Here is a 54,710-nt window from a genome sequence, read left to right as displayed (position 1 = left end):
CCGGCACCCACCTCCTCGCAGATCACCTGGTCCAGGGCCACGTGCATGGCCGGGGCCATGGTCACCGCGTCGATCACGTCGAAGGTGTGGTCGGCCCAGCTGGTGGCATGGCCCAGGGCCCGGCGCACCGCGATGCCGACGGCCTCGGAGGAGAAGCCGATCAGGTGGACGTCCTGGCCCACGGCGGCATCGATGGCCTGGGCGATCGCCTGCACCGAGGCGCTGCTCGGCATGCCCTCGACGGCCCCGTTGATGGTCTCCAGGGCGCTGTCCGGCTCCAGGAAGAAGTCGCCGGAGATGTGCACATCGGCGAGCACGCCGTCCGTGACCTCCAGCTCGACGGCCACCAGCTTGCCGCCCCGCACCTTGTACTCGCCGCGCATCACAGGCCTCACCTCAACGCACTCCCCCGTGGAGTGCTCCGACGAGCCTAGCGCGCGGGATCGAATTGGGTGATGCTGGGGTGACGTAAAAGGAACCGGTCACCCGGACCGGTTCACTGCGGGGCCGTCTCCAGCCCGTTGTAGCGATCCCCGCCGGGCGGGGCTGCCTCCAACCAGCTCATCAGGCCGGTCACCGAGGCCGGATGCATGGCCAGCTCCCAGATCCGGGTGCGGCCGCCGGCGCGGTGCTGCAGCCGCAGGATCTGGTCCTCACTGAACAGGACGACGGCCTCGGCCTCCGCGGGGCCACGCCGACCCAGCGAGCTGGTCTCGTCGCGCTCCAGGACCAGGCGCGGGCCCACGCTCAGCGAGAAGGTCCGGTACCACTCGAGACGCTCCCCCTCGTAGCGGCAGACGCCGGTGGCCCAGCCGGTGCCGGGACCCGACTCGTGCAGTCGCAGGGCGCAGTCGAAGACCCCTCCCTTGGTGGACAGCCAGCGCCGCCGCAGGTACAGGCCCAGGAGCGGCACCACCACGAACAGCACCATCACCGCTGCCAGTACCTCGAGGCCCACCAACCACTCCATGACGACAAACTACCTGATGGGACGAGTGCTCAGGATGCGGGGCCGAAAGTTCCGGTCCCGCAAGGACAGGGAGCCGACCGGATGATCCGGTCGGCTCCCTGTCTGGTTCGTGCGGGCTCAGACGTGCTGGCCCTTGTTCATCTTGGCCGCGGCCTTGAGCTGGGCCTGGGCCAGATGGGCCTCGTGCACCTGCTCGGTGGTGGCCTCACCGCTGTCCAGCACCCGCTCCAGGCGGTCCAGCTCGGCCTGCGCCTCCGAGGGCGAGATCTCGTCGGAGAGCGCGGCCTTGGCGGCGACGATGCTGACCTGGTTCATGGCCACCGACAGGAAACCGCCGTCGATGGCGATCAGCTCGCGCCGACCGTCCTCGGCCACGATCTCCGCGGCGCACGGCACCAGGGCGGCGAGCATCGGCTCGTGCCCCGGCAGGATGCCGATGTCACCCTCGGTGGTCCTGACGATCACGTTGACGGACGTCCCCTCCCAGACCTTGCGGTCCGCGGCGACGACCTCGACGAACATGGGATCGGCCATGGATCAGGCGTCCTTCTGCAGCTCGTGCCAACGCTTCTCGACATCCTCCATGCCACCGACGTTGAAGAAGGCCTGCTCGGCGATGTGGTCCACGTCGCCGTTGCAGATCATCTTGAACGACTCGATGGTGTCCGCCAGGTCGACGGTGGAACCCTCGACGCCGGTGAACTTCTCGGCCATGTAGGTGTTCTGGCTCAGGAACTGCTGGATGCGGCGGGCGCGGTTGACAATGATCTTGTCCTCCTCGCTCAGCTCGTCCACGCCGAGGATGGCGATGATGTCCTGCAGCTCCTTGTTGCGCTGCAGGATCTGCTTCACGCGCACCGCGGTGTCATAGTGGTCCTGGCCCACGTACTGCGGGTCGAGGATGCGCGAGGACGAGGTCAGCGGGTCCACGGCCGGGTAGAGACCGCGGGAGGCGATCTCACGGCTCAGCTCGGTGGTGGCGTCCAGGTGGGCGAAGGTGGTGGCCGGCGCCGGGTCGGTGTAGTCGTCGGCGGGCACATAGATCGCCTGCATCGAGGTGATCGAGTGGCCGCGCACCGAGGTGATGCGCTCCTGCAGCTGGCCCATCTCGTCCGCCAGGTTGGGCTGGTAGCCCACGGCCGAGGGCATGCGACCCAGCAGGGTCGAGACCTCGGAACCGGCCTGGGTGAAGCGGAAGATGTTGTCGATGAACAGCAGCACGTCCTGGTTCTGGACGTCGCGGAAGTACTCGGCCATGGTCAGCGCGGACAGGGCCACGCGCAGACGGGTGCCCGGGGGCTCGTCCATCTGGCCGAAGACCAGGGCGGTGTCCTTGAAGACGCCGGCCTCGTCCATCTCCATGATCAGGTCGTTGCCCTCACGGGTGCGCTCGCCCACGCCCGCGAAGACCGAGGTGCCACCGAAGTTGTGGGCGATGCGGTAGATCATCTCCTGGATGAGCACCGTCTTGCCCACGCCGGCGCCACCGAACAGGCCGATCTTGCCGCCCTGCACGTAGGGGGTCAGCAGGTCGAGCACCTTGATGCCGGTGTGCAGCATCTCGGTCTTGCTCTCGAGCTCGTCGAACTTCGGGGCGTCGCGGTGGATCGGCCAGCGCTCGGTGATCTGCACGCCGTTGGCCTGCAGGTCCTCGTTGAGGCAGTCGCCGGTCACGTTCCACACGCGGCCCTTGGTGACATCACCCACGGGCACGGAGATGGGGGCACCGGTGTCGGTGACCACGTCACCGCGACGCAGGCCGTCGGTGGGCTTCAGCGAGATGGCGCGCACCATGTTGTCACCCACGTGCAGGGCGACCTCCAGGGTGAAGGTGCGCTTGGCGGCCTGGCCGCCCTCGGTGTCGGCGTCGAGGTCGTCGACAGTGACGGTGAGGGCGTTCATGATGTCGGGCATGGCGTCGGCCGGGAACTCGACGTCCACCACGGGGCCGATGACCCGAGCCACGCGGCCGGTGCCACCGGCGCGCTGCTCGCTCTGGGGATTGACAAGGGTGTCAGTCATTTTCGCTCTTCCTTGTTCACTCGGCCGAATCGGCCTCGGTCAGCGCCGAGGCGCCGCCCACGATTTCGGTGATTTCCTGGGTGATCTGGGCCTGACGTGCCTGGTTGATCTCGGTCGTGAGGCTGTTGATCAGTTGCTGCGCGTTGTCGGTGGCCGACTTCATGGCCTTCTGGCGGCTGGCGAGCTCGGAGGCCGCCGACTCCAGCAGGTAGAACCAGACCCGGTTGCGCACGTAGAGGTCCAGCAGGCTGTCCAGCACCGTCTCCGCGTCGGGCTCGAAGGCGTACTGCAGGGGCTGGTCGCCCTCGACGGCCTTCTCGGTGTCGGCACCCTCCTCCACGACCTCGATCGGGAGCATGCGACGCACGCGGGGCTCCTGCACGAGCATGGAGACCATGCGGGTGTAGACGGCGTAGATCTCGTCCACGCCACCTTCCTCGAAGGGCTTCAGGAAGCTCTCCATGAGGGCCTCGCTGATGACCTGTGCATCGTCATAGGTCGGGCTCTCGGAGTAGCCCTGCCAGCCGTCGGACACCGGGATCTCGCGGAAGCCCAGGAAGTCCTGGCCCTTGCGACCGGAGACGTAGATGTCCACCTCCAGACCCTCGGACTCCAGCTTGCTGCGCAGCCGCAGCGCCATCTTGATGGCATTGGTGGAGTAGCCGCCGGCAAGCCCGCGGTCGGAGGTGAACATCACCACGGCCGCGCGTCGACGCTGCTTCGGCTCCTGGGTCAGCGGGTGCTCGATGTCGGTGTGGTTGGCCACGGCGGCCACGGCTCGGTTCAGCACGCTCGTGAAGGGCAGGGCCGCGCGGGCAGCGCGGTCCGCCTTCACGATGCGAGAGGCCGAGATGAGCTCCATGGCCTTGGTGATCTTCTGGGTTGCGGTGACAGAGCTCTTGCGCTGTCGCAACTCCCTCAGGCTTGCCGGCATGCGCTCAGCTCCGCTTCACGACGATCTGCTCGTTCGAGACGTCCTGTGCCTCGACGGGCGCGTGGTCCTCCTGGCCGGCGAGCAGCTTGCCCTCACCGGTGCGGAAGCCCTGCTTGAACTTCGTGATCTCGGCCTCGGCAGCCGCCTGGGTGTCGTCGTCGAAGACCTTGGTCTCGGCGATGGTCTGCAGGATGGGAGTGCTGCTGCGCAGGTGCTCCAGGAGCTCCTGCTCGAAGCGCAGCACGTCCTCGACGGCGACGTCGTCCATCAGGCCCTTGTTGCCGGCCCAGACGCTGACGACCTGCTCCTCCACCGGGTAGGGCGCGTACTGGCCCTGGCGGAGCAGCTCGGTGAGGCGGGCGCCACGGTCCAGCTGGCGACGCGAGGTGGCGTCCAGGTCCGAGGCGAACATGGCGAAGGCCTGCATGTCGCGGTACTGGGCCAGGGTCAGCTTCAGGGTGCCGGCCACCGACTTCATGGCCTTGATCTGGGCTGCGCCACCGACTCGGGAGACCGAGATGCCGACGTCCACGGCGGGACGCTGGTTGGCATTGAACAGGTCCGACTGCAGGAAGATCTGGCCGTCGGTGATGGAGATCACGTTGGTCGGGATGTAGGCCGAGACGTCATTGGCCTTGGTCTCGATGATCGGCAGGCCGGTCATCGAGCCACCGCCCAGCTCCTTGGAGAGCTTGGCGCAACGCTCCAGCAGACGGCTGTGGAGGTAGAAGACGTCGCCGGGGTAGGCCTCGCGGCCCGGAGGACGACGCAGCAGCAGCGACATGGCGCGGTAGGCCTCGGCCTGCTTGGTCAGGTCGTCGAAGACGATCAGGACGTGCTTTCCCTGGTACATCCAGTGCTGGCCGATGGCCGAACCGGCGTAAGGGGCGATGTACTTGAAGCCGGCGGCGTCGGAGGCCGGGGCGTGCACGATGGTGGTGTACTCCAGCGCGCCCGCCCGCTCCAGGGCGCCACGCACCTCGGCGATGGTGGAGCCCTTCTGGCCGATGGCGACGTAGATGCAGCGCACCTGCTTGGTCGGGTCTCCCGACTCCCAGTTCTGGCGCTGGTTGATGATCGTGTCGATCGCGATGGCGGTCTTGCCGGTCTTGCGGTCGCCGATGATCAGCTGGCGCTGGCCGCGGCCGATCGGGATCATCGCGTCGATGGCCTTCAGACCGGTCTGCAGCGGCTCGCGGACCTCTTGGCGGTCCATCACGCCGGCGGCCTGCAGCTCGAGGGCGCGACGACCCTCGATGTTGGCGATCTCGCCCAGGCCGTCGATCGGATTGCCCATCGCGTCCACGGTGCGGCCGAGGTAGCCCTCGCCCACGGGGATGGAGAGGACCTCGCCGGTGCCGCGCACCTTGGAGCCCTCCTCGATGCCCTCGGAGTTGCCCAGCACGACGACGCCGATCTCGCGGGTGTCGAGGTTCAGGGCGATACCCATGGTGCCGTTCTCGAACTGCAGCAGCTCGTTGGCCATGACCGAGGGGAGGCCCTCGACGCGGGCGATGCCGTCGCCGGAGGTGACCACGGTGCCGACCTCTTCGCGCTCGGCCGCCGCGGGGTTGTAGTTCTGGACGAAGGTGTCCAGTGCGTCGCGGATCTCGTCCGGACGAATCGTCAGTTCCGCCATTGCGTCCCTACTCTTTCGATGTGCGCACCCGCGAGGGAGCGCTGGAATGTGTGTGGCTGGCCAGCTGTCAGGACAGCTGTCGGTGCACCTGCTCCAGCCGGTCTGCGACGGTGCCCTCGATGACCTCGTTGCCGAGCTCCACGCGGACCCCGCCGATCACGGTCGGGTCGATGGTGATCTGGACGTCGACCGGGCGACCGTTGATGCGGCTCAGCGCACCGCGCAGCCGCTCGACCTGGTCGGCGTCCATGGGACGGGCCACCGTCACGCGAGCCACATTGCGCTCGCGCAGCTCGGCGGCCAGCTGGAGGTAGTGCTCCATGGTCAGCTCGAAGTTGCGCTCCCGCCCGGCGGCAGCGCGCTCGGCCAGGCGAACCACCCAGCCGTGCACCTTGCCCCCGAGCAGCTGGCGCACCAGCTGCTGGCGGGCCGCCAGCGGACGGCTGCTGTCGGCCAGCGCCTGGCGCAGGCCGGCGTCGGACTCGACCGTGGACAGGAAGCCGAACAGCTGCTCGGTGACCTCGTCCAGGTGGCCCGAGTCCAGCGCCTGCTTGAGCTGGCCACGCACCGCCTGTCGCTCCAGGGCGTCGGCGAGGCCGCGCCCGGACTTCCAGCGCTGCTTCACGGCCTGACCGACGATCCAGAGGGTCTGGCCGCCGACCTTGCCCTGCAGCAACCGATCAGCCATCTGCTGCCGGGCCTCGGCCGGGGTGGCCGGGTCGGTCAGGGCTCGCCGGAGAGCGGACTGGCCGTCGAAGGCGTCCACGACGGCGAACAGCTCGTCCGGCGTGGATCCCTCGAAGGACTGGTCAGCCAGAGCGTCGTCCAGGGCGCTGCGCCGGGCCTCTTCGGTTGCAGTCAGGGTCATGCCTGCTGCCCCCCGGCGCGCACGGGCTGGTTCTCCAGCTCGGCGAGGAAGCGGTCAACCGTCGCACGGGCGCGGTGGTCGTCGTCGAGCGACTCCCCCACGATCCGACCGGCCAGCGTGGTGGCCAGGCCACCGACCTCACCCTTGAGCTGGGTGACGGCCTGCTGCCGCTCCGCCGCGATCTGCGCCTGGGCGGACTCGACGATGCGCTTGGACTCCTTGGTGGCCTGGTCGCGCATCTCGGCAAGGATCTGCGCGCCCTGGTTCTTGGCCTCCTCGCGGATGCGAGCGGCCTCGTCACGGGCCTCTGCGAGCTGGGCGGTGTACTGGTCCTTGGCGGCCTGGGCTTCGGCCTGGGCACGCTCGGCGCGCTCCATGCCACCCTGGATGGCCTCGCTGCGCTCGGCATACATCTTCTCGAAGGCGGGGACGACCCACTTCGCGAGGACTGCCCAGATCAGCAGGATCAGGACGAGACCGATCACGATCTCGGACATGTGGTGGGGTGCCAGCGGTCCGAGGTCGAGCTCGAGAGGCGCCCAAACAGTGGTGGGCACCATGGCGGAAAGCATCAGTTGAGGACGAACGCCAGGGCGATGCCGATGATGGCCAGGGCCTCAACGACGGCCATGCCGATGAAGGCGGTGCCCATCATGGCGCCACGGGCCTCGGGCTGACGAGCGGTGCCGTTGATCACGGAGGCGAAGATCCAGGCGACGCCGAGGGCCGGACCGAGGGTAGCCAGGGCGTAGCCGATCATGTTGATCGAGCCACCGATTTCCATGGGGGTCATTGCGATTCCTTTCGGATGTTTTCTTCGGTCTTGAAGAAAGCTAGGGGTTGGTCAGTGCTCGTCCGCGATGGACGAGCTCACGTACTGGGCCGTGAGGACGGTGAAGATGTAGGCCTGCAGCGCTCCGACGAAGAGCTCCAGGAAGAGGATGGCGAAGCTGAACAGCAGCGAGACGCCGCCGGCCACGCGGTTGAAGACCGGGCCATTGGTCAGCAGGTAGGCGCCGCCCACCACGAAGACCAGCACCACCAGGTGTCCGGCGAACATGTTGGCGAAAAGACGCAGGGCCAGCGTGACGGGCCGCACGATGAAGTTGGACAGGAATTCCAGCGGGATCAGCAGCGGCATCAGGTACCACGGGGCACCCGGGGGCATCAGGGAGTGCTTCAGGTAGCCGCCCACGCCGTGCTTGGCGAAGCCCGCGCCCATGTAGACGATCCAGGAGACCAGCGCCAGTGCGTAGGCGTAGCCGATGTTGGAGAAGGTTGGCAGCATCGTCAAGAAGAACTCGCCCATCCAGTTGTTCACCAGGATGAAGCTGAACAGCGCCAGCAGGTAGGGCAGGAACTTGCGGTAGTCACGGCCCAGGGTGTCGCGGGCGACGCCGTTGCGGATGAAGTCGTAGACGTACTCGAAGAAGAACTGGCGCTTGGTGGGGCGGACCTTCAGGCCGCGGGAGGCCCACAGCCAGAAGCCGAGCACCAGGACGGCCGCGATGATGGCCTGCATGGCGGGCTTGGTCAGCCAGCCGATGCCGTAGTTGCCGTCGAACCAGAAGTCCTCGACGCTCGGCGGCGTGTAGCCACCGCCGTGGCCCTCGCCGCCCTCCAGGGGCATCAGGTTGAGCGGGAGAAGGTTCATGAGGTTCAGCATCACAGGTCATCTCCCTGGCAGAGGTTGGTCACGAAAGGCTCCCGAAGCGCTTGACGATGAGGTAGATGCTGAAGCCGAGGCCGAGGATCAGGCCGACGGGGAGCATCCAGGTCTGGTGGAGGTACTTCGCCCCGAGCCAGCCGAGGCCGCCGTAGAGCAAGATACCGGAGAGCGTGTAGCTGAGGACGACCATGCCGTCCTCTCCGCGGGGGCCAGACAACTCAGTGGGGCCACCGTCGTCGGAGGGGGTGCGACGCTGCTCTTCCATGCCGGAAGTGAGATTAGCAGTCTGGCCTGCGGCAGTCACTTCGCACCTCCGGTGCGACGCGAGGCGGCCCAGTCGGCGTCGTAGACGTAGACCCGCTGGCGCGCATTCGCCACCAGGATGCCAGCCAGCCAGCCCACCAGGGCCAGCACGGCACCGGCCATGAAGGCGCCGCGGTGGAAGACCGCCTCGAGGCTGTCCTGGTGCCGCATGGCCAGGGCCAGCAGCAGTCCCAGGATGGCCACGCGCGCCAGGAAGGAGACCATCACCAGGCCCATCGCGAGCCCGTCGGCCATCTCCCCGGCGACCATCTGGACCCCTTGACCGGAGGCGAAGAAGACGATCACCAGGGCGGCGGCGAGGGCGGCATTGGCAGCGGCGGTGGGGCCGGTGAGCAGGAAGGCTCCCCCGACGGCCAGCAACAGTCCCAGGTGGGCGCCGACCACGGCCGTGCGCAGCATCCCGAGGCAGAGCTCGACGCCCTGGCTGGCCTGCTGCGAGCCCGTGCCGCGCGCACCATGCCCCCGCCCGGGGAGCAGTGCCATCGCGGTCATCGTGATCTCGTTCCTGGCCGTGGGGACGGCCGTCGCAGCGGGATGCGGTGTGCTTGTGAAACCTAGCACAAGCATTCTCTTGATGTCGAACTAAGTGGCGGTGCGCCGGCCCGGCAACCAGGTGAGCAGACCGGCCACGACGGCGACCAGCACGACGGCGGCCACCACCCACCAGCGCTGGCTCAGCCCCACCCCGATGGCGCCGAAGCTGATCAGCGCGGTCCACAGGTACATCAGCAGACAGGCGCGCACCTGGGAGTGGCCGCGCTGCAGCAGCCGGTGGTGCAGGTGCTTCTTGTCGGCCACGAACCACCAGGTGCCGGCCATGGTGCGTCGGGCATAGGCCAGCACCAGGTCCAGGAAGGGCAGCGCCATGATCGCCAGCGGCAGGATGATCGGCAGGTAGCTGGGCAGCAGTCCCCCGGCATCACCGCTGAGGGCGGCCGAGTCCACCTGGCCGGTCAGCGAGATCGTCGAGGCGGCCATCAGCAGGCCCAGCAGCATGGCGCCGGAGTCACCCATGAACATCCGCGCCGGGAAGAAGTTGTGCGGCAGGAAGCCCAGGCACAGGCCGGCCACCGCGACGGTGACCAGGCTGGCGGTGGTGGCGAGCACCAGGTCGCGCTCATGGGCCAGCAGGTAGGTGTAGGAGAAGAAGGCCAGCGAGCCGATCGCCACCACCCCGGAGGCCAGGCCGTCGAGCCCGTCGACGAAGTTGATGGCATTGACGCACAGGAAGATGAAGATCACCGTGACCAGGATCGACGTGGCGGTGTCGAGCACGATGATCCGGTTCGGCAGCGCGATCCAGAACATCCGCACGCCGTTGAGCACGACGATGCCGGCGGCCAGCACCTGCCCGGCCGCCTTGGCCAGGGCCGGCAGGTCGAGCATGTCGTCCAGCACCCCCACCGCGCAGATCACCGCCCCCGCCACGAAGATGGCCGCCGAGTCGTGGGTGACCACGGCATGGCGCCCCAGGAAGGGAAGCTGTGCCGCCAGCAGGAAGGCGGCCCCCACCCCGCCGAGCATCGCCAGCCCGCCGAAGTAGGGAATCGGCACGGCGTGCACGTCGCGGTCACGCACCTTGGCCACCGCACCGGTGCGCAGCGCCAGGCGTCGGCACAGCCCGGCCAGCAGGTAGGTGGTGGCGAAGGCGGTCAGCAGGACCAGGGCGTACTCGCGCATCAGGCGCCGGTGACTCGGGGGTCCTCGACCTCGATGCTGCCAGCGGTCTCCCCCGCGGCGTCCGGCGGCTCAGCCGCCGCCTGCTGCTCGGCCTCTGCCGCGGCATCCAGCGGCTCCTCGGAGTCGTGGTCGTGACCGCAGTCGAGGTCGGCCTCGAGGTCGGCGTGCTCGTCGGGGTCGATCACGAAGGGGTCCACCTCGCGCAGCTGCTCGGTGGTGAGCACGCCATGGCGCACGATGCGGCCCATGGTCTCGCTGACGAAGTCGACGATGGTGGAGGGAGTGGCGCCGGGCGTCGCGCCGGCGTCGAGGTAGACCGCGACGCTGTCGCCGAGCTGCTGGACCGCATCCTCGATGCTGGTGGACGAGGGCTCGCCCGAGACATTGGCGGAGCTCACCGCCAGCGGTCCGGTGCGGCGCAGCAGGTCACGGGTGAAGTCGTGGTCGGGCACGCGCACCGCGATGGTGCCATTGGTCTCGCCCAGGTCCATCCGCAGGTGTTTCTGGGCGGGCACGATCAGGGTGAGGGCACCGGGCCAGAAGGCCTCGGCCAGCCGCAGGGCCGAAGCGGGCAGGTCGTCGGCCAGGGCCTCGAGCATCCCGGTCTCGGCGATCAGCACCGGCGGCGGCATGTCCCGGCCGCGGTGCTTGGCCTCCAGCAGGCCCTGCACGGCCTCGGCCGAGAAGGCATTGGCGCCGATCCCGTAGACGGTGTCGGTGGGCAGCACGATGCACTCCCCCGCTGCGACGGCGGCCTGGGCGGCGGCCAGCGCCTCCGAGGTCTGCGTCAGGGCATCGAAGCGCTGGTGCGGTGCGCGGGCGGGAACGGAGTCCTCCGGCTCGGGCTTCGGGCTCTCGGAGGCGGTCTCCGGCTCGCTCGGGGCGGCTGCCGCGTCGACCTGCTCGCCCACCGGCTCGACGCCGGTCTCCTGGGGGTCCTCGGGGGTGGTCTGGGGGGTGTGGCTCACGCGCCCCATCCTGCCACGCCGGCCTCCCAGCGCCGCGCCGACACGAAGCGGGGCCGGCCGGCCAGGTCGGTGTGGTCCTGCACTTGCTCGAAGCCACCCTGCTCGACGAAGACCTCGACGGCGGACTGCTCCTGCACCTCGGCATGCTCGCTGCACACCAGGCCGCCGGGGCGCAGCAGGCGCGCCGCCACCCGGGCCACGACGCGGGTGGCGTCCAGGCCGTCGTCGCCGGACCACAGGGCGAGGGCAGGATCATGGTCGCGGACGTCGGTGGCCACCGACTCCCAGGCCTCCAGCGGGATGTAGGGCGGGTTGGCGATCACCAGGTCGACGCGGCCGTCCAGTTCGGCGAAGGCCTCGGCCATGTCGCCCTGGCGCAGGTCGACCCCGGTGCCGGCCAGGTTGCGCCGGGCCCAGTCGAAGGCGGTCTCGTCCAGCTCCACCGCGTACTGCACGGCGCCGGGATGCTCTGCCGCGATGGCCTTGCTGATGGCGCCGGAGCCGGCGCACAACTCGACCACGACCGGGGCCTGCTGCCCTGCCAGGTGCTCGAGCGCCCAGCCGGTCATCACCTCGGTCTCGGGCCGGGGCACGAAGACGCCGGGCCCCACCTCGAGGCGGACGGTGCGGAAGAAGGCCTCCCCGGTGAGGTGCTGCACCGGGATCCCCTCGGCCCGTCGGGCCACCAGCTCGTCGAGCCGGGCGGCCTGCTCCTCGTCGAGGGCGGAGAGCCGGAAGAGCTGGTTGGGCTCGATGCCGGCGACGTGGGCCAGCAGGGTGCGGGCCTCCGCGGCCGGCGAGGCGGTGCCGGCGGCGGCCAGCGTGCGGGTGGCCGCGGCCAGGGCCTGCGAGGCGGTGCTCACTCCCCCACCTGCTCCAGGCGTTCGGCCAGGTCGGCGGCCTGCAGCGCCTCCACCAGCGGCACCAGCTCGCCGTCGAGCACCTGGTCCAGGTTGTGCGCCTTGAAGCCGATGCGGTGGTCCGCGATCCGGTTCTCGGGGTAGTTGTAGGTACGGATCCGCTCCGAGCGGTCCACGGTGCGCACCTGGGAGTGGCGGGCGGCGGAGGCGTCGTTGGCGGCCTGCTCCTCGGCCAGCGCCACCAGACGCGAGCGCAGGATGCGCATCGCCTGCTCCTTGTTCTGCAGCTGCGAGCGCTCGTTCTGGCAGGTCACCACCAGGCCACTGGGCAGGTGGGTGATCCGCACCGCCGAGTCGGTGGTGTTGACCCCCTGGCCGCCCTTGCCGGAGGAACGGTAGACGTCGATGCGCAGGTCGTCGTCGTTGATCTCCACCTCGTCGTCGTCCTCGACGTCGGGCATCACCAGCACGCCGGCCGCGGAGGTGTGCACCCGGCCCTGGCTCTCGGTGACAGGCACCCGCTGCACCCGGTGGACGCCGCCCTCGAACTTGAGCGCGCCATAGGGGGTCTGCTCGGCGCTGCCGGGGGCCTTCACGGCCACGGTGACGCTCTTGTACCCGCCCAGGTCGGTGGTCTGCTCGTCGAGCAGCTCGGTCTTCCAGCCCATCTTCTCGGCATAGCGCGAGTACATCCGCAGCAGGTCGCCGGCGAACAGGGCCGACTCCTCGCCGCCCTCGCCGGACTTGATCTCGAGGATGGCGTCCAGGCTGTCGTGCGGGTCACGCGGGGCCAGCAGGGCGGTGAGCCGTTCGGTGAACTGCTCACGTCGGGCCTGCAGCTGTTCCGCCTCGGCGGCGAAACCCTCGTCCACCTCCGCCAGCTCGCGGGCGGCGGCCAGGTCGGCGTCGGTCTGCTCGAAGTCGGCCAGCGCCTTCACGATGGGCATCAACTCGGAGTAGCGGCGCCCCACCTTGCGGGAGCGCTGCATGTCGCCCAGGATCGCGGGATCGGACATCTGCTGCTCCAGCTGGGCGAACTCGTCGCGCAGCCCCTCGGCGTTCTCGAACATGCTTCCTCAGCTGGTGGTGGGATGGGCGCGAGGCGCCCGGGTACGACGAACGGGCGCCGGGGACAGGTTCTCACCTGTCTCCCGACGCCCGTCGCGCAAGCTAGCTCTTCTTGGCGTAACGACGCTCGAAGCGGGCCACGCGGCCACCGGTGTCGAGGATCTTCTGCTTGCCCGTGTAGAACGGGTGGCAGGCCGCGCACACGTCGGCGCTCATGGTGCCGGACTTGTTGGTGCTCTTGGTGGTGAACGTGTTGCCACAGGTGCACGTCACCGTGGTCTCCACGTAATCCGGGTGGATTCCCTGCTTCATGTCATTCTCCTAGTTCTTGGATGTACCGGGTCGCCCTGACATGGACTGCGGACGTGAACCGGCACCGACGCACAATTATGCCGTGCAGGTGCCTCAGCACCAAACCGGGTGGAAATGTTCCGCCACCGACTCCCCGAGGCTGGACGGCTCTGCCGGGTCGCCCCTCCGCTGGACCCGCGCAGCTTCAAGCCTGCGAGAAGCGGTGCGCGCGGGTCCACCAGGGTCCAAGGGGCTGGAGGCCCTTCGAACTCCGCGTGCCCGTGAGCGACGCAGGAGCGAGCGGTGAACGCACGCCCCCAACAGCTCGCTCCAAGGTCGCTCGAAGCCCGGGGGTTCGAGGGGGTCGTCCCTCCGCTGGACCCGCGCAGCTTCGAGCCTGCGAGAAGCGGTGCGCGCGGGTCCACCAGGGTCCAAGGGGCTGGAAGCCCCTTGCTATTCAGACGGCGTGGTCTTGCTGATCTGCACCAGGAAGTCGTTGTTGGACTGGGTCTTGCGCATCTGCTTGAGCAGCATCTCCAGGGCCTGCTGGTCGTCCATGCCGGAGAGCACGCGACGCAGCTTCCAGATGATGGCCAGCTCCTCGCGGCCCAGCAGCAGCTCCTCGCGACGGGTGCCGGAGGCATCCACGTCGATGGCGGGGAAGATGCGCTTGTCGGCGAGGTTGCGCTTGAGGCGCAGCTCCATGTTGCCGGTGCCCTTGAACTCCTCGAAGATGACCTCGTCCATCTTGGAGCCGGTCTCGATCAGCGCGGTGGCCAGGATGGTCAGCGAGCCGCCGTTCTCGATGTTGCGGGCGGCGCCGAAGAACTTCTTCGGCGGGTACAGCGCTGCGGAGTCCACACCGCCCGACAGGATGCGGCCCGAGGCCGGGGCGGCCAGGTTGTAGGCGCGACCCAGGCGGGTGATGCCGTCGAGCAGCACGACCACGTCGTGACCCAGCTCCACCAGGCGCTTGGCGCGCTCGATGGCCAGCTCGCTGATCGTGGTGTGGTCGTCGGCGGGGCGGTCGAAGGTGGAGGCGATGACCTCACCGGAGACGGTCCGCTGGAAGTCGGTGACCTCCTCGGGGCGCTCGTCCACCAGCACCACCATGAGGTGCACCTCGGGGTTGTTGGCGGTGATCGCATTGGCGATGTTCTGCATGATCATCGTCTTGCCGGCCTTGGGCGGGGAGACGATCAGGCCACGCTGGCCCTTGCCGATCGGGCTGACCAGGTCGATGATGCGGCCGGTCATGTTGCTGGCGCCCGTCTCGAGCCGCAGCCGCTCCTGCGGGTAGAGCGGGGTCAGCTTGTTGAAGTCGGGGCGGTTCTTGGCCTGCTCCGGGTCGGCACCGTTGATGGTGTCGAGGCGGACCAGCGGGTTGAACTTCTCCTTGCGCTCGCCCTCCTTGGGCTGGCGCAGGGCACCGGTGACCACGTCGCCGCGACGCAGGCCGTACTTGCGCACCATCGAGAGCGAGACATAGGCGTCGTTGTTGCCGGGCAGGTAGCCCGAGGTGCGCACGAAGGCGTAGTTGTCCAGCACGTCGAGGATGCCGCCGATGTTCAGCAGGACGTCGTCCTCGCTGATCACGGGCTCGGCCTCGTAGCGGTCGATGGCCTGGCTGTTGCCGCCCCGGTTGTTGCGGCGGTTGCTGCGGTCGCGCTGGCGCCGACGCCGGCCACGGCGTCCACCGGGCTCGTCGTCGTAGTCGCGATTGTTGCTCTGGTTGTTCTGGTTGCCGCCGCCGTTGTTGTTGCCGCGGTCGTTGTTGCGGTCCTTCTTCGACTCCTGCTGCTGGCGGTTGCTGCCGCCGTTGCCGGACTCGGAACGGTTCTCGCGCGGGGCGTCCTCGCGGGTGCCGCCCTCGGCCTGCTGGTCCTGGTCCTCGCCACCGTTGCCACCGCGACGGCGGCGTCGGCCGCTGGACAGCTCGGCCAGACGGGCGCCGACCTCGGCGCCCACGTCATCGCCACCGGCCTGCTGCTCGCGCTGGCTGCCCTGCTCGCGCTGGCCGCCCTGCTCGCGCTGGGCCTGCTCGGTGCGCTGCGGCTGCTCGGAGCGGGCCTGGTTGTCGTTGTCCTGCTGGCCGTCGTCGCTGCGACGACGCTCGCGGCGGGGGCGCTGCTCGCCCTGCTCGCCGGAGCCCTGCTGGCCTTGGCCCTGGTCGGCGGCGCGCTCGGAGGGCGCCTGCTCGGAGGTGGCAGCCGCGCGCGGGGCGCGCTCGGAGCGGGCCGCGGGGGCCTGGCCGCCGCCGGAGAGCGCGGAGACCAGGTCGGCCTTCTTCAGGCCGGTGGTCCGGATGCCACGGGAGGCCGCCATGGCCTTGAGCTCGGGCAGCTTGAGGGCCGCCAGGCCCTTGCCGGCGGGCTCGGTGGTGTTGTCAGTCACGGGTTTCCTTTCGGCGAACCGGGCGTGGGATGGAGTGGCAGCACTGTGCGTGCCGGGCATCGCCCGTATTCGGTGTCAGGTCGGGAGCGCACGGCTGCCGCGGAGGCAGCCGGACGTCACGCTGGCGCGGTGGTACCGCGATGGGGAGGACTGCGGTGTGGATGATCCTGGGCGGCGCGATCGCTGCCTCGATCCCCGACTCTTTCCCCGAGCCAGAGGCACCTGACCTGTGAGGTGCGAACGGGGCCCACTGGGCACCTGTTCTCCCGGAAGCCTAGCACCCGGGGTGCCAGCGCCCCATGTGGCGGCGCGTGGTTCAGTCAACCTGCAGCAGGTGGACGCCCCCGCCCAGCGCCAGGTCGTGACGCCGGAATCCCTCGCAGGCAACGGTTCGAGCCCCCTCGAGCTGCTCCGACGTGCCCAGCGCCAGGACGGTGGGTCCGGCCCCTGAGACCACCGCGGCGATCCCGGCCTGGCGCAGTCTGGCCACCAGGTCCGCGGAGGGCTGCATCAGCGCGGCGCGGTGGTCCTGGTGCAGCCGGTCGCGCGTGGCGAAGAGCAGCCGGTCAGGATCGGTGGTGATGGCGTGCACCAGGGCGGCGGCACAGGTGGCCTGGGCCACCGCGTCCAGCCGCCGCACCTCGTCGGGCAGCACCCCCCGGGCCCCGGCGGTGGGCACCTCGAAGGAGGGCACCCAGGCGCAGGTGGCCAGGCCCCGGACAGGATCCAGCTCCACCACCTCCCAGTCCTGCTCCTGCCAGGCGAGCACGACGCCGCCGTGCACCGCGGCGCAGGCATTGTCGGGATGGCCCTCGGCCTCGGAGGAGAGCTGGTCCAGCCAGTCCAGGTCCAGCGGTTCGCCGGGACGCGCCAGCGCCCAGGCCAGTGCCAGACCGGCGACGATCGCGGCGGCCGAGGAGCCCAGCCCCCGGCTGTGCGGGATGGTGTTGTGGGCCTGCAGCCGCAGCCCGGGCGCCTGCTCCCCCAGCTCGTCGAGGCCCTGGCGCAGCATCCGCACCACCAGGTGGCGCTCGTCGCGCGGCACCTGGTCGGCGCCCTCGCCGGTGACCTCCACCTCGAGCCCGTGTTCCAGCACCTCGGCGGAGAGCTCGTCGTACCAGTCCACCGCCAGGCCCATGCAGTCGAAGCCGGGCCCGAGGTTGGCGCTGGTGGCGGGCACCCGCACCCGTGCCCGTCGGCCGGCCGGCAGCATCACTTGCCCTCGACGCGGATCACCGCGACCGGGCCGCGGGTGAAGGGACGGGTGCCCAGCTCGGCCACGACGGCCTGCAGGTCGGACTCGCGGGCCAGGTGGGTCATCAGCGCCAGTACCGCCACCTGCTCGTCGGTGTTCTCGGCGGTGGTCTGGTCGACGGTCTGCACCGAGACGTTGTGGTTGCTGAAGACCGTGGCGCAGGCGGCCAGCACGCCGGGCTCGTCGGTGACCTCCACGCGCACCAGGTAGCGGGTCTCCACCTCGCCCATCGGCATGATCTCGCGCTCCGCGTAGACCGACTCGCCGGGGCCGGCGACACCGCGCACCCGGTTGCGGGCGACGGTGACCAGGTCACCCATCACGGCCGAGGCGGTGGGCGAACCACCGGCGCCCGGTCCCATGAACATCAGCCGGCCGGCCTCGCGGGACTCCACGAAGATGGCGTTGTAGGCGCCGTGGATCCCGGCCAGCGGATGGCTGTCGGGCACCAGCGCGGGGTGCACGCGCACGCTGACCCGGCCTGCGTCGTCGAGCCTGAGCACGGCCAGCAGCTTGACCACGCAGCCGGCCTTGCGGGCGGCGGCGATGTCGGCGGCGCTCACCTGGGTGATGCCCTCCCGGTAGACATCGGCCCCACGCACCCGGGTGTGGAAGGCCAGGGTGGCCATGATGGCGGCCTTGGCGGCGGCGTCGAAACCCTCGATGTCGGCGGTGGGATCGGCCTCGGCGTAGCCCAGCTCCTGGGCCTGGGCCAGGGCGTCGGCGAAGTCCGCGCCGGTGGTGGTCATCTGGTCGAGGATGTAGTTGGTGGTCCCGTTGACGATGCCCATCACGGTGGTGATCTCGTCGCCCACCAGGGACTCGCGCAGCGGTCGCACGATCGGGATGGCACCAGCCACGGCCGCCTCGTAGTAGAGGTCGACGCCGGCGCGCTCGGCAGCGCTGAACAGGGTCTCGCCGTCCTGGGCCAGCAGCGCCTTGTTGGCCGTGACCACGCTGGCGCCGTGCTCGATGGCCTTCAGCACCAGGCTGCGGACCGGCTCGATGCCGCCCACCACCTCCACCACGACGTCCAGGTCTCCGCGCGAGACCAGGGCGTCCGCGTCGGTGGTGAACAGCTCGGGGTCGAGGCCACCGAAGTCGCGCTCCAGGCTGCGCACGGCGATGCCGACCAGCTCGATGCGCTGACCCACCCGGTTGGTGAGGTCCTCGGACTGCTGGGTGATCAGGCGGGCCACCTGGCTGCCAACCACGCCGCAGCCCAGCAGGGCCACCTTGATCGGGGGCAGCGCCGCGGGGTCCGTGGGCTCCAGACGGTTCATCATCATCCTCGTTCTCGGGTGGGGTCCAGGTCTCATTCGCCGACGTCGAGGCGCATCAGGTCCTCGAGGCTCTCGCGACGCAGCAGGGTGCGCAGCTCGCCGTCGCGCACGGCGACGACGGGCGGCTTGGTCAACATGTTGTAGTTGCTGGCCATCGATCGGGCGTAGGCGCCGTTGGCGGGCACCGCCAGCAGGTCCCCGGGACGGATGTCGCCGGGCAGGAAGACGTCGCGCACCAGGATGTCGCCGCCCTCGCAGTGCTTGCCCACCACGCGGCAGAGCACCGGCTCGGCTTGCGAGGTGCGCGAGGCCAGCGCCGCGGAGTACTCGGCCGCGTACAGGGCCGGGCGGATGTTGTCGCTCATGCCGCCGTCGACGCTCACGTAGACGCGCTGCTGGCCGCCGTCGACGTCGACCACCTTCACGGTGCCGACGGTGTACAGGGTCATGGTGGTGGGCCCGGAGATGGCGCGGCCCGGCTCGATCGACATCACCGGCACGTCGATGTTGTAGCCGCGCGCCTCGTGCTCCACGATCTCGCGCAGGTTCGTCGCCAGCGCGTCCGGGGTGGCCGGGGTGTCGGCCGAGGTGTAGGCGATGCCAAAGCCGCCACCCAGGTCGAGCTCGGGCAGCTGGGCGCCGGAGGCGGCGGTGAACTGGGCCAGCAGCTTGATGGTGCGCCGGGCGGCCACCTCGAAGCCGTTGGTGTCGAAGATCTGCGAGCCGATGTGGGAGTGGATGCCGAGCAGCTCCATGTGCGGGCTGTAGTGGCAGCGCACCATCGCCACCATGGCCTGGCCGTTGGTGATCGAGAAGCCGAACTTCTGGTCCTCGTGGGCCGTGGCGATGTACTCGTGGGTGTGGGCCTCGACGCCGGTGGTGACGCGCACCATCACCCGGGCGGTCCAGCCGTTGGCCTCGCAGAGCTGTTCGATGCGGCCGATCTCGTCCAGCGAGTCGACGATGATGCGTCCCACGCCCTGGGACAGCGCGAGCTCCAGCTCCGCCATCGACTTGTTGTTGCCGTGCAGGCCGATCCGGGCGGGTTCCATACCGCCGGCCAGTGCCACGGCCAGCTCTCCCCCGCTGCAGACGTCCAGGTAGAGGCCCTCCTCGTGGATCCAGCGGGCCACGCTGCGGGTCAGGAAGCTCTTGCCGGCGTAGTAGACCTGCCAGCCGGCGAAGGCCTCACGGAAGGCCCGGGCGCGCTGGCGGAAGTCCTGCTCGTCGACGACATAGGCAGGGGTACCGGCCTGCTCCGCGATCTCCGCGACGCCCAGCCCGGCCACCTCCAGCTCACCCGCCTCGGAGCGCTTCACACCGCTGCTCCACAGGGCGGGGTCCAAGGTGTTGACGTCGGTGGGGAAGGCAAGCCACTGCGGTCCGGCGGCGGTGGCGTCGGCATGGATCGAGCCGGCGACATGGGTGTGCGTCATGGTCGTGATCCTTCCAGATCTTGCCGCCCAGACCCGACACGGACCATGGGTTGGCACGCCCGCCGGCCGCCGGTACCCGACCCATGCCCGAGGCCTGCTAGGGTGGTCCCTGCCCCTGATGGGGGCTGGCCCCCGTAGCTCAGGGGATAGAGCACCGCCCTCCGGAGGCGGGAGCGCAGGTTCGAATCCTGCCGGGGGCGCCACCAACCATCAGCACCGACACCGATCGGGTCGCCGCGGGCGCCCCAGGGGGCCCCGTGAGCCAGGCAGAACCGTTCAGCGAGACCAGGTACTTCACCCCCACGGGCCCGTGGCGCGCATGGTGGGACTCCGAACGGCTCAACGACGCCCGCCTGATGAAGAAGGTCTGGGCCGCCAGCCGGGTGCTGCTCTTCGCCGAGTGGGCGCTGATGATGTTCAGCCTGGGCGACACCCGCTACTACTTCGAGAAGATCACGAAGATGTCGACGGTGGGCCCCGGGCTCACCATGACCGAGTACCCCACCCCGGTGCTGTGGATCCTGAAGTTCCCCGACCTGTTCAGCTTCGGCCACCGCTGGGCCTATGTGCTGGCCTTCTTCGTGTCGATGTTCCTGCTCGACGCGCTGTTCACCTGGAAGCTGTGGCACGACGGTGGCCGGCTGCGCGGCAAGGCGGTGGCTTTCTGGTCGGCCTTCGTGCCGCTGGTGGGCATCACCGCCTACCTGCGCTTCGACATCATCACCGCCGTGCTGGCCGGCCTGGCGCTGCTGGAGCTGCGCAAGCGTCGCCCCGGCGTCGCCGGTGCCCTGGTGGGCATGGGTGCCGCCGTGAAGCTGTGGCCCGCCCTGCTCTGGCCCGCCCTGCTGGGCGGCGAGGAGCGTGGGCAGCGGCGAACCAACCGCACCGGCGCAACTCTCGGCTTCTGGGGCTGCGGCCCGCTGCTGGCCCTGGTCAGCCTGCTCTGGGCGGGCTGGGACCGGCTCTTCTCCCCGCTCACCTGGCAGGGCGCCCGCGGTCTGCAGATCGAGAGCGTCTGGGCCACCCCCGCCATGCTGGGCCGGATGGTGGACAAGTACGCCTACTGGATCGGCGTGAGCGAGTTCAACGCCTGGGAGATCTCCGGACCGGGCGCGCCGCTGCTGCTGAAGGCGGCCAGCCTGTCCTTCGCGCTGGGGGTGCTCGGCGCCGTTCTCGCCTACGTGCTCTGGCTGCGACGCGGCCACCAGCGACTGCTGGAGGGCGCCGCGCTGATGCTGCTGGTGATCGTCGTGATGATCGTGACCAACAAGACCTTCAGCCCGCAGTACATCATCTGGCTCGGCGGCCCGCTGGCGGCCGGCTGGGCGATGGCCAGCGAGAACCCCAAGGGTTCCTGGCAGGCCGGTGAGGACGAGCACCGACTGGCCGAGGTGAGCGAATGGACGCTGCTGGTGACGCTGCTCACCCAGCTGGTCTACCCGATCGGCTACGCCTCCCTGGTGGGCCACCGTCCCGGCATGCACGGTGCGACGCTGGTGCTGGCCGCCCGCAATGCGGTGCTGGTCTGGCTGCTGGTGGTGGTGGTGCGCTGGATCTGGGGCTTCCTGTCCCCTCGTCCCATCCGGGCCACCGAGCCCGACGCGACGACCGATGCCGTGGGTGCCGCGTGAGCGCGCCGGGGCGGGTCGCCCTGCGTGAGCACCACGACGGGGCCAGCCGGCAGGACGGGGCCAGCCGGCAGGACGGGCGCGGGCCGGCGAACTCGCTCCCCCGGCTGCTGCTCGGCCAGGCCTGGCCGTGGGTCCTGGTCTGGCTGGTGAGCCGCGGCTGGATGCTGCACCAGTGGGCCGCCCACTACGACTTCATCCAGAACGACGTGAAGTACTACCTGGGCCAGCTCGGCCAGGCCGACGGCTACCCGGTGACGCTGCGCGAGTACCCGCTGCCGGTGGTCTGGCTGCTCGACCTGCTGCGCCTGCCGGTGGACGGCCGCGCCGGACTCTACGTGGTGGTCTTCGCGATCGCCATGGCCACGCTGGACGCCGCCTTCGCGGTCTGGTTGTGGCAGGGGCGCTCCAAGGTGGCGGCGCTGTACTGGATGGCCTTCACCTTCTGCATGGGCCCGCTGGTCTGGTTCCGCTACGACCTGCTGGCCGCCGTCGTGGTGGGCGTGGCGGTCTTCCAGGTGGCGCGACGCCCCGGCCTGTCGGGGGCGCTGGTGGCTCTGGGGGCCGCCATCAAGCTGTGGCCGGCACTGCTGATCGCGGCCTGCGTGGGCCGCTCGGCGGCTGCCCGTCGCCGGCTCAACCACTTCGTGGCGACCGGGCTGGCCCTGGCCACGGCAGCCCTGCTCTCGGGCGGCCTGGCGCGCTTGGTCTCCCCGCTGACCTGGCAGTCCGGGCGCGGCCTGCAGATCGAGAGCGTCTGGGCCAGCGTCCCGATGTGGCTGCGGGGCTTCTCGCCCGACTCCGGCTACCTGGTGCAGATGAGCCGCTACAACGCATTCGAGGTCTACGGCCCCTCCGCGGGACTGTGGCAGCGGGCCAGCGACATCTCGATGCTGGTGGGCGTGCTCTTCGCCGTCGCCGTTGGCCTGCTGTGCGCCCTGCGCCGTGATCTGCCGGCGCACAGCCGGGCGCTGGCCTGCGTGGCCATCGTGCTGGTGATGCTCACCTGCAACAAGACGCTGAGCCCGCAGTACCTGAGCTGGCTGGGTGCGGTGGTGGCGGCCTGGATCGGACTGGTCCCGCGCGGCCCCCAGCGGCTGCCGGCCGCCCTGTTCGCCGGGCTCTGCCTGGCCCTGGCCGCGGCCACCCAGTTCATCTACCCGAACAACTACGGCGGGCTGATCAGCCTGTCGGGCGCGGACCCACTGGTGACCACCGTCCTGGTGGGGCGCAACCTGCTGCTGGCGGCCCTCACGGTGCTGGCCTGCACATGGACGATCATGCAGCTGCGACGTCGCTGACGACCGTTGCCAGATGGCGGTATGTCAGTTTGCCCCGGCCCCCGTGACAGCCGATAACATCGGTCGTGGTAGGCACAGGGGCCTGCTGCAGGCCAACACACACCGGAAGAAGGCGATGGGTGGCGCAGGCCACCGACCACACATGTCCCACAACGATCCCTCCAGTGACTTCGGCGCCAACGACTGGCTCATCGAGGAGATGTACGAGCAGTACCAGAAGGATCCGAGCAGCGTGGACGCCGCTTGGGCCGACTACTTCTCGAAGAACGCCCCCGGCGGAGCGCCCGCCCAGACCACGCCCGCGCCGGCCCCGCAACCCACCGCTGCCGCCCCGGCCGCCAGCCCGCAGCCCACCCCCGCCGCCCAGCCCGCCCCGGCCGCGAAGCCGGCCGAGCCCCAGGCCGCCGCCCCTCGTCCTGCCGAGGCGTTTGCCCCCAAGGCTGCCGAGACCAAGCCGGCCGGTTCGAAGACCGAGAAGCTGGAGAAGGGTGCCGAGACCCCGGCCACCCCCGGCACCGCCTCGCGGCTGAGCGCCAACGCCCCGAACCCCGCCAAGCGGCCCAAGGTGGAGTCCAAGGAGCCGACGAAGACGGTGATGAAGGGCGTCGCCCGCGCCACCGCCAAGGCCATGGACTCCTCGCTGACCATGCCGACGGCCACCACCGTCCGTTCCGTGCCGATGAAGCTGGTGATCGAGCAGCGCACCGCGATCAACAAGTTCCTCAAGCGCACCAAGGGCGGCAAGATCTCCTTCACCCACATCATCGGCTACGCCATGATCCAGGCCCTCAAGGCCACCCCCGGCATGAACAATGCCTATGCCGAGACCGACGGCAAGCCCACCCTGGTGGAGAACCCGTCGATCAACCTGGGCCTGGCCATCGACCTGGTCAAGCCGGACGGCAGCCGCAACCTGGTGGTGCCCGCCATCAAGGGCTGCGAGCAGCTGGACTTCGCCCAGTGGTGGGCCGCCTACGAGGAGGTCGTCAAGAAGGGCCGCGAGGGCAAGCTCACCACCGAGGACTTCGCCGGCGTCACCGCCTCGCTGACCAATCCCGGCGGCCTGGGCACCAACCACTCGGTCCCCCGCCTGATGAACGGCCAGGGCGTCATCCTGGGCGTCGGCTCGATCGACTACCCGCCGGAATTCCAGGGCACCAGCGAGAGCCGGATCAACGAGCTGGGCGTCAGCAAGATCACCACGCTGACCTCCACCTACGACCACCGCGTCATCCAGGGTGCCCAGTCGGGTGAGTTCCTGCGCACCATCCACCAGCTGCTGCTGGGTGCCAACGGCTTCTACGACCACATCTTCGAGAGCCTGCGCATCCCCTACCCGCCGCTGAAGTGGGACACCGACGTCAGCGCCCACCGCTACAGCCAGGTGCCCAAGGAGGCCCGCGTCGTCGAGCTGATCCAGGCCTACCGCAGCCTGGGCCACCTCGCCGCCGACATCGACCCGCTGGAGTACGTGCAGCGCAGCCACCCCGACCTCGAGCTGGAGACCCACGGCCTGACCCTGTGGGACCTGGACCGCGAGTTCGCGATCGGCACCTTCGCCGGCCAGAAGCGCGCCTACATGACGCTGCGCGAGATCCTCGACGTGCTGCGTGACTCCTACTGCCACACCATCGGCATTGAGTACATGCACATCACCGACACCGAGCAGCGCACCTGGTTCCAGGACAAGTTCGAGCGCCAGCACACCACGCTGCCGCGCGAGGAGCACCTGCGCATCCTGGACAAGCTGAACGAGGCGGAGATCTTCGAGACCTTCCTGCAGACCAAGTTCGTCGGCCAGAAGCGCTTCAGCCTCGAGGGCGGCGAGTCGGCGATCGTGCTGCTGGACGAGATCTGCGAGCAGGCCGCCGACAACGGCCTCGACGAGGTCTGCATCGGCATGCCGCACCGCGGCCGGCTCAACGTGCTGGCCAACATCGTCGGCAAGTCCTACGGCCAGATCTTCCGTGAGTTCGAGGGCAACATCGGCGTCGGTGGCGCCCAGGGCTCCGGCGACGTGAAGTACCACCTGGGTGCCGAGGGTCGTTTCAGCGCCGCCAGCGGTGCCACCATCAACACCTCGGTGGCCGCCAACCCCAGCCATCTGGAGACCGTGGACCCGGTGCTCGAGGGCATCACCCGCGCCAAGCAGGACAAGCTGGGCAAGGAGGGCTACCCCGTGCTGCCCATCCTGATGCACGGCGACGCCTCCTTCGCCGGCCAGGGCGTGGTCTACGAGGTGCTGCAGATGAGCCAGCTGCGCGGCTACCGCGTCGGCGGCACCGTGCACGTCGTGGTCAACAACCAGGTGGGCTTCACCACCTCGCCGGTGGAGTCGCGCACCAGCGTCTACTGCACCGACGTGGCCAAGACCATCCAGGCCCCCGTGATCCACGTGAACGGCGACGACCCGGACTCGGTGGTGCTGGCCGGCCGGCTGGCCTACGAATACCGCGAGCGTTTCCACAAGGACGTCGTGATCGACCTGGTCTGCTACCGCCGACGCGGCCACAACGAGGGCGACGACCCGAGCTTCACCCAGCCCAACATGTACGACCTGATCGAGCAGAAGCGCTCCCCCCGCAAGCTCTACACCGAGAGCCTGATCGGGCGCGGCGACATCTCCACCGAGGACGCCGAGCAGGTCATGAACCGCTTCCGAGACCGCCTGGAGGGCGTCTTCAAGGAGGTGCGCGAGGAGACCGGCGACGACGACCAGTACACCCGCGTCCCCTACTACCCGAGCAAGCCCAGCAATGCGGCCGGCACCGAGGTGAGCAAGGGCGTGCTGGAGGCCGTGGCCAAGGCCTACAGCGAGCTGCCCGAGGACTTCCAGGTGCACAAGAAGGTCAAGCCGCAGCTCGACCGCCGCGCGCAGCAGATCCTGCAGGGGCCGATCGACTGGGCCACCGCCGAGCTGCTGGCCTTCGGCTCCCTGCTGATGGAGGGCCGCCCGGTGCGCCTGACCGGCCAGGACTCGCGTCGTGGCACCTTCAGCCAGCGCTTCGCCGCCATCGTGGACCGCGTCAACAACGAGGCCTACGTGCCGCTGAAGCACGTCAGCGAGGACCAGGCCACCTTCGAGGTCTACGACTCGCTGCTCAGCGAGTACGCGGTGATGGGCTTCGAGTACGGCTACTCGGTGGCCGCCCCCGACGCCCTGGTGCTGTGGGAGGGGCAGTTCGGTGACTTCGCGAACGGCGCCCAGACCATCGCCGACGAGTTCATCAGCTCCGGCTTCGCCAAGTGGGGCCAGAAGTCGGGCGTCGTGCTGCTGCTCCCCCACGGCTACGAGGGCCAGGGACCGGACCACAGCTCGGCGCGCATCGAGCGCTGGCTGCAACTGTGCAGCGAGAACAACCTGGCGGTCTGCCAGCCCTCGACCCCGGCCAACCACTTCCACCTGCTGCGCCAGCACGCCTACGTGAACTGGCACCGCCCGGTGGTGATCATGACCCCGAAGTCCATGCTGCGCAACAAGCTGGCCACCAGCCAGCCGGAGGACTTCACCTCCGGCCGCTGGCACCACGTGCTGGGCGACCCGACCATCACCGATCCCTCGCAGGTCAAGCGCGTGCTGCTCTGCTCGGGCAAGGTGCGCTGGGAGCTGGTCAACAAGCGCGCGAAGCTGGGCCTGGAGGGCCAGGTGGCGATCATCGCGCTGGAGCGGCTCTACCCGCTGCCGGCTGAGGAGCTGGCCGCCGAGCTGAAGCAGTACGCGCACGTGACCGACATCCGCTTCGTGCAGGACGAGCCCGAGAACCAGGGTCCGTGGCCCTACATGGCGCTCAACCTGCCCAAGGCCGTGGCCGAGCACGACCCGTCGATCGACCTGTCGGGGTGGAAGCTGTTCAGCCGCCCGGCGGCCTCCGCGCCGTCGGTGGGCTCGCACAGCGTGCACGAGCAGCAGGAAGAGCAGCTCACCACCTCCGCGCTGCAGGACTGATCGATGTACTTCACCGATCGTGGCCTGGAGGAGCTGGCCTCTCGTCGTGGCGACGAGGAGGTCAGCTTCTCCTGGCTGAGCGAGCAGATGCGCACCTTCGTGGACCTGAACCCGGAGTTCGAGGTGCCCGTGGAACGGCTGGCCACCTGGCTGGCCCGACTGGATGACGACGAGGACGAGTGATGACGGTCCAGGACCAGGCCGTGGTGGCCGAGTTCACCGAGTGGACGGGCCAGGCGCCCCAGGGCGTCTGGTTCGCCCCCGGCCGGGTGAACCTGATCGGTGAGCACACCGACTACAACGACGGCTTCGTGATGCCCTTCGCCTTGGCGGTGGGCGCCACGGTGGCCGCCTCCGCACGCACCGACCAGATGGTGCGGCTGCGCTCGGTGGACATGGGCGAGACGGTGGAGCTGGAGGTGCTGCGCCCCTACGACCAGCCCTCGGCCACCACCGGCTGGGGCGCCTACCTGGCCGGCGTCATCTGGGCCCTGCGCCAGGCCGGTCACCCGGTGGGTGGCATCGACCTGGTGCTGGCCTCCGACGTGCCGATCGGGGCCGGGTTGTCCAGCTCGGCGGCCATCGAGTGCGCCGTCGTGGCCGCCTGCTGCGACCTGTTCGGTCTGGAGATCTCCCCGGTGGAGCGAGCCAAGCTGGCCCGCGTCGCCGAGAACCAGTTCGTCGGGGCGCCCACCGGCCTGCTGGACCAGGCCGCCTCCACCCTGTGCCAGGCCGACAGCGCCCTCTTCCTGGACTGCCGCAGCCTGGAGACCGAGTCGGTGCCGCTGCCGCTGGCCGACCAGGGCCTGGAGATCCTGGTGCTGGACACCCACACCCCGCACAGCCACGTCGACGGCGAGTACGCCGAACGACGCGCCACCTGCGAGGCGGCGGCCCGCACGCTGGGCGTCCCGGCGCTGCGCGACGTGACCAACCTGGACGAGGCACTGGGCCGGCTGGACGACGAGCTGCAGCGCAAGCGCACCCGGCACGTGGTGACCGAGGACGAGCGGGTGCTGCAGGCCGTCGAGCTGGGACGCTCCGGCCGTCTGCGCGATCTCGGCCCGCTGCTCGACGCCTCGCACGCCTCGATGCGCGACGACTTCGAGATCACCGTCCCCACCGTCGACCTGGCGGTCGAGACCGCCCGCGCCAACGGTGCACTGGGCGCCCGGATGACCGGTGGCGGCTTCGGCGGCTGCATCATCGCCCTGTGCGAGCAGGGCACCGGCGAGGGGGTCGGCGAGCAGGTGGCCCAGGCCTTCGCCCAGGCGGGCTTCAACGTGCCCACCTGGTTCACCGTGGTGCCCGAGCAGGGCGCCCGTCGGATCAGCTGAACCGCCACCCCGGCGCCTCAGACGCCGGGGTGGCGCAGGTCGTCGACGTGGGCCTTGACGCCCGCCGCCAGGGTGGCGCCGGCCAGCAGCACGAAGAGCCACAGCCAGCCCTGCCCGCTCCCCCGCGCCGTCGAGACACCCACCAGCAGGTGCAGCAGGGCGGCGGCCACCACCGCCCCGTCGGCGAGGGGCAGACGGCGCAGGCAGGCCCAGCCGATGCCCGCCACCAGCACCGCGTAGACCAGCAGCATGGCGCCGATGCCGGCCGAGAAGATGCCATTGCGCACCGCCACGGAGCCGATCCCCGTCACCAGGAATAATGCGGCGGTCGCCAGGGTTCCACCACTGGCCAGCCGGACGGGCAGGGACGAGGTCACGCGGACAGGTTCAGGCACCCCCCAAGGATATGGGTGTGATGAGAATCTCTTGGCAGGTCCCCAATGTGTTGTCACACTGGTCTACGCTGTGTGTTCGCGAGCCCGCCGGTTCCTGCCGGATCCAGGCCGCGCACGACGCGGCCCCGCACGCAATGACTAAGGAGCACTACTGATGGATTGGCGCCACAAGGCTGCCTGCCTGACCGAGGACCCGGAGCTGTTCTTCCCCATCGGGAACACCGGCCCCGCCATCCTCCAGATCGAGGAGGCCAAGAAGGTCTGCCGCCGCTGCGAGGTGCGCGAGCAGTGTCTGGCCTGGGCCATCGAAGCAGGTCAGGACCATGGTGTGTGGGGCGGACTGAGCGAGGACGAGCGTCGCGCCATGAAGCGTCGCCAGGCGCGCTCGCGCCTGCGCAACTCCTGAGCCTCATCTGACGGCACGACAGCCGCCCGGGTTCTCCCCGGGCGGCTGTCGTGCGTTGTCGTACGGCTCTGCGTCGGTTCGGTGCCGGCGGGCCGGGCGGCTCAGGCGTGCGGGACGGGAATCACGACGCGGGCCCGCGAGCCCTGCCGGTCGGCACGGTTTCCCAGCTCGAAACGGCCGTCCATGTCGGTCACCAGGGTGCGCACGATGGACAGGCCCAGACTGGACGTGTTGTCGATGTCGAAGCCCTCCGGGATCCCGACGCCACCGTCCAGCACGTCGATCACCAGCTCCTCGCCCTCCAGGTGGGGGTGCACCACGACCTCGCCCGAGGAGGAGTCGAAGCCGTGCTCCACGGCGTTCTGGCACAGCTCGGTCATCACCAGCGAGAGCGAGGTGGCGGTGTCGGCCGGCACCAGCCCGAAGCTGCCGTCGCGACGGGCGTGCACCTTGCCCGAGGAGGCGGCCACGTCGCCCACCATCCGCAGGATCCGGTCGGCCACGTCGTCGAAGTCCACGGCCTCGTCGAAGGTCTGGCTGAGCAGCTCGTGCACCACCGCGATGGCCGAGACCCGGCTCATCGCGTCCTTGAGCGCGCCCTTCGCCTCGGGCGACTGGATGCGACGCGACTGCAGGCGCAGCAGGGCGGCGACGGTCTGCAGGTTGTTCTTGACCCGGTGGTGGATCTCGCGGATGGTCGCGTCCTTGGTGACCAGCTGGCGTTCCTGGTTGCGCAGGTCGGTGGTGTCGCGGCAGAGCACGAGGGTGCCGTGGCGGTGCTCGTCCTCACGCACCAGCGGGATGATGCGCAGGCGCACCGCAGCGCGCGGGTTGCTGATCTCCAGCTCGCGCACCTGCCGGCCCGACAGGTCCGTGCCCACGTCCTGGCCGACGTCCTGGATGCCCTCCACCAACGCCTGGGTGAGCTGGCGGAAGTCCTCGCCCACCAGGTCCATCGCCAGGCCCAGGTGGCGGTAGGCGCTGACCGCATTGGGACTGGCCCAGACGATGGTGCCGCGAGCATCGAGGGTCATCATGCCGTCGCCCGGCCGCGGGCTGAAGGTGTGGTCGCTGGGCGGGTCGATCGGGTAGCGGCCGTGCCAGAGCATGTCGGCCAGCACCTCGGAGGTCTCCAGGTAGGCATCCTCCAGCGCACCGGGTGCGCGCACGCCCATCTGGTTGGTGTGGCGCTCCACGACGCCGATGCAGCGTCCGTGGCGCACGATCGGGATGGCCCAGACGTCCACCGGGATCCCGGAGCGCAGCTGGTTGTCGCTGGTCTCGCAGATCTCCTGCGAGAGGTAGGCCGAGGTGACCAGGTGCTCGGGGTCGTAGCGGATCTCCTCGCCCACCACGTCGTCCTCCAGCGCGGTGGGGCCGGTGGTGGGACGGATCTGCGCCGCCGCCCAGAAGACGTTGTCGTCGACGTCCGGCACCCACAGGATCAGGTCGCTGAAGGAGGTGTCGGCGAGCAGGTGCCACTCGTTGACCAGGCCGCGCAGCCAGTTCTTGTCCGCCTCCGAGAGGTTGGTGTGGGTGGCGAGCACCATTTTCATCGGCATGTGCTCACCCTAGCCAGCGCCGTGCGCGCGCGCCTGTTTGGCCAGCACCCCGGGCAGTGGCAGAATCAGTACTCGTGCCCGGCATCGCCGGGACGCTCGCTCCCGCGAGCGCTGACCAAGACCTCGAGGAGTCATCATGGGCAAGACCGGACGCAAGCGCCGCGCTCGCCGCAAGAATGGCGCGAATCACGGCAAGCGTCCCAACGCCTGATCCGTCGCTGCGAGACAACGAACGAGCCCCGGCCGGTTGGCCGGGGCTCGTCGCATGTCCAGAGGTGCTCAGCCCTCCCGGGTGCGCATGGTCATCGACATCTTCACGATGCGCATCCGCAGCTCGCTGCTGGCGGCGGTGGGCGGGTGGCAGCGCTTGACCAGCGTGGCGATGGTTTGCTCGATGTCGTAGTTCTCCAGACACTGCTCGCAGGCGTCCAGGTGGGCGCGGATCAGGTCCGCATCGGCCTCGGGCAGCTCGTGGTGCAGGAAGGCCTGGACCTGGCTCAGCGCCCGGGCGCAGGCGTCGTGGTCGTCGCCGTGGTCGGTGATGGGCAGCTCACTCATCGCGGCCCCCGATCCCCTGCTCGGCGGCATGGTCGGCCAGCTTGGCGCGCAGCTGGGTGCGGCCGCGGTTCAGCCGGCTCATCACGGTGCCGATCGGCGTGCCCATGATCTCGGCGATCTCCTTGTAGGAGAAGCCCTCCACGTCGGCCAGCAGGACCGCTTGGCGGAAGTCCGGCGCCAGCGCGTTGAGCGCGTCCAGCACGGCACCGTCGGGGATCCGGTCCAGCGCCTCCATCTCGGCCGAGCGCAGGCCGGTGGAGGTGTGCGACTCGGCCTGGGCCAGCTGCCAGTCCTCGACGTCGGCGCCGCCGGTGGTCTGCGGCTGGCGCTGCGCCTTGCGGTAGGTGTTGATGTAGGTGTTGGTCAGGATCCGGTACAACCAGGCCTTGAGGTTGGTGCCGGGCGTGAACTGCTTGAAAGAGCTGAAGGCCTTGGCATAGGTCTCCTGCACCACGTCCTCGGCGTCGGCCGGGTTGCGGGTCATCCGCAGGGCGGCGCCGTAGAGCTGGTCCAGGTAGACCATCGCATCGCGTTCGAAACGTTCGGCGCGCTGCTCGTCGGTCTCCTCGAGGGAGGCCTCTAGGGCGTCGACGGATGCGTGGTCGAGGTCGTCGGCCAGGTCGTCGTGTGTGGCACCGGGGAGAGTCATCACGTACGACAGTACCGAAGAATCAGGCGCGGACGCAGTGCCGCCACCGGCTCTGCCCGTTCGCCCTCGGCGTTCCTCCAGGATCATCACGTCGAGCAGAACGCCACTGCGAAGCCGGTTTATTCCGCGGACTCGAGGCTGCCGGGCGCCAGCACGAAGCGGGCGACCTGCTCGGCGAGCGCGACCCACAGCTCCTCGGTGCCGGGGACCGCCCGCTGGCCCACGGTCAGCTCGTGTCCGGCCTGCTCCAGCTCCGCGACGCGGATCCGGCCGGCCCGGGCAGCCACCTCGCGAACCTCCTGGGCGGAGCCGAAGGGGTCGCGTCCGCCCTGCACCACCAGGGTGGGCAGGCCGGAACCGAGCAGTTCCGCGGCGCGTGACTTCTCCGGGCGGCCCGGCGGGTGCAGCGGGAAGGCCAGGGCCAGCACGCCGACGGCGCCCAGCCCCGAGGCGGTGCGGCAGGCCACCCGCGCCCCGGCGGAGCGGCCACCCAGCACCAGCTCGACAGCCGGGTCCAGCCGTTCGCGCAGCACCGCGGCGGCCTCGGTCCAGGCCTCGTCGAGACGTTTCGGGGCGGGCGCGATGCGACGCCCGGCGGTGCGCCAGGGCTGCTCGTACCGCACGACACAGATGCCCTGCTCGGGCAGATGCCGGGCCAGGGCCACCAGGTCAGGAGCGTCGGCTCCCCCACCGGCACCGTGGCCGAGCAGCAGCACGTGGCCGGCACCGAGCTCCCCGTCGACCACCAGCCGTGACGGGCCCTGCGCGGTCTCGACGTCGAGCACCTGTTCGGCGGAGCTCACAGCAGGGTCTCCTGCTCGGGCTCTCCCTGGGTCGGGTCGGTGGGCACGGGCTGCACCAGCTCGGGGCCGTCATTGCGCACATTGCTCACCAGCCGGCTCACCGCCCAGGCGGTCATCTCCTGCGGCCCCGGCACGTGCAGCAGGTCGTGGGCGGCCAACGGGTCGGTGAGCCCGGGGTCGAGCCAGTGGTCCCAGTCACGACGGCGTACCTGCATCGGCATCCGGTCGTGGATGTGGCCCAGCTCGTCGGTGGCCTGGGTGGTGATCACGGTGCAGGTGGTCAGCCAGGCGTCGGGGTCCTCGGGGGCCAGTGCGGGGTTGCGCCAGAACTCGTAGAGGCCGGCCATGACCATCAGCTCCGGCTCGTCGGGCCTCGGCAACGGATGGATCCAGAAGGGTTGCTTCACCGGCTTGGGTGCGCGCCCACCGCTGGCCGGGGCGGGCTGCTGCAGGGTGTACCACTCGTAGTAGCCGTCGGCCGGCAGCAGGCAGCGGCGGGTGGCGAAGGCCTTGCGGAAGGCGGGCTTCTCGGCGACGGTCTCGCTGCGGGCGTTGATCATCCGGGCGGCTCCCGCGGGGTCCTTGGACCAGCTCGGCACCAGCCCCCAGCGCGGCCGGGCCAGCTTGCGCGCCACCTGCCCGGTGGCCTTGTCGGTGCGCTCCATCACGGCCGGCACCGGGTCGGTGGGGGCGATGTTGTAGCGCGGGGCCAGTGGCTCCTGGCCGGGCAGCTCCACCACCTCGTCCACCTCGAAGACCTCGACGAGCTGGGCCTGGGAGGCCGAGGCTGCATAGCGTCCACACATGGCGCCCACCGTACCCAGCCGCGGGTGATTACGCCCTCGGCTTGACGATTTGTGGGCCGGGGGCCTTTTCGTTTCGAGGACCGGTTCGGTAGACATGGGAGCATGACTCTGATCCGTGCAGCCGGGCGCACCATGCTCGCCAGTTTCTTCATCGTCAACGGGGCCAAGGCCGCCGCCAAGCCGGAACCGCTGGTGGCCGATGCCGAGCCCATCGCACGCAAGGTCGTCCCGCTGGTCCAGCAGGTGGCGCCGCCGAGCGTCGCCAACTACGTCCCCGAGGAGACCAAGCAGCTGGTCCGCCTGACCGGCGTCGCGCAAGTGCTGGGCGGACTCGGCCTGGCCACCGGCCTGGGCCGTCGCGCCTCCGCCACCCTGCTGAGCGCCTCGATGGTGCCGCACGTGCTGGCCTCGCGCCCCGCCAAGGGCGCCACCGCGGAGCAGAAGGCCGCGGCCCGCTCCGTGATGCTGCGCAACATCGCGCTGCTGGGCGGCGCCCTGATCGCCTCCCAGGACACCCAGGGCAAGCCCTCGCTGGCCTGGCGCGCCAGCCACGAGGCCCGGCAGCTCTCCAAGGAGGCCCAGGCGCAGAAGAAGGCGCTGTCCAAGGCCGCCGAGAAGCAGTCCAAGAACGTCAAGAAGCAGGCCAAGCAGCTCACCGGCTCCTCGGCCACCAAGGACGTGAAGAAGCAGTACGAGGACGTCGTCAGCAGCATCGAGTCGCTGCTCAAGTGAACCTCACCCCGGGCCGTCCCGGCCGTCTGACAGAATCGACGTCGTGACGCACCCCGAACCCCTGGACGGGCCTTGGCCGGCACCTGCCGCGCCAGGGCCTTTCCATGCCACCGTGGAGGTCCCCGGCTCGAAGTCCGAGACCAACCGCGCCCTGCTGCTGGCTGCCCTCGCCGACGCCCCCAGCACCATCACCGGGGCCCTGGAGGCCCGCGACACGGTGCTGATGCGCGCCGCCCTGGAGGCCATGGGCGTGAGGATCACCGGCGAGGGATCGACGCTGCACGTCGAACCACCGGCCCGGCTGCACGCCGCCACCGAACCGGTCGACTGCGGCCTGGCCGGCACCGTGATGCGCTTCGTCCCGCCGCTGGCGGCACTGACCGGCGGTCGCACCCGCTTCGTCGGCGACCCCGTGGCCTCCGAGCGCCCCTTGGCCCCCGTCCTGGACGGGCTGCGCCAGCTGGGCTGCCGGGTGAACGGCGAGGCCATCCCCTGCACCGTCGACGCCCCGGAGGCGCTCGGTGGGCCCCACGTCGAGGTGGACGCCTCCGCCTCCAGCCAGTTCGTCTCCGGCCTGCTGCTGGTCGGCGCCCGGCTGCCGCAGGGCCTGGACCTGCACCACGTCGGCACCGGCGGCGTGCCCAGCCGGCCCCACATCGAGATGACCCTGGAGATGCTGCGCTCTCGCGGCGTGCGGGCCGACTGGAGCGGTCCGGCCAGCTGGCGCGTCGAGCCCGGTGGTGTCCGCGCTCTCGACCAGCGCATCGAACCTGACCTGACCAGCGCCTCGGTCTTCCTGGCTGCCGCCGCCCTCAGCGGCGGCAGCGTCACCGTGCCCGGCTGGCCCGGCCGCACCACGCAGGGCGGCGACGCGATCCGCGAGGTGCTCACCCGGATGGGCGCCGAGGTGGCACTGGACGGCGACGCCCTGACGGTGCGCGGGACCGGCACGCTGAACGGCCTCGACGTGGACCTGCACGCCTCCAGCGAGCTCACCCCGGTGGTGGCCGCGCTCTGCCTGTTCGCCGACGGGGTCAGCACCATCCGCGGCGTGGCCCACATCCGCGGCCACGAGACCGACCGGCTCGCAGCCCTGGAGGCGGAGCTGGCCCGAGTGGGCGGCAGTGTCGAGCAGACCGAGGACGGGCTGCGGATCACCGGCACCGGCCTGGCGGCCGAGGGCCTGCACCCGGCCGCACTGCTCAGCTACGCCGACCATCGCATGGTCCACGCCGAGGCCCTGGTGGGCCTGCTGGTGGACGGCTGCACGGTGGACGACGTGGCCTGCACCTCCAAGACCATCAACAACTTCGACACCCTGTGGAGCGACATGCTGGATGGTGAGCGTTGAGCCCCCGCGCCGTGCGCGGAGCGATGGGCCGCAATGTCCGCACCGACGACCTGGAGAGCTTCGACCGGCCGGGCAAGCGCAGCCGGCCGCGCACCAAGGACCGTCCCGACTACTCCGAGCTGCCCGTCGCCCGGGTGATCACGATCGACCGGGGCCGCTACCGCTGCCAGCTCGACGACGTCCTGGTGACCGCCACCAAGGCACGCCAGCTGGGCCGCAAGGGGGCCATCGTCGGCGACATCGTGCGCCTGGACGGTGACGTGAGCGGCGAGGAGGGCACGCTGGCCCGGATCGTGCAGGTGGAGGAACGCAGCACCGTGCTGCGCCGCACCGCGGACGACACCGACCCCTTCGAGCGGCCCATCGTCGCCAATGCCGACCAGCTGCTGATCGTCACCGCGCTGGCTGACCCGCCGCCGCGGATGGGCATGATCGACCGCATCATGGTGGCGGCCTATGACGCCGGGATCGAACCCATCCTGTGCCTCACCAAGTCCGACCTGGCCAGCCCCGATGCCCTGCTGGCGGCCTACCAGCCGCTCGGCGTCGACGTGGTGGTCACCGAACCGGGCAGCGACTTGGAGCCGGTGCGGGCCCTGCTGGCCGACCGCGTGACCGTCTTCGTGGGCCACTCCGGCGTGGGCAAGTCCACCTTGGTCAACGCCCTGATCCCCGGCGTGAACCGCACCACCGGAGACGTCAACGACGTCACCGGCCGGGGCCGGCACACCTCCACCAGCGCCATCGCCCTGGAACTGCCGGACTGGCAGGGACGCCAGGGCTGGGTGATCGACACCCCCGGCGTGCGCAGCTTCGGCCTCTCCCACGTCACACCCGAGGGCGTGCTGGCGGCCTTCGGCGACCTGAGCCGCTTCACCGTCGACTGCCCCCGCGGCTGCCAGCACGGCGCCGAGGACCCGGAGTGCGGCCTGGACGCCGCCGTCGAGCGCGGGGACCTGGCACCGGAGCGACTGGAGAGCTACCGGCGCATGTGGCAGGCCGGCCGCCTGAAGGACTGGGAGTGAAGCCGCTAGTCTGAGCCCATGGCGACTGATGGCAAGCCCGTGTCCTACACCGACGACCTGCGTCTGGCCCACCTGCTGGCCGACAATGCGGACTCCATCACCATGAGCCGGTTCAAGTCCGGCGATCTGCGCATCGACACCAAGCCGGACATGACGCCGGTCTCCGATGCCGATGTGGCCACCGAGCAGGCCATCCGCGCCACGCTCGCCAAGGCGCGTCCCCGCGACGCCGTGCACGGCGAGGAGGGCGAGGACACCGGCTGGGGACCCCGTCGCTGGGTGATCGACCCGATCGACGGCACCAAGAACTATGTGCGCGGCGTGCCGGTCTGGGCCACGCTGATCGGCCTGATGGTCAACGACGAGGTGGTGGCCTCGGTGGTCTCCGCCCCGGCCCTGGGCCGGCGCTGGTGGGCCAGCAAGGGTGACGGCGCCTATGCCGGCAAGACCCTGCTCAAGGGCCAGCCGATCCACGTCTCCGCGGTGCAGGAGGTGGGCGACGCCTCGTTCAGCTACTCCTCCATCGACGGCTGGATGACCTCGGGCCGCGGCCAGAACTTCGTGAACCTGCTGCGCAGCTGCTGGCGCACCCGCGCCTATGGCGACTTCTGGAGCTACATGCTGGTGGCCGAGGGTGCGGTGGACCTGGCCGCCGAGCCGGACCTGGCGCTGCACGACAAGGCCGCCCTCGACGTGATCGTGCGCGAGGCGGGCGGCCGCTTCACCGACCTGGACGGCCACGACGGCCCGTCGGGCCCTGGCGCCATCGCCACCAACGGCGTGCTGCACGAGGACGTGGTGGCAGCCCTGGCCCCCGACGAGCGCGACTGACCCGGACGACGCACGAGCGCCCGGCCCCTGGTGGGGCCGGGCGCTCGTCACGTCAACGGGGGCTCAGATCACGCGGACCCGGATGGTCTCCTCCATGGCCTGCAGCTCGTGCTGCAGGTTCGGGTGGGAACCGGAGACGTCGGTGACGGCGTAGCCGATGTGGCCCTGGGTGGCCAGGGTCTGGAAGGTGATGTTGCCGTCGTGCTGGGCGAAGACCTGGTTCAGCCGGGCCATCACGCCGGGCACGTTGCGGTGCAAGTGCAGCACGCGGGTGCCCTCGAAGGGCTGGGTGGCCACCTCGGGCATGTTGACGCTCATCGAGGTGTTCCCGGTGGACACGTTGTCCAGCAGCTTGCCGGCGACGTAGCGGCCGATGTCCACCTGGGCCTCCTTGGTGGAACCTCCGACGTGCGGGGTGAGGATCACGTTGTCCATCCCCTGCAGCTCGCTGACGAAGGGGTCCCCCGCCACCTTGGGCTCGGTGGGGAAGACGTCCAGACCGGCGCCCGACAGGTGGCCGCTGCGCAGGTGGTGCACCAGAGCCTCCAGGTCGTAGACCTGTCCACGGGCCAGGTTGAGGAACTGGGCGCGCGGCTTCATGGCGGCGAACTGCTCCTCACCGAAGAAGCCGGTGTTGGCGGCACGGCCGTCGATGTGGAGGCTGACCGTGTCCGCCTCGGCCAGCAGCTCCTCCAGGCTCTCGCAGCGTCGGGCATTGCCCAGGGCCAGCTTGTCGGCGATGTCGTAGAAGATCACCTTCATGCCGAAGCTCTCGGCCAGCACGGACAGCTGGGCGCCGATGTTGCCGTAGCCGACGATGCCCAGGGTCCGGCCCCGCACCTCGTGGGAGCCAGCCGCGGACTTGTCCCAGACCCCGGCGTGCATCAGGCGGTTCCTGTCGCCCAGGCGCCGCGCCAGCATGATGATCTCGCCGATCGCCAGCTCCACCACGGAGCGGGTGTTGGAATAGGGCGCATTGAAGACCGGGACACCGGCATCGGCGGCCGCGCCCAGGTTCACCTGGTTGGTGCCGATGCAGAAGCAGCCGGCGGCCATCAGGTCCGGGGCCTGCGCGATCACCTGGTCGGTGAGCTGGCTCTGGGAGCGGAGGCCCAGCAGCTGCACCCCCTGCAGGGCCTGGACCAGGTCGTCGCCCACCAGGGCGCCCTTGCGGGTCTCGACCTCGATGCCCGCCTCGGTGAGGATGCGGGTGGCTTCGGGATGGATGTTCTCGAGCAGGAGTGCCTTCACTCACGCAAGTCTAGGTTCCTGCACCGGCTCGGCCCGACCGGTCTCACGAGCACCGGGGCCGGTGCTGCCGGTGTGCTGGTGGTCTACTCGGCCCGCTGCTGTCGCCGCAGCCGGATGGTGGGGATGGCGGCCAGCAGACGACGGGTGTACTCGTGCTGCGGATCGCGGTAGACCTGCTCCACCGGGCCCGCCTCGACGACCTCGCCCGAGCGCATCACCACCAGCCGGTCGCAGACGTGGCGCACCACCATCAGGTCGTGGCTGACGAAGACCATGGTCAGCTCGTACTCGTCCACCAGCTCGCGCAGCAGGTTCAGCACCTGGGCGCGCACCGAGACGTCGAGGGCGCTGACCGGCTCGTCGGCGATCAGCACGTCGGGCTTGGGGGCCAGGGCGCGGGCGATCGCGATGCGCTGGCGCTGCCCGCCGGAGAACTCGTGGGGATAGCGCTCCCCCGCATCGGCGGGTAGGCCCACCTGGTCGAGCACCTCACGCAGCCGGGCAGCCCGGTCCACCGGCACGTCGCTGCGCTGGCGCAGCAGCGGTGAGCGCAGCGGCTCGGTGATGATCTCGCCGACGCTCATCCGCGGGTTGAGCGAGCTGCGGGGGTCCTGGAAGACCATCTGGACGCTGGAGCGCAGCCCGCCCAGCTGCTTCTCGGGCAGGGCCTGGACCTCGGTGCCGCGGAAGCGGATCACGCCAGAGGTGGGACGGTCCAGCGCGGCCATCATCCGGACCAGGGTGGACTTGCCGGAGCCGGACTCCCCCACGATGCCGACGCGGTCGCCCTCGGCCACCACCAGGTCGACGTCCTTGACCGCGTGCACCCGGCCGCGACCGAAGATGCGGTTGACGCCCTCCAGCTCGTAGACGTTCATGCGTTGTCCCCCGTCCGGGCACCGGGGCGCCAGTAGTCGTCGACGACGGGCAGCCGGCTCCCGGGCTCGGCCAGGTCGAGCCGGGCGGTGGCCACCAGCCCCTGGGTGTAGCCGTGCTGCGGATCGCCCAGCACATGCTCGATGGAGCCGCGCTCCACCACCTCGCCGCGGTACATCACCATCGCCTCGTCGCAGACCTGGCTCACCACGGCCAGGTCGTGGGAGATGAACAGACAGGCGGCGCCCACCGCGTCGAGCTCGGTGTCGAGCACCTGGAGCACCTTGGCCTGGACTGTGACGTCCAGCGCGGTGGTGGGCTCGTCGCAGATCACCAGGTCAGGCTGGTTGACCAGGGCCATGGCCATCATCACGCGCTGGCGCTGACCGCCGGAGAGCTGGTGCGGGTAGGCGTCGGCGATCCGCTCGGGGCTGGGCAGGTCCACCCGGCCCAGCATCTCGACGACGCGACGCCGGGCGTCGCCCTGCGGCACGTCCTGGTGCAGCCGGAGCACCTCGGCCACCTGACGGCCACAGGTCATGGTCGGGTCGAGGGCGGTCATCGGCTCCTGGAAGACCATGCTGACCACGTCGCCCCGCAGCCGGGAGAGCTCGGCGTCACCGGCGCCCACCACCTGGTGGCCGGCCAGCCGCACCGAGCCGGTGACGTGCGCATTCTCCGGCAGCAGGCCCATCAGGGCCAGCGAGGTGACGCTCTTGCCGGAGCCGGACTCGCCGATCAGGCCGAGACGCTGCCCGCGACCCAGGCTGAAGGACAGGTGCTGCACGGCGGGCACGTGGCGTCGGCCGAAGCTGACGCACAGGTCCTCGACGACCAGCAGCTCGTCGGTGGTGCTCACTGGACCTCCCGGAGCCGCGGGTCGAGCAGTTCGCGCAGACCGTCGCCCAGCAGGTTGAAGCCCAGCACCGCCAGGGCGATGGCCAGCCCCGGCCAGAAGACCTGCTCGGGGTGGCTGAACAGCTGCTTGGACTGGGCCTCGTAGAGCATCCGACCCCAGCTGGGCGTGGTGATCGCCGTGGCCAGGCCCAGATAGCTGAGCGCCGCCTCGGCGAGGATGGCCATGGCGAAGGAGACCGAGGCCTGCACCCCCACCAGCGGGGCGATGTTGGGCCAGACGTGGCGGGCGGCGATGGTGGGCCAGCGGGTGCCGCAGCTGCGGGCGGCCAGCACGTAGTCCTGGCTCATCACCTGCAGCGTCGCGGCGCGGGTGATGCGCACGAAGACCGGGATGGTGGCGACGCCGATCGCCACCATCCCGGTGAGCGTCGAGCCCCCGACGGCGGCAGCCAGCAGGATGGCCAGCAGCAGCGCCGGGAAGGCGTAGAGGATGTCGGTGATGCGCATCAGCAACCGGCCCCAGCGGCCCTGCACCATGCCGGCCAGCAGGCCCAGCGGCACGCCCACGACGGCGGCGATGGTGACGGCCACGACGCCCACCAGCAGGCAGATGCGGGCGCCGGCCATCAGGCGGCTGGCCACGTCGATGCCCATCGAGTCGGTACCCAGCAGGTGCGGCCAGCCGGGCGGCTGCATCCGCTGGGTGGGGTCCACCTGGGTGGGGTCGAAGGGGGTCCAGACCAGCGAGACCAGCGCGGTGAGCACCAGCAGGCCCACCAGTACGGAACCGATCCACAGCGAGGCGCGCCTCATCGCTCCACCTCCTCGCTGCGCAGCCGGGGGTCGATCAGCAGGTAGGCCAGGTCGACCAGGGCGTTGATGACCAGCACCAGCGCCACCAGGATCATCACGATGTACTGCACCAGCACCAGCTCGCGCTGCTCGACGGCCTCCAGCAGCTGGCGGCCCAGACCGGGCAGGGCGAAGACGGACTCGACGACGATGGCGCCGACGAACAGGGTGGACAGCTGCAGGCCCAGCACGGTGACCACGCTGAGGGCCGCATTGCGCAGGCCATGGCGCACCATGGCGGCGCGGGTGGTCCAGCCCACCGAGCGGGCGGTGCGGAACCAGTCCTCCTCCAGCACCTCGATGAAGGCGCTACGGACATAGCGCGAGAGCACGCTGGCCTGCACCAGCGCGATCGAGACCACCGGCAGCACCAGGTGGCGCGCCCAGTCTCCGACGCCGCGCGAGAGCGGCGTGTAGCCGTTGGCGGGAAGCCAGTGCAGCTTCACCGCGAAGACCACCACCAGCACGATGCCGGCCAGGAAGGCGGGCACCGCCATGCCCACCTGGCTCAGCGCCGAGGCGACGAAGCCGCTCCAGCGGCGCCGTGCCACCGCGGCGAACATGCCCAGCGGGAAGGCCACCAGCATCGCCAGCAGCATGCCGAGCACCACCAGCCACATGGTCAGGCCCAACCGCGGGGCGATCAGCTCGGCGATGCTGCGGCCGCTGTGCGCGGTGGTGCCGAGGTCACCGGTGAGCAGGCCACCGAGCCACTCCAGGTAGCGGATCCAGACGGGACGGTCGAGACCCAGCTGGCCCCGCAGTGCCTCCAGGGAATCCGCATCGGCCTGGTCGCCCAGGATGGCGGTGGCGACGTCGCCGGGCAGCAGGTTGACCAGCGCGAAGATGATGGCCGATGCCACCAGCAGGCTCACCACGAAGGTGGTGAGCCTGCTGACGACGAGCCGGGCGCGGGGCCTCATCCGTTGCGGGAGGCCATCTGGGTGACGTCGAAGCTGGAGCTCGTGGTGTTGGCATTGATGCCGGTGATGTCGGAGCGCGAGACCGCGATGTGTGGGAAGAGCCACAGCCAGTCGGCGGCCGCATCGGTGGCCAGCATCTTGGAGGCCTTCTTCATCAGCTCGACGTACTGGGCGTCGTCCGCGGCATCGGCCTGGGCCACCAGCTTGGCGAAGTCCGGGTTGTCGTAGTGCCAGTAGTAGTTCGGGTTGGCGAAGTTGACGATGTCGCGCGGCTCGACGTGGCTCACGATGGTCATGTCGTAGTTGCCGGCGGTGTAGACGTCGGACAGCCAGCGGGAGAAGTCGAGCTCCTCGACGGTGGCGGTGATGCCCACCTGCTTGAGCTGGCTGGCGATGAACTGCGCAGACGGGGGCGCATAGGGCAGGGTCGGCACCCGCAGGCGCAGCGTCAGGTTGCTGACGCCGGCCTCCTTGAGCAGGGCCTTCGCCTTGGCCGGGTCATAGGGGTAGGTCTTCGACAGGTCCTCGTACCAGGGGTCGGTGGGCGGCACCATGGAGCCGATCAGGGTGCCCTTGCCGCCCCACACGGAATCCAGCAGGGCCTGGCGGTCGATGGCGTGGTTGATGGCCTGGCGCACCTTGAGGTTCTTCAGCGCCGGGTTTCCACCCTTGCCCTGGTTGAGGCCGAGCACCACCTCACCGTTGGTGGTGCCCTCGGTGACGGTGTACTTCGAGGTGTCGCTGAACTGGTCGAGCGCCTCGGGGGCGGTCAGGTCGCTGATCACGTCGATGTCGCCGGAGAGCATCGCCGAGCTCATCGAGTTGGCGTCGGCGAAGTAGCGGAAGGTGACGGTGTCGAAGCGCGAGGGGGTGCCCCAGTAGTCCTGGGAGAGCTTGAGGCCGACGCTCTCGCCCTGCTTCCATTCCGCGAAGGTGAAGGGGCCGGAGGCGACGGGGCTCTTGGCGAGGGTGGCGAAGGACTTCGGGTCGGCGACGATGCCGGCGGCCGAGGCCATGTCGTAGAGCCAGGCCTGGGAGGGGCGGCTGAGCTTCACGGTGACGGTGCCCGCGTCGGTGGCGGTCGCGGAGCTGACCACCGCCATCTGCTTCTTCATCAGCGGCAGCACCTTCTTGTCGGTGCGGATCCGGTTGATGTTGTCCACCACGGCCTGGGCGTCCACCGGGGCGCCGGTGGAGAACTTGGCCTTGGGCTGCAGCGTGAAGGTGTAGGTCTTGCGGTCCTCGGAGCGGGTCCAGCTCTGTGCCAGCAGCGGCTTGAGCTTGCCCTCCCCATCGATCTTCACCAGCGTCTCGTAGACGTTGTAGAGCAGGGCCTGCTGGATGGCCGCACCGGCGGTGGTGGTGGGGTCCATCGACTGGGGCTGCGCGGTGGCGCCGACGACGAGGTCGCGGGCCTGCTCCTCGGTACCGCCGTCGGAGCTGCTGCAGGCGGCCAGCGTCATGGTCATCACGCTTGCCACCAGCAACGATGCCAGCTTGCGAAGACGCATCTTGGATCCCATCTCTCGGTCCTCCGCCCCGGGCCCTGGCCCTGGCTCGCGCAAACTCTACCGTCGGTTCCGGCAAAGTCGGTCCGCGAGCGCGCGTGGTCGGCACGGCTTTTCGGTGAGGGCAGAATGGAGGCCGGACAGGAGGCGGATGGACACCACGGGCAGGACACGACTGCAGGGGATCACGCTGCGGGCCTTCGACATGTCGGAGCATGCGGCCCGGGCAGGGCTGCACCAGCAGCGGATCCGGGTGGAGCGTTGGCGGGCCCGGCTGTTCATGATCTGCCAGATCTCGCTGGCCGCCGGCACTGCCTGGTGGCTGGGCCAGAACCTGCTGGGGCACGCCATGCCCTTCTTCGCGGCCGTCTCGGCGATCATCTGCCTGGGCTTCAGCTTCGGCCAGCGGGTCTCGCGGGTGCTGCAGGTGGCCACCGGCGTCTTCATCGGCGTGATGACCGGGGACCTGTTCGTGCACCTGTTCGGCACCGGCCCGTGGCAGATCATGCTGGTCTGTTTCGTGGCGATGAGCATCGCCACCTGGTTCCACGCCAAGGTGCTGATGATCAACCAGGCTGGCATCCAGGCGGCGACGGTGATGACGCTGATGCCCGCACCGAGCGAGGGTTTCAGCCGGTGGCAGGATGCCCTGCTGGGCTGCGCGCTGGCACTGGTGATCGCGCTGGTGGCGCCCACCAGCCCGGTGCAGAAGCCCCGCGTGAAAGCGGCGGAGGTGCTGGCCCACTGCTCTCGCACGGTGCAGCAGATCCGCGACGCGCTGCGCCGTGAGGACGAGCAGGGTGCGGAGAAGGTGCTGGAGAGGGCTCGCGACACCGAGTCGCGGTTGAGCCAGCTCAGCGAGGCCGCGGCCGAGGGCGTCGCGGTGGCCCGCTACTCCCCCTTCCTGCGCGGCCACCGGGAGAATGCCCAGGCCATCGCCGAGCTGGTGGCGCCGCTGGACCGGATGACGCGCAACCTGCGGGTGCTGGCGCGTCGGGCCAGCGTCGCGGTCTGGCGCGAGGAGGAGGTGCCGGCGGAGTACCTGGACCTGCTGACCGAGCTGGCCGGCGTGATCGACTTCTGCGCCTCCGAGATGTTCGCCCGGCGGATGCCCACCCGCGCCCGGGAGCGCATCATCGACGTGGCCCGCACCAGCTCCCAGATGGAGCTGGGCAGCTCGCTGTCCGCGGCCGTCGTCCTGGCCCAGACCCGCTCCATCCTGGTGGACCTGCTGGAGCTCACCGGCCTGGACTACCCCACCGCCCGCGAGCTGGTCCCCGACATGGCCTGAGGGCCGTCTTCGGCGACCGAAACCGGCTCGATTTGGGCTTTCGGCAAGGCCCGTGTAATGTTGTGTTCACCGACGCGGGGTGGAGCAGCTCGGTAGCTCGCTGGGCTCATAACCCAGAGGTCACAGGTTCAAATCCTGTCCCCGCTACTAGGCGCAATGTGCCGCTGGCTAGGTCTTATGGATCAGTCAGCGGCACATTGCTTTTGTGTCGTGCACTCCACGTGCACTTGGCCTGAGCGCCGCATCCTCCTCGAAAGAGTTGAGACCCATTGTGCATGAGGCTCACCACCGAGTCGCACACGACCTCAGTTCTCCCTACTTCACCAGGCGTTTCCCCTCCACCTTGGCGGCGGCGCGCACCACATTGAGCACGAGGCGATGGACTCTGGCTTAAAGGTGCATGACCAGCAGTAAATCGTCGCCGCAGCGCAGCTCCTTCCAGGCATCCCGACCACGAGCCCGGGTGGATAGAATCGTCTACAGATACAGTTATCTGTGTACGCTTCATTTCACGAGGAGGTGCCTGATGTCCGAGTTGCTCCGGCTTCGGCGCCGCGACCTGTCACCTGTCGCGGCTCATCGGGCGCTTCAACGAGGAGATCTGGAGCGAATTGCCCCCGGCGTCTACCGGAAGAGCGATCGCACCCCAGCAGACCAGGACAAGCTGCAGGCAGTGGCCCTTCGCCCCCACGCCACCATCTGCCTGACCTCAGCCCTCGCGCACCATGACCTGATCGATGAGATCCCGACCTCACTGCAGATTGCTCTGCCACGGGGAACCCGGATTCCAAAGGGAACCCCGACCTTGACCTGGCACGTCTTCGACCCCGACACATTCGACCTAGGGCGTGACGTGGCCACCATCGACGGATCGACAGAGTTGATTGGGCTCTACAACCCCCAACGCAGCATCGTCGACGCCTTCCGGCTGCGCGGGCAGGTCGGCTACGAAACGGCACGAGACGCGCTGAAGGAATGGCTGCGCCGGGGCGGCAAACCCGCCGAGATCGCCCAGCTCGCAATCCAGATCCCCCGAGCGAAGCGACCAGTGTTCGATGCGCTGGAGGTCCTGTCATGACCACCGGGGACGAAACGTTCCGCAGGCTGCAGTCACTGGCCCGCTCCACCGCAGCCAAGCGGAGAGCTCCCGCACCCACCCAGGAATTGTTGACCCGGCACCTGCTGGAGTCCTTCCTGCACCGCCTCACCCTCACCCCTCACCACGACGACTTCATCCTCAAGGGAGGAGTCCTCCTGGCGGCCTACGGGGTGCGCCGCGCCACCAAGGACGCGGATGCCAATGCCATCAGTGCCGACGTCACTCCCGACCATCTGAGCCGCGTTGTCGAGCACATCGCCCAGCTGGATCCGGGCGATGGCGTCAGCTTCAACCTCCAAACGCTGCACATCGCACAGATCCGCGACGACGCCCAATACCCCGGGTTCCGCATCCGCATCACCGCCAGCATCGGCCCGTGGAAGGGCGTATGCGCGTGGGACGTCTCGACCGGTGATCCGATCGTGCCCGCACCCCGCATCGTCCAGATCGAGCGCGTGCTCGGCGACCCGATCGCCCTGCTCGGCTACGCCGCCGAAACAGCCATCGCCGAGAAGGCTGTCACCATCCTCGAACGGGGCCTGACCAGCACCAGATGGCGCGACTACGTCGACATCGACCAGCTCTGCCAAGCCGGGTTCGACGCCCAGGAGCTGTTGCGTTCCGCCACCGCAGTCGCCGACTATCGCGGCGTCACCCTGAGACCCCTCGCGCCCCTGCTCAAGGGCTACGGAGCGCTGTACCAGGCCAAATGGGCCGCGTGGCGGCGCAAGGAGCAACTCCACGACCGCACTGAAGCCAACCTCGACGACCAGATCGCCCGAGTGGCGGCCTGGATCGACCCGATCTTCGGACGCACCACAAGCTAGCGGGCGCGCCACCAGCAGACGCCAGCCGGCTTGGGTGAGCATGACCACTCATTCAGACGAACTGAGCACCGACCGTCCCCTCATCATCGAACAGCTACTCCTCAAGGCCGACGAACTCAGCGCCGCCGGCGCACCCCACGACCAAGTCGACGACCTCATCCACGCCGCCCTGGACCTGCTCACCGACCAGACCCCGTCGGTGCGATGATGGCCCGCCGACCACCCACCGAAGCCCAGAAGGCAGAACGAGCCGAACAACTCGAGCACCTGCACGCACAGATCGCCGACAAGGCCGCCGACCTCACCAGCTCCGAGCAGTGGCAGGCCTGGCTGCGCGTCGCGAGCCGCTTCCACCAGTACAGCTTCAACAACACCATCCTGATCTGGACCCAACGCCCCGACGCCACCCTCGTCGCCGGCTACACCACCTGGCAGAAGAGTTTCCACCGCCAGGTCACCCGCGGCGAACACGGCATCCGCATCCTCGCCCCCGTCACCCGCCGCCTCCCCAAGACCAAACCCGACGGCACACCCCTGCTCGACGACAAGGGCAAACCCCTCATGGCCACCCAGATTGTCGGGGTCAAACCGGCCAGCGTCTTCGACATCAGCCAAACCACCGGCGACCCCGTCCCCGAACCACCCCGCCCCGCCCTGCTCACCGGCCAAGCACCCGACGGCCTCTGGCAAGCCCTCGCCACACTCGTCGGTGAGCAGGGCTTCCGTCTGGAGCGCGGTGACTGCCACGCCGCGAACGGCTACACCGACTACACCACCCGAACCGTCAAGATCCGCGACGACGTCGACGACGCCCAAGCCGTCAAGACCCTCGCCCACGAACTCGGCCACGTCCTACTCCACCAGCCCACCACCGACGCAGATCCGGTCTGTCGGGGCAGTCTCGAGGTCGAAGCCGAATCCGTCGCCTACCTCATCACCGCCGCCCACGGCCTCGACAGCAGCCAATACACCTTCACCTACGTCGCCGGCTGGGCAGAACAAACGCTCCCCCACCACCCTGACGGCACCACCGTCGCCGACGTCATCCACTCCACCGGCAGCCGCGTCCTCACCGCCGCGCACCAGATCCTCGACGCCACCGCGGTACCAGACAACACCCAACCCATCGGCCAAGCCCTCGCAGAGACGGTCGCCCGCAACGTCGCGGCAGACCGCACAGCGATGGTGCCCGAGCGAGCCGGCTCCTCGGTGGCATTCCAGGCAGCGGCGATCTCGGGACCCTCGCACCAGGTTGAGGTGTCGCGGTCATCCCTTCGCCGTGGGAGCAGTCCTGCAGCTCCACCTCGGTGAGACGGGACAGCACATGGGCGCCTTGCGAGCGGCCAGTCAGGTGTTCGAGGCGTTGTCACTTCCCTGCCGGGTTGCCTGTCGTGGCGTGGAGGTCCTGTGCCTGACGCAGGTTGAGGACCGTGCGAGTCAGCATGGGCAGCATCGAGCACAGCATGCCGAGCGCGCCGGCCAGGGTTGCGGCGCGAGTGCCGTAGTGCTAGCCCAGGATTCCTGCGATGGCGCTTCCCAGTGGGATGGAGCCATACATGACTTGGGTGTAGGCGCCCGCGGAGCGAGTCAGCTGATCTTCCGGCGCTGGCTCGTGGTCACCGTGGGCCTCGCCGGGGCCGGTTACGGGCTCTTCGCGTCCGCCCGCTGGGTTGCCGGCCTGGTGGCGACGTGGAAGGGTCGCGGGATGCCGAGGTGGCCTCGCTGGCGCAAGAGGTGACCACGATTCCCGAGGGCAAGCGCGCGGAGCGGGTGCGGCAGCCCGTACAACTGGGCGATTAGTCAATGAACACTGTATAGTTCAGTCCATGCTGACTATTGTTTCGCGCCTCGACGTCATGAACCGGCTCGGCCGGGCCATGGCGGACCCGACGCGCTCCAGGATCCTCATGACCCTGCTCGGCGGTCCGAGCTACCCGGCTGTGCTGTCGCGCGAGCTGGAGCTGACCCGCTCGAACGTGTCCAACCACCTGACCTGCCTGCGCGACTGCGGGATCGTCGTCGCCGAGCCCGAGGGGCGGCAAACCCGCTACGAGATCGCCGACCCGCACCTCGCCGCGGCGCTGATGTCCCTGATCGACGTCACGCTCGCGGTGGACGAGGACGCGCCGTGCATCGACCCGGCGTGCTCGGTGTCGGGATGCTGCGGGGCGGCGGTGGACGCATGAGCGAGACTCTGACCACCGCGCGCCGCGCGACCCTGCACCGCCGCGTCCGCTTCATCGTCGGGTTCACGATCACCTACAACGTCATCGAGGCCATCGTCGCCGTCTGGGCGGGCGTCCTCGCGTCGTCCGCGGCGCTGATCGGCTTCGGGCTCGACTCGGTGGTCGAGGTGCTCTCGGCCGCTGCCATCGCCTGGCAGTTCACCCGCAAGGACCCGGAGCAGTGGGAGAAGGTCACGGTCAAGGTGATCGCCGTCGCCTTCTTCGCTCTGGCGGCCTACGTCTCGGTCGATGCGGTGCTGGCCCTGGTCGGCCAAGAGGGTCCCGATCACAGCCCGCTGGGCCTCGGCATCACAGCGCTGAGCCTGGTCATCATGCCGCTGCTGGCGTGGATCGAGGTCCGGACCGGGCGAGAGCTGGGCTCCAAGAGCGTGATGGCCGACGCCAAGCAGCTCATCCTCTGCGTCTACCTCTCCGGCGCGGTGTTCGTCGGCCTCATCCTGAACAGCCTGTTCGGCTGGTGGTGGGCCGACTCCGTCGCGGCGCTTGTCGTGGCGGTGCTCGCGGTGCGCGAGGGCCTGGAGGCATGGCGCGGCGACGTCGAGTCGCCGTTCGAGGTGCTGGAGGACCTCGAGGACGAGGACGACGACTGATTCCCACGAGAGGATGACGGAGGAGGCCCCCGGAGCTCTGCTTCTGGGGCCTCCGCGGTTCCGCCAGTGTCACGACTCCGACATGCGCTAGGAGAAGCCGACCACGCCGAAACACACCGCGGCACACCCGGCAACGAACGCGAGGAGCACCAACAGCGGGACCGACAACCACCCGCCCAGCCAGGCGATCGGGACAACAGCCATCGCAGCGCCCTGGAACAGATTGGCCGGCAACATCACCTTGCGGGCATCCCTACCTTCAAGGACGTGCCCAGCGATGAGCGAGAACAACAGGTACGGCAGCATCGCGGCCGTGGCCACCCACCCCACCTGCGCCGGAGTCCCGTGCAAGGTCACCGCAGTGACCAGCGGCAACGCCATCGCCGCCACCTGGCTGCCGAAACTACTCACGCTCTGCCCAAACCAATACTACGCGAAGCTCCGGTCGTCACGGACCAGTCTTGCGATCGGGTCCCTCACAGCCACCGCCTAGCCTCACAAGTTTGATGCTTTTTACTTGTGAGATCCTGCCGCATAAACGGCTCACAGGCAACAGGTGCCTAGACTGTGAGGATGGAGGTTGAATAATGGCACGTTTCAGTCACATCGCCGGCGACGTCGCCCTGGACCTGATCAACACGGTCGAGTGGCGACTGTCCGACGAGGACCGAGAAGAGGATCTCAACGACTTCGGCGACGTCATGGCCTGGTGCCTGGAATCCGCGCTGATCCATAACGAGGAAGCCAAAGCCCTTCAGGTGCCGCCCGGTGAGGCTGCCACGGAACATGCCAAGGTCCTCGCATTGCGCGAGGCGCTGTACGGCGCACTGTTCACCGACGACGCCGACGCAGGCCAAGTCATCACCGACGAGCTCCACCAAGCACTCACCGCAGCCACCTACACCCCCGCTGCCGATGGATGGCGCTGGCACGACCGCACGCTCACCCCTGCCACCCCACGCCACCGGATCGCCCGAAGCATCATGGCCCTGCTCGCACGCTCCGACCTGGACCGGCTCCACCAGTGCGAGGACGCCCACTGCGGCTGGGTCTTCCTCGACACATCCAGAGCCCACAACCGACGCTGGTGCGTCACCAAGGACTGCGGCGACCGCAACCGATCCCGCGCCTACTACGCCCGACAGAAGACTGGGACGTAACCAGCTGAACACGAACGGGTTTCGAGCGCCCTTGGAGCATGACAATGGCCGAGCGACCGGAAGGTCGCCTCAACCCCACTGACTGCGCCTGGCCGTCACTCCGGCACCGAGACGAGACAGAACGGGTGGCCAGCGGGGTCGACGAAGATGCGCCACGCCTTCGGCCCCGGATCCATCACCCCAGTCAGCGGCGTCCCACCGGCACGCTCAACCGTGGCAGACGCAGCCTGCAGGTCGTCGACCAGGAGATCGAAGTGCACCTGCTGCTGACCAGACTCGCCAGGCCACGGAGGCGGCACATAGCCCTCGACGCGATGGAACGAGAACCGACCGACCGGTTCCCACTGCAGGGTGAGCCAGTCGTCCGTGCCCTCGGCTGGCGCGAGGTCCAAGACGTCCTGCCAGAACGCGGCCACTGGGACGGGATCGTCGCACTCGAACACCAACTGCGTCAGGACGGCCATCATGACGACACCGTAGCGACACGTCCATGTTCAGCGGGGCCGTGCACGCGAACCTCGCTCCTCTGCAGCAGCTGCCAGCCGCGCGGTGTCGATGGCAATGCGCGCCGTCCCACAGCTCATCCCAGCCGTCCCACAGCTCATCCCACGGAATCCAGCCGTCGGCTTGGACCTCAGCACACGGTGAGGAACCCAACACCGCATTCGGGACAAAGGGTGCGGTTCACGAGGCCAGACGCGGGCCCGCGTGACCAGCGAGCAACTGCCACAAGCCATCGCAGCGCACCCACGTCATGGTGATCAGCAGGCGGAACTGTTCACCGTCGCGCAGAGTGTCGACAACCGTCCCAGTGACGACTGCCTTGTCGCCGACGACCCGCACCACGGGGTCTTCGAAGCGCTGGGAGGCGAAGGTGACCGCAGTGGTGTTGCGGTGGACATACTCGTCGCGGTCCAGCACCAGCCCTGCGTAGCTGGTCCAGACACACTCGGGATGCATCAGCAGCCGCAACCCCTCGGCATCTTGCTCAGCAAGGGCACGCGCCCGGGCCTCAACCAGGTGGAGGACGTCCTCGGTGGTGCTCATACCGGAAGGCTAGCCGCCAGGGAGCCCCCGCGCCCTCGACATGCACGGGCATCAACTCACGCGCAGGGTCGTTGACTCCAGGGCCCGTGCGAGGTGTGGCGGTGCGCGTTGCCTAAGCTCGAGCCATGGCCTCACCTGAGATCCAGCTGCGCAACGGACGGGCGGGAGACGTCACTCGCATGGTCCAGTTGCTGACCGATGATCGCGTTCGCCATCACCTGGGCGGCCCCCGGCCGAAGTCCATCGCCTTGCCGCTCACTGTTGTCAGTGTGGCTGGAGCGCGGTGTGGACGTCGCAGATGGGCCCAGATCGTCTCGGACGCACGCAGTGGACGGATGCTGGGCACGGTGGTGGCGGATCGGCGCAACCCGGATCGACCCGGACACGTCCGCCCGGAGGGGCGAGAGTTGGAGCTGTCCTACGTCCTACTGCCTGACGCCTGGGGACGAGGCATCGCGGAGGCCGCGTGCCGGGAACTGCTGGCGCGAGTGGCGTCGGAGGTCCGAGGCGACGAACCCGTCCTGGTTGTCACCCAAACGTCGAATCAGAAGGCCCTGGCCCTGGCGGCACGGCTTGGATTCGTGGCCTGCGGGGAGTTCGTGGAATTCGGCTCCGCCCAGCAATTGCTGACGGCATCTCTCACCACCTTTGACGCGTGATCGTCGCGCAGCCATCTCGGCTGCAGAGAGGCACGGGCGTACCGGTGCCAGATCACACGCACCTCGGCGACGGTCCGAGCCGTGAGTGAGGCAGATCCGGGACTGCTTCAGTTCTGCCCGCTGGCACCGTCGTCGGTGCCGCAGCAGGGCCCATCATGAGGTAGCTCGACTGCAGGGCCCGGTCAGCACCTCGCAGCGTCGCGCTACCCACCGCGGCCAGCTTCGCCAACACTGGTTCCGGGACGGTCACATTCGCGCGGCCTTCGAGGCGCTCGAGCTTGAGCCACGCCACCTGAAGCTCGGAACCGTTGGGCGGCAGCGCGGCTGCCAGCATTGGGGCAACCAGCTCCGCTGGCGCCTTCAACGCACCGGGGTGAACGGGCTGGCTGCTGACGGCGGCGGTATGCCGCGTCAGGCTCAGGGCCGTGACTGCGGCATCCCAGGACCGCGACTCACCTCGACCAACGGGCACGTCACGGCTGGCGCGCATGAGCCTCGTAGTGGCAGCCATGAGGTCCGGGTCGACCCGCTCCCCCGGTGACATCAGTTTGGCCCACTGCCGATGTTGTTCACCCCACGCCCACAAACTCCTGGCCAGCGCCGGCTTGATCGCGTCGCTGTAGTCCACGAGAGCTTCGGTGCTCCGGGTCGCCTGGGCTTGGGCGATGGCGTCCACTGCCACCAGCACCGAGCCCGCAGCCCGGGCCGTCACCAACTGCGTCATCACCGACGGCCGCTGAGCACAGCGATCCACGGCGCGCGCCCACTCCATCACCGCCGTGCTGAACTCACTTCCCACATCGGAACGATGCTTGCCCGGTGCGTGTCCGTGCAGGGCGGCATCCAGGCCCAGCTCGACCGCGCGCACCGCGCCCAGCACTTCACCGTTCCCCGCCGTGGTCGCGACCCTCGACGTGGCGTGAGCCGCCAGGTACGCGACATGCACCAGCTCACGCTCCACACCATGCCCGGGCCTCATCTGCCCGATGGCATCAGCCACCGCCACCATCGCAGGCGCCGGTACCTCTGTCTTCCAGGAACGCGACTGCAGCACGTGGGTCAACGCCGACCCCGACACCTCCAGAATCGACGCAACATCACCCGCGTCCTGCCCGGCTCGCTGGCTTGCAGCGTCCACGACGTAGACCAAGCCCATCACCGATGCCGCCAGGTCCCCGGGATCGTCGACGAGCAGATGACGTGCCAGCCGGTCGGCCTCCGACGGCCTCAGCCCAGGCACCAGTACTCCTCGACCAGATCGCACACCAACACGACCACCGCACTCGTCCCGACGGGATAGGCACCGATCGCCAACCGACGCAGCTCCCGCTCAACCTCCTGCAAAACCGCGAGCACGCCGGGCTGCTCGACCTTCACCGGGACGGGAACCACGTCGGGCTCCAACAGTCCGGTGGCGGACCACAGCGCCTCGTTCACCGCCGTGTCGCGCTGGAATGCCCCCAGCTCCTCTAAGTCCCACGTCGCCAACCGAGAACGCTCCGCCGCGGTCATCAACAACCCGACCGCGCGCTCCAGGCTCCGCGTGCCTCCAACTGTTGCCATCACACCCGCCTTCCACCCGGCCACCGTGACCGCCGCTCACTGGCGCAACCCACCATGTGACCCCGGTGCTCGCGAAAAGTCCCGGCACCCGGGCGCTACTGGCCATCTCTGCTGGAAGCGGTGAGACGTCGAAGTCGACCGACCTCACGGACACTGAGCCCATCGGCGCACCACTCAGCCACCTGCGTGGCTGTCAGCCCGTGGACGGTGACCATCTCCTCGATCAACGCGCCGGCGCGCGCCTCCGCCTCGGCCAACGCCCTGGCGCCGGTGCGTAGCTCCACCTGGACGCGGACGGCCCGATCGGTCAGCGCCGACTCCCTCTCCCGCTGCTGCCGCAACCGCGCCACCCGAGCCTCATGAATCGCTCGCCTCGCAGCCACCCGTTCCTGCTGCCGTCCCATCGACCTTCACCCCTTCCGAACCACCCTGACGAAGACCCAAGCGAACGCGACGCCCCCGGTGCCCACCAACCGCCAGAACGAACCCCCGGAGAAACACGAACCCATCAAGCGCCACACACCTCTTGCACTCCGGGCACGACGGGAAGGTGGGCGCTAACCCAGCGACCGTCGACGCTGGGGAACCAGGAGAGAACAACTCATTCGTAGGTCCCTCCACTGGTCCAGCTCCGGTCCAAAGCGGTGGACGCACACGATCCACCTGGCCGTGGTGCTCCAGCGACGCGACCATCCCGTCCCACGGGGCACGGTGAAGGTCACCGGGTGAGGCCATTTGGCTTGAGGTCATATGACCATGTCGCTGCACAAGCTGTCGGCCGGATCGGGCTATGACTACCTGACCCGACAGGTTGCTGTGCAGGATTCCACCGAGAAGGGCCACCAGGGCCTGACGACGTACTACTCCGAGCACGGCGAAAACCCCGGCGCCTGGGTGGGCCGGGTCTGTCCCAGAAACGGTGTAAGTGGCTCCATCGCCCTGCGGGGCAGGAGGAGTCATGATGACCGA

Annotated in this window: 58 protein-coding genes, 2 tRNA genes and 1 pseudogene (1 of these 61 running past the window's edge); 23 read left to right on the top strand and 38 right to left on the bottom strand. The window is 69.4% G+C overall.

Translation table 11 applies throughout. The features are described 5' to 3' along the window. The 21 genes from lplAB to lysA all read right to left on the bottom strand — a co-directional run. On the bottom strand, positions 1-395 hold the start of the coding sequence (lplAB, locus tag ABD073_RS14365; protein ID WP_343875718.1) for a lipoate-protein ligase LplAB. Its footprint begins 667 nt before the window's first position; only the first 395 of its 1,062 coding nucleotides appear in the window; its start codon is at positions 393-395; its stop codon lies off the left edge, out of view. A 101-nt stretch (positions 396-496) separates the two neighbouring features. After that, the gene (locus tag ABD073_RS14360; protein WP_343875716.1) at positions 497-970 is read right to left on the bottom strand and encodes a DUF2550 domain-containing protein; all 474 of its coding nucleotides are present in this window, start codon (positions 968-970) and stop codon (positions 497-499) included. Positions 971-1,087: 117 nt separating this feature from the next. Further along, a complete protein-coding gene (locus ABD073_RS14355) occupies positions 1,088-1,504 on the bottom strand; it encodes a F0F1 ATP synthase subunit epsilon (RefSeq protein ID WP_343875715.1) in 417 nt (138 codons plus the stop codon). A gap of 3 nt (positions 1,505-1,507) precedes the next feature. Then, on the bottom strand, positions 1,508-2,992 hold the full coding sequence (gene atpD / locus ABD073_RS14350) for a F0F1 ATP synthase subunit beta (protein WP_343875714.1): 1,485 nt from the start codon (positions 2,990-2,992) through the stop codon (positions 1,508-1,510). A gap of 16 nt (positions 2,993-3,008) precedes the next feature. Then, positions 3,009-3,926, bottom strand: coding sequence for a F0F1 ATP synthase subunit gamma (locus ABD073_RS14345; protein ID WP_343875713.1), 918 nt, complete (start codon positions 3,924-3,926; stop codon positions 3,009-3,011). 4 nt (positions 3,927-3,930) lie between these two features. After that, a complete protein-coding gene (gene atpA, locus ABD073_RS14340) occupies positions 3,931-5,565 on the bottom strand; it encodes a F0F1 ATP synthase subunit alpha (protein WP_343875712.1) in 1,635 nt (544 codons plus the stop codon). Between the two features lie 67 nt (positions 5,566-5,632). Beyond that, complete coding sequence (locus ABD073_RS14335; RefSeq protein ID WP_343875711.1) at positions 5,633-6,433, bottom strand: F0F1 ATP synthase subunit delta; 801 nt, start codon at positions 6,431-6,433, stop codon at positions 5,633-5,635. Next, entirely contained in the window at positions 6,430-6,993 is a 564-nt protein-coding gene (locus ABD073_RS14330; RefSeq protein ID WP_343875925.1) for a F0F1 ATP synthase subunit B, read from the bottom strand. The genes ABD073_RS14335 and ABD073_RS14330 overlap by 4 nt, the downstream gene beginning before the upstream one ends. A gap of 11 nt (positions 6,994-7,004) precedes the next feature. Next, a complete protein-coding gene (gene atpE, locus ABD073_RS14325) occupies positions 7,005-7,226 on the bottom strand; it encodes an ATP synthase F0 subunit C (RefSeq protein ID WP_343875709.1) in 222 nt (73 codons plus the stop codon). A gap of 51 nt (positions 7,227-7,277) precedes the next feature. After that, positions 7,278-8,063 (bottom strand): F0F1 ATP synthase subunit A, encoded by a 786-nt coding sequence (gene atpB, locus ABD073_RS14320; protein WP_343875923.1) that lies wholly within the window; start codon positions 8,061-8,063, stop codon positions 7,278-7,280. 64 nt (positions 8,064-8,127) lie between these two features. Continuing rightward, positions 8,128-8,367, bottom strand: a complete 240-nt coding sequence (locus tag ABD073_RS14315) for a hypothetical protein (protein WP_343875708.1) — start codon at positions 8,365-8,367, stop codon at positions 8,128-8,130. A gap of 35 nt (positions 8,368-8,402) precedes the next feature. After that, on the bottom strand, positions 8,403-8,909 hold the full coding sequence (locus tag ABD073_RS14310) for a hypothetical protein (RefSeq protein WP_343875706.1): 507 nt from the start codon (positions 8,907-8,909) through the stop codon (positions 8,403-8,405). 99 nt (positions 8,910-9,008) lie between these two features. Continuing rightward, a complete protein-coding gene (locus tag ABD073_RS14305) occupies positions 9,009-10,106 on the bottom strand; it encodes an MraY family glycosyltransferase (RefSeq protein WP_343875705.1) in 1,098 nt (365 codons plus the stop codon). After that, positions 10,106-11,074: an L-threonylcarbamoyladenylate synthase gene (locus ABD073_RS14300; protein ID WP_343875704.1), complete on the bottom strand. Its 969-nt coding sequence runs from the start codon at positions 11,072-11,074 to the stop codon at positions 10,106-10,108. Before ABD073_RS14300 ends, ABD073_RS14305 begins: the two co-directional genes overlap by 1 nt. Further along, the gene (gene prmC, locus ABD073_RS14295) at positions 11,071-11,937 is read right to left on the bottom strand and encodes a peptide chain release factor N(5)-glutamine methyltransferase (RefSeq protein ID WP_343875702.1); all 867 of its coding nucleotides are present in this window, start codon (positions 11,935-11,937) and stop codon (positions 11,071-11,073) included. The genes ABD073_RS14300 and prmC overlap by 4 nt, the downstream gene beginning before the upstream one ends. Further along, entirely contained in the window at positions 11,934-13,004 is a 1,071-nt protein-coding gene (gene prfA / locus ABD073_RS14290; RefSeq protein WP_343875701.1) for a peptide chain release factor 1, read from the bottom strand. Before prfA ends, prmC begins: the two co-directional genes overlap by 4 nt. A gap of 100 nt (positions 13,005-13,104) precedes the next feature. Beyond that, positions 13,105-13,314: a 50S ribosomal protein L31 gene (gene rpmE, locus ABD073_RS14285; protein ID WP_343875699.1), complete on the bottom strand. Its 210-nt coding sequence runs from the start codon at positions 13,312-13,314 to the stop codon at positions 13,105-13,107. Positions 13,315-13,746: 432 nt separating this feature from the next. Beyond that, entirely contained in the window at positions 13,747-15,618 is a 1,872-nt protein-coding gene (rho, locus tag ABD073_RS14280; protein WP_386778195.1) for a transcription termination factor Rho, read from the bottom strand. A gap of 385 nt (positions 15,619-16,003) precedes the next feature. Then, entirely contained in the window at positions 16,004-16,900 is an 897-nt protein-coding gene (thrB, locus tag ABD073_RS14275) for a homoserine kinase (protein ID WP_343875697.1), read from the bottom strand. Beyond that, the gene (locus ABD073_RS14270; RefSeq protein WP_343875695.1) at positions 16,900-18,225 is read right to left on the bottom strand and encodes a homoserine dehydrogenase; all 1,326 of its coding nucleotides are present in this window, start codon (positions 18,223-18,225) and stop codon (positions 16,900-16,902) included. Before ABD073_RS14270 ends, thrB begins: the two co-directional genes overlap by 1 nt. Positions 18,226-18,257: 32 nt before the next feature. Then, the gene (lysA, locus tag ABD073_RS14265; protein WP_343875693.1) at positions 18,258-19,661 is read right to left on the bottom strand and encodes a diaminopimelate decarboxylase; all 1,404 of its coding nucleotides are present in this window, start codon (positions 19,659-19,661) and stop codon (positions 18,258-18,260) included. Between the two features lie 128 nt (positions 19,662-19,789). On the opposite strand from lysA, the gene ABD073_RS14260 reads away from it, so the two are divergent. The 6 genes from ABD073_RS14260 to galK all read left to right on the top strand — a co-directional run bounded on the left by ABD073_RS14260 (position 19,790) and on the right by galK (position 27,873). Next, positions 19,790-19,864, top strand: a tRNA-Arg gene (locus ABD073_RS14260). Positions 19,865-19,918: 54 nt separating this feature from the next. Next, a complete protein-coding gene (locus tag ABD073_RS14255) occupies positions 19,919-21,292 on the top strand; it encodes a glycosyltransferase 87 family protein (RefSeq protein ID WP_343875692.1) in 1,374 nt (457 codons plus the stop codon). Then, entirely contained in the window at positions 21,289-22,590 is a 1,302-nt protein-coding gene (locus tag ABD073_RS14250; protein ID WP_343875691.1) for a glycosyltransferase 87 family protein, read from the top strand. The genes ABD073_RS14255 and ABD073_RS14250 overlap by 4 nt, the downstream gene beginning before the upstream one ends. Before the next feature lie 142 nt (positions 22,591-22,732). Next, complete coding sequence (locus tag ABD073_RS14245; RefSeq protein WP_343875689.1) at positions 22,733-26,536, top strand: multifunctional oxoglutarate decarboxylase/oxoglutarate dehydrogenase thiamine pyrophosphate-binding subunit/dihydrolipoyllysine-residue succinyltransferase subunit; 3,804 nt, start codon at positions 22,733-22,735, stop codon at positions 26,534-26,536. A gap of 3 nt (positions 26,537-26,539) precedes the next feature. Then, on the top strand, positions 26,540-26,719 hold the full coding sequence (locus ABD073_RS14240) for a DUF6104 family protein (protein ID WP_343875688.1): 180 nt from the start codon (positions 26,540-26,542) through the stop codon (positions 26,717-26,719). Continuing rightward, on the top strand, positions 26,719-27,873 hold the full coding sequence (gene galK / locus ABD073_RS14235; protein WP_343875687.1) for a galactokinase: 1,155 nt from the start codon (positions 26,719-26,721) through the stop codon (positions 27,871-27,873). Before ABD073_RS14240 ends, galK begins: the two co-directional genes overlap by 1 nt. Positions 27,874-27,890: 17 nt before the next feature. On the opposite strand, the gene ABD073_RS14230 is transcribed toward galK, so the two are convergent. After that, positions 27,891-28,268: a hypothetical protein gene (locus tag ABD073_RS14230; RefSeq protein WP_343875685.1), complete on the bottom strand. Its 378-nt coding sequence runs from the start codon at positions 28,266-28,268 to the stop codon at positions 27,891-27,893. A gap of 154 nt (positions 28,269-28,422) precedes the next feature. Between ABD073_RS14230 and ABD073_RS14225 the strand changes: the two genes are divergently transcribed. Continuing rightward, positions 28,423-28,674: a WhiB family transcriptional regulator gene (locus ABD073_RS14225; protein WP_094764718.1), complete on the top strand. Its 252-nt coding sequence runs from the start codon at positions 28,423-28,425 to the stop codon at positions 28,672-28,674. Between the two features lie 101 nt (positions 28,675-28,775). Here ABD073_RS14225 and ABD073_RS14220 read toward each other — a convergent pair whose 3' ends face one another. After that, positions 28,776-30,236: a sensor histidine kinase gene (locus ABD073_RS14220; RefSeq protein ID WP_343875681.1), complete on the bottom strand. Its 1,461-nt coding sequence runs from the start codon at positions 30,234-30,236 to the stop codon at positions 28,776-28,778. 136 nt (positions 30,237-30,372) lie between these two features. On the opposite strand from ABD073_RS14220, the gene ABD073_RS15580 reads away from it, so the two are divergent. After that, entirely contained in the window at positions 30,373-30,447 is a 75-nt protein-coding gene (locus ABD073_RS15580; protein WP_386751676.1) for a 50S ribosomal protein bL37, read from the top strand. 68 nt (positions 30,448-30,515) lie between these two features. On the opposite strand, the gene ABD073_RS14215 is transcribed toward ABD073_RS15580, so the two are convergent. From ABD073_RS14215 to ABD073_RS14200, 4 genes are all read right to left on the bottom strand, one after another. Continuing rightward, entirely contained in the window at positions 30,516-30,794 is a 279-nt protein-coding gene (locus ABD073_RS14215) for a zf-HC2 domain-containing protein (RefSeq protein ID WP_343875680.1), read from the bottom strand. After that, entirely contained in the window at positions 30,787-31,443 is a 657-nt protein-coding gene (locus ABD073_RS14210; protein WP_343875678.1) for a sigma-70 family RNA polymerase sigma factor, read from the bottom strand. Before ABD073_RS14210 ends, ABD073_RS14215 begins: the two co-directional genes overlap by 8 nt. Before the next feature lie 119 nt (positions 31,444-31,562). After that, complete coding sequence (locus ABD073_RS14205) at positions 31,563-32,246, bottom strand: alpha/beta hydrolase family protein (protein ID WP_343875676.1); 684 nt, start codon at positions 32,244-32,246, stop codon at positions 31,563-31,565. After that, complete coding sequence (locus ABD073_RS14200) at positions 32,243-33,052, bottom strand: SOS response-associated peptidase (RefSeq protein WP_343875675.1); 810 nt, start codon at positions 33,050-33,052, stop codon at positions 32,243-32,245. The genes ABD073_RS14205 and ABD073_RS14200 overlap by 4 nt, the downstream gene beginning before the upstream one ends. A 102-nt stretch (positions 33,053-33,154) precedes the next feature. Here ABD073_RS14200 and ABD073_RS14195 point away from each other — a divergent pair, with 102 nt between their 5' ends. The 4 genes from ABD073_RS14195 (at position 33,155) to ABD073_RS14180 (ending at position 36,991) form a co-directional block, all read left to right on the top strand. Next, a complete protein-coding gene (locus ABD073_RS14195; protein WP_343875673.1) occupies positions 33,155-33,784 on the top strand; it encodes a DoxX family membrane protein in 630 nt (209 codons plus the stop codon). Positions 33,785-33,845: 61 nt separating this feature from the next. Continuing rightward, on the top strand, positions 33,846-35,135 hold the full coding sequence (gene aroA / locus ABD073_RS14190) for a 3-phosphoshikimate 1-carboxyvinyltransferase (protein WP_343875921.1): 1,290 nt from the start codon (positions 33,846-33,848) through the stop codon (positions 35,133-35,135). Next, positions 35,132-36,160, top strand: coding sequence for a ribosome small subunit-dependent GTPase A (gene rsgA / locus ABD073_RS14185; RefSeq protein ID WP_343875672.1), 1,029 nt, complete (start codon positions 35,132-35,134; stop codon positions 36,158-36,160). Before aroA ends, rsgA begins: the two co-directional genes overlap by 4 nt. A gap of 18 nt (positions 36,161-36,178) precedes the next feature. Next, positions 36,179-36,991 (top strand): inositol monophosphatase family protein, encoded by an 813-nt coding sequence (locus tag ABD073_RS14180; RefSeq protein WP_343875671.1) that lies wholly within the window; start codon positions 36,179-36,181, stop codon positions 36,989-36,991. A gap of 63 nt (positions 36,992-37,054) precedes the next feature. On the opposite strand, the gene serA is transcribed toward ABD073_RS14180, so the two are convergent. The 6 genes from serA to ABD073_RS14150 form a co-directional block, all read right to left on the bottom strand. Further along, positions 37,055-38,242: a phosphoglycerate dehydrogenase gene (serA, locus tag ABD073_RS14175; RefSeq protein ID WP_343875669.1), complete on the bottom strand. Its 1,188-nt coding sequence runs from the start codon at positions 38,240-38,242 to the stop codon at positions 37,055-37,057. 83 nt (positions 38,243-38,325) lie between these two features. Further along, complete coding sequence (locus ABD073_RS14170) at positions 38,326-39,120, bottom strand: ABC transporter ATP-binding protein (RefSeq protein ID WP_343875667.1); 795 nt, start codon at positions 39,118-39,120, stop codon at positions 38,326-38,328. Next, complete coding sequence (locus tag ABD073_RS14165) at positions 39,117-39,977, bottom strand: ABC transporter ATP-binding protein (protein ID WP_343875666.1); 861 nt, start codon at positions 39,975-39,977, stop codon at positions 39,117-39,119. Before ABD073_RS14165 ends, ABD073_RS14170 begins: the two co-directional genes overlap by 4 nt. Continuing rightward, the gene (locus ABD073_RS14160; RefSeq protein WP_343875664.1) at positions 39,974-40,789 is read right to left on the bottom strand and encodes an ABC transporter permease; all 816 of its coding nucleotides are present in this window, start codon (positions 40,787-40,789) and stop codon (positions 39,974-39,976) included. Before ABD073_RS14160 ends, ABD073_RS14165 begins: the two co-directional genes overlap by 4 nt. Then, positions 40,786-41,751 carry an ABC transporter permease gene (locus ABD073_RS14155; RefSeq protein WP_343875662.1) on the bottom strand — a complete coding sequence of 322 codons (966 nt, stop codon included), beginning with the start codon at positions 41,749-41,751 and terminating at the stop codon, positions 40,786-40,788. The genes ABD073_RS14160 and ABD073_RS14155 overlap by 4 nt, the downstream gene beginning before the upstream one ends. After that, positions 41,748-43,274 (bottom strand): ABC transporter substrate-binding protein, encoded by a 1,527-nt coding sequence (locus ABD073_RS14150; RefSeq protein ID WP_343875660.1) that lies wholly within the window; start codon positions 43,272-43,274, stop codon positions 41,748-41,750. The genes ABD073_RS14155 and ABD073_RS14150 overlap by 4 nt, the downstream gene beginning before the upstream one ends. A 136-nt stretch (positions 43,275-43,410) precedes the next feature. On the opposite strand from ABD073_RS14150, the gene ABD073_RS14145 reads away from it, so the two are divergent. The 8 genes from ABD073_RS14145 (at position 43,411) to ABD073_RS14110 (ending at position 49,312) form a co-directional block, all read left to right on the top strand. After that, complete coding sequence (locus ABD073_RS14145) at positions 43,411-44,550, top strand: FUSC family protein (protein ID WP_343875659.1); 1,140 nt, start codon at positions 43,411-43,413, stop codon at positions 44,548-44,550. Positions 44,551-44,623: 73 nt separating this feature from the next. Next, a tRNA-Met gene (locus ABD073_RS14140) sits at positions 44,624-44,697 on the top strand. 379 nt (positions 44,698-45,076) lie between these two features. Next, positions 45,077-45,628 carry a type IV toxin-antitoxin system AbiEi family antitoxin domain-containing protein gene (locus ABD073_RS14135; protein ID WP_343875657.1) on the top strand — a complete coding sequence of 184 codons (552 nt, stop codon included), beginning with the start codon at positions 45,077-45,079 and terminating at the stop codon, positions 45,626-45,628. Further along, entirely contained in the window at positions 45,625-46,476 is an 852-nt protein-coding gene (locus ABD073_RS14130) for a nucleotidyl transferase AbiEii/AbiGii toxin family protein (protein ID WP_343875656.1), read from the top strand. Before ABD073_RS14135 ends, ABD073_RS14130 begins: the two co-directional genes overlap by 4 nt. A gap of 40 nt (positions 46,477-46,516) precedes the next feature. After that, positions 46,517-46,684: a hypothetical protein gene (locus tag ABD073_RS14125; RefSeq protein WP_343875654.1), complete on the top strand. Its 168-nt coding sequence runs from the start codon at positions 46,517-46,519 to the stop codon at positions 46,682-46,684. Further along, positions 46,681-47,787 carry an ArdC-like ssDNA-binding domain-containing protein gene (locus ABD073_RS14120; protein WP_343875652.1) on the top strand — a complete coding sequence of 369 codons (1,107 nt, stop codon included), beginning with the start codon at positions 46,681-46,683 and terminating at the stop codon, positions 47,785-47,787. Before ABD073_RS14125 ends, ABD073_RS14120 begins: the two co-directional genes overlap by 4 nt. A gap of 515 nt (positions 47,788-48,302) precedes the next feature. Continuing rightward, positions 48,303-48,662: a Cd(II)/Pb(II)-sensing metalloregulatory transcriptional regulator CmtR gene (gene cmtR / locus ABD073_RS14115; RefSeq protein ID WP_343875650.1), complete on the top strand. Its 360-nt coding sequence runs from the start codon at positions 48,303-48,305 to the stop codon at positions 48,660-48,662. Beyond that, positions 48,620-49,312, top strand: coding sequence for a cation efflux transmembrane domain-containing protein (locus ABD073_RS14110; RefSeq protein WP_343875649.1), 693 nt, complete (start codon positions 48,620-48,622; stop codon positions 49,310-49,312). Before cmtR ends, ABD073_RS14110 begins: the two co-directional genes overlap by 43 nt. A gap of 87 nt (positions 49,313-49,399) precedes the next feature. On the opposite strand, the pseudogene ABD073_RS14105 reads toward ABD073_RS14110, so the two are convergent. Continuing rightward, positions 49,400-49,726: pseudogene (locus ABD073_RS14105) on the bottom strand (MFS transporter); the annotation flags it as partial. 173 nt (positions 49,727-49,899) lie between these two features. Between ABD073_RS14105 and ABD073_RS14100 the strand changes: the two are divergent. Then, a complete protein-coding gene (locus tag ABD073_RS14100; protein WP_343875648.1) occupies positions 49,900-50,472 on the top strand; it encodes a CGNR zinc finger domain-containing protein in 573 nt (190 codons plus the stop codon). Between the two features lie 95 nt (positions 50,473-50,567). On the opposite strand, the gene ABD073_RS14095 is transcribed toward ABD073_RS14100, so the two are convergent. Together ABD073_RS14095 and ABD073_RS14090 are read right to left on the bottom strand one after the other, a co-directional pair. Beyond that, positions 50,568-50,939 (bottom strand): VOC family protein, encoded by a 372-nt coding sequence (locus ABD073_RS14095; protein WP_123574853.1) that lies wholly within the window; start codon positions 50,937-50,939, stop codon positions 50,568-50,570. Positions 50,940-51,156: 217 nt separating this feature from the next. Further along, the gene (locus ABD073_RS14090) at positions 51,157-51,519 is read right to left on the bottom strand and encodes a nuclear transport factor 2 family protein (RefSeq protein WP_343875645.1); all 363 of its coding nucleotides are present in this window, start codon (positions 51,517-51,519) and stop codon (positions 51,157-51,159) included. Positions 51,520-51,644: 125 nt separating this feature from the next. On the opposite strand from ABD073_RS14090, the gene ABD073_RS14085 reads away from it, so the two are divergent. Beyond that, positions 51,645-52,178, top strand: coding sequence for a GNAT family N-acetyltransferase (locus ABD073_RS14085; protein ID WP_343875644.1), 534 nt, complete (start codon positions 51,645-51,647; stop codon positions 52,176-52,178). A 52-nt stretch (positions 52,179-52,230) separates the two neighbouring features. Here the strand turns inward: ABD073_RS14085 and ABD073_RS14080 are convergent, their stop codons facing one another. Together ABD073_RS14080 and ABD073_RS14075 are read right to left on the bottom strand one after the other, a co-directional pair. Continuing rightward, the gene (locus ABD073_RS14080) at positions 52,231-53,418 is read right to left on the bottom strand and encodes a hypothetical protein (protein ID WP_343875643.1); all 1,188 of its coding nucleotides are present in this window, start codon (positions 53,416-53,418) and stop codon (positions 52,231-52,233) included. Continuing rightward, positions 53,406-53,741: a hypothetical protein gene (locus ABD073_RS14075; RefSeq protein WP_343875641.1), complete on the bottom strand. Its 336-nt coding sequence runs from the start codon at positions 53,739-53,741 to the stop codon at positions 53,406-53,408. Before ABD073_RS14075 ends, ABD073_RS14080 begins: the two co-directional genes overlap by 13 nt. Before the next feature lie 756 nt (positions 53,742-54,497). On the opposite strand from ABD073_RS14075, the gene ABD073_RS14070 reads away from it, so the two are divergent. Further along, the coding region (locus ABD073_RS14070) for a relaxase domain-containing protein (RefSeq protein WP_343875640.1) at positions 54,498-54,710 on the top strand (213 nt) is incomplete at its 3' end.

This window comes from Luteococcus peritonei, from assembly GCF_039526385.1.
GTDB lineage: Bacteria > Actinomycetota > Actinomycetes > Propionibacteriales > Propionibacteriaceae > Luteococcus > Luteococcus peritonei.
The sequence above is the reverse complement of the archived record's forward strand: the minus strand, read 5'-3'. Positions and strand labels throughout refer to the sequence as shown.

Bases quoted from the DNA above. Each gene is read 5' to 3' on its own strand.
- ABD073_RS14240 (WP_343875688.1), top strand. From the start codon at position 26,540: ATGTACTTCACCGATCGTGGCCTGGAGGAGCTGGCCTCTCGTCGTGGC.
- ABD073_RS14090 (WP_343875645.1), bottom strand. From the start codon at position 51,519: ATGAGCACCACCGAGGACGTCCTCCACCTGGTTGAGGCCCGGGCGCGT.
- galK (WP_343875687.1), top strand. From the start codon at position 26,719: ATGACGGTCCAGGACCAGGCCGTGGTGGCCGAGTTCACCGAGTGGACG.
- ABD073_RS14130 (WP_343875656.1), top strand. From the start codon at position 45,625: ATGACCACCGGGGACGAAACGTTCCGCAGGCTGCAGTCACTGGCCCGC.
- atpE (WP_343875709.1), bottom strand. From the start codon at position 7,226: ATGACCCCCATGGAAATCGGTGGCTCGATCAACATGATCGGCTACGCC.
- cmtR (WP_343875650.1), top strand. From the start codon at position 48,303: ATGCTGACTATTGTTTCGCGCCTCGACGTCATGAACCGGCTCGGCCGG.
- ABD073_RS14135 (WP_343875657.1), top strand. From the start codon at position 45,077: ATGTCCGAGTTGCTCCGGCTTCGGCGCCGCGACCTGTCACCTGTCGCG.
- ABD073_RS14200 (WP_343875675.1), bottom strand. From the start codon at position 33,052: ATGTGTGGACGCTATGCAGCCTCGGCCTCCCAGGCCCAGCTCGTCGAG.
- ABD073_RS14195 (WP_343875673.1), top strand. From the start codon at position 33,155: ATGACTCTGATCCGTGCAGCCGGGCGCACCATGCTCGCCAGTTTCTTC.
- atpD (WP_343875714.1), bottom strand. From the start codon at position 2,992: ATGACTGACACCCTTGTCAATCCCCAGAGCGAGCAGCGCGCCGGTGGC.
- ABD073_RS14355 (WP_343875715.1), bottom strand. From the start codon at position 1,504: ATGGCCGATCCCATGTTCGTCGAGGTCGTCGCCGCGGACCGCAAGGTC.
- ABD073_RS14225 (WP_094764718.1), top strand. From the start codon at position 28,423: ATGGATTGGCGCCACAAGGCTGCCTGCCTGACCGAGGACCCGGAGCTG.
- ABD073_RS14270 (WP_343875695.1), bottom strand. From the start codon at position 18,225: ATGAACCGTCTGGAGCCCACGGACCCCGCGGCGCTGCCCCCGATCAAG.
- ABD073_RS14360 (WP_343875716.1), bottom strand. From the start codon at position 970: ATGGAGTGGTTGGTGGGCCTCGAGGTACTGGCAGCGGTGATGGTGCTG.
- atpB (WP_343875923.1), bottom strand. From the start codon at position 8,063: ATGCCCCTGGAGGGCGGCGAGGGCCACGGCGGTGGCTACACGCCGCCG.
- atpA (WP_343875712.1), bottom strand. From the start codon at position 5,565: ATGGCGGAACTGACGATTCGTCCGGACGAGATCCGCGACGCACTGGAC.
- ABD073_RS14310 (WP_343875706.1), bottom strand. From the start codon at position 8,909: ATGGCACTGCTCCCCGGGCGGGGGCATGGTGCGCGCGGCACGGGCTCG.
- ABD073_RS14215 (WP_343875680.1), bottom strand. From the start codon at position 30,794: ATGAGTGAGCTGCCCATCACCGACCACGGCGACGACCACGACGCCTGC.
- ABD073_RS14220 (WP_343875681.1), bottom strand. From the start codon at position 30,236: ATGCCGATGAAAATGGTGCTCGCCACCCACACCAACCTCTCGGAGGCG.
- ABD073_RS14330 (WP_343875925.1), bottom strand. From the start codon at position 6,993: ATGGTGCCCACCACTGTTTGGGCGCCTCTCGAGCTCGACCTCGGACCG.
- ABD073_RS14245 (WP_343875689.1), top strand. From the start codon at position 22,733: ATGTCCCACAACGATCCCTCCAGTGACTTCGGCGCCAACGACTGGCTC.
- ABD073_RS14160 (WP_343875664.1), bottom strand. From the start codon at position 40,789: ATGAGGCGCGCCTCGCTGTGGATCGGTTCCGTACTGGTGGGCCTGCTG.
- ABD073_RS14335 (WP_343875711.1), bottom strand. From the start codon at position 6,433: ATGACCCTGACTGCAACCGAAGAGGCCCGGCGCAGCGCCCTGGACGAC.
- ABD073_RS14155 (WP_343875662.1), bottom strand. From the start codon at position 41,751: ATGAGGCCCCGCGCCCGGCTCGTCGTCAGCAGGCTCACCACCTTCGTG.
- ABD073_RS14120 (WP_343875652.1), top strand. From the start codon at position 46,681: ATGATGGCCCGCCGACCACCCACCGAAGCCCAGAAGGCAGAACGAGCC.
- rpmE (WP_343875699.1), bottom strand. From the start codon at position 13,314: ATGAAGCAGGGAATCCACCCGGATTACGTGGAGACCACGGTGACGTGC.
- ABD073_RS14075 (WP_343875641.1), bottom strand. From the start codon at position 53,741: ATGGCAACAGTTGGAGGCACGCGGAGCCTGGAGCGCGCGGTCGGGTTG.
- ABD073_RS14150 (WP_343875660.1), bottom strand. From the start codon at position 43,274: ATGGGATCCAAGATGCGTCTTCGCAAGCTGGCATCGTTGCTGGTGGCA.
- thrB (WP_343875697.1), bottom strand. From the start codon at position 16,900: ATGCTGCCGGCCGGCCGACGGGCACGGGTGCGGGTGCCCGCCACCAGC.
- ABD073_RS14210 (WP_343875678.1), bottom strand. From the start codon at position 31,443: ATGACTCTCCCCGGTGCCACACACGACGACCTGGCCGACGACCTCGAC.
- prfA (WP_343875701.1), bottom strand. From the start codon at position 13,004: ATGTTCGAGAACGCCGAGGGGCTGCGCGACGAGTTCGCCCAGCTGGAG.
- rho (WP_386778195.1), bottom strand. From the start codon at position 15,618: ATGGCGGCCTCCCGTGGCATCCGGACCACCGGCCTGAAGAAGGCCGAC.
- ABD073_RS14315 (WP_343875708.1), bottom strand. From the start codon at position 8,367: ATGGAAGAGCAGCGTCGCACCCCCTCCGACGACGGTGGCCCCACTGAG.
- ABD073_RS14085 (WP_343875644.1), top strand. From the start codon at position 51,645: ATGGCCTCACCTGAGATCCAGCTGCGCAACGGACGGGCGGGAGACGTC.
- ABD073_RS14145 (WP_343875659.1), top strand. From the start codon at position 43,411: ATGGACACCACGGGCAGGACACGACTGCAGGGGATCACGCTGCGGGCC.
- ABD073_RS14345 (WP_343875713.1), bottom strand. From the start codon at position 3,926: ATGCCGGCAAGCCTGAGGGAGTTGCGACAGCGCAAGAGCTCTGTCACC.
- ABD073_RS14305 (WP_343875705.1), bottom strand. From the start codon at position 10,106: ATGCGCGAGTACGCCCTGGTCCTGCTGACCGCCTTCGCCACCACCTAC.
- ABD073_RS14180 (WP_343875671.1), top strand. From the start codon at position 36,179: ATGGCGACTGATGGCAAGCCCGTGTCCTACACCGACGACCTGCGTCTG.
- lysA (WP_343875693.1), bottom strand. From the start codon at position 19,661: ATGACGCACACCCATGTCGCCGGCTCGATCCATGCCGACGCCACCGCC.
- ABD073_RS14125 (WP_343875654.1), top strand. From the start codon at position 46,517: ATGACCACTCATTCAGACGAACTGAGCACCGACCGTCCCCTCATCATC.
- ABD073_RS14095 (WP_123574853.1), bottom strand. From the start codon at position 50,939: ATGATGGCCGTCCTGACGCAGTTGGTGTTCGAGTGCGACGATCCCGTC.
- ABD073_RS14170 (WP_343875667.1), bottom strand. From the start codon at position 39,120: ATGAACGTCTACGAGCTGGAGGGCGTCAACCGCATCTTCGGTCGCGGC.
- ABD073_RS14100 (WP_343875648.1), top strand. From the start codon at position 49,900: ATGGCACGTTTCAGTCACATCGCCGGCGACGTCGCCCTGGACCTGATC.